Here is a 57671-nt window from a genome sequence, read left to right as displayed (position 1 = left end):
ATTTTTAATTTGAGATTTTTCGCCACAGGCTTTTCCTTTCTTGTTTTTATAGCTCTATTATACACTATATTTTATATTTTGCAATATATATTTTACATTTTGTAAAAAATATTTTCGATACACAAAAAAAAGCCTGGATTCCCAGGCTTTTTTTCTTATTTTCTATTAATCTTTAGACAAACTTCCATCTTTTGTTTGGGTACGAGCATAGGCAATCAAGAGGAGTGAACCTGCAATAGCTACCACTAAAGCATTGACAGAACCCGCAACAACACCTTGTAAGAAGACTTTATTTGGATTATCGTGGTAGATCAAGACATCCCCAACCGGAGCAATCAATCCCCAAATAAGCAAGTTGGCAATGACTTGCACAACGTTAAAAACGATCAATTCTTTCTTGGTCACTTCTCCTTTGAGGTCACCGATTTGTTTGCGGAACAAACCAACAAAGAGACCAAACAAGCCACTAGAAATGATCCAAGTCCACCAAAGACCACCTGACATAGCGTCCTTAATAGCATGACCAATCACGCCCATCAAGAAACCAACAATCGGACCAAAGATCACACTAAAGAGAGCTTGAAGAGCAAACTGCAACTGAATGCTCGTATTTGGAGCTGGCGCCGGAATTGGAATCATCGCAATGACCACAAAGAGGGCTGCTCCAACCCCAATGGCTACAACATCCTTAATTGAAAAAGCTTGTTTTTGTTTCATATTATATCTCCTATTAATTTTCTATTTTTCTAATCTCAATATGCCAAGAAGCCCCAACTCCTACATTATAGGCCTTGGCAAAAGATCCCTGGTTGATGGCAAGACCAACACGGTAGAGGGAATTGATATAAAGGATTGGCTGGCCAATCCGCACATCGGCGAAGGACTTGCCATAGGTCACTTGGTTTTGGTAAACCAGCATGTCATTGTTATAGATGGTTACTTCAAAGCGTTCCCCAAATTCGGGTTCCAAATGATTAAACTCTTCCCGAGTAATCGAGGTCCAAAGAGAACCAAAACGTACATCCAAGATGTCAACGGCTCCTTTGACAAGATTATTCTCTATAACAGTTTCCACCACTGGGATTTCTACAATGTGTTCGACACTGAGCTCTGGACCCACTTCCTCAAAGCTGATATGCCCACTGGCCAACTTAGCTCCTGTATAGGCATAGACATCACGCCCGTGGAAGGTATAAGAAAATTCAGTATTGGCCCGACGGTTTTTGACCTCTGAAATCTCACGAATGGCAACGATCCCTACATGTTTCTTGATAAAAGATAGGGTTCCATTATCCGGAGTAACAATGTATTGATTCTTCGCTGTTTTAGCTACGACGCTCTTTCGTTTAGAGCCGACACCCGGATCAACGACCGAAACAAAGGTCGTTCCTTCTGGCCAGTAATCCACCGTTTGAAAGAGGCGGTAACTTCCTTCAAAGATATTATAAGGTGTGATGTCATGGGTCAAGTGGTGAATCTTGAGGGTTGGTGATTCTTCTAAAGCAACCCCGATCATAGCAGAGACAGCCCCATCTACCAGACCAAAATCTGACTGAAGGACTAGTAAATTATTGTGCATATTTCTTCTCCATCTCTTATTTTCTATCTAGCTTTTGATAGACCAATTGTCCAAGAAGATAACCTAGTAGAGCTCCAAGAAGAAGGGTCAATAAAAACCAGCTTACTGTCTCTATATTCGACGGTACCATAACGCGTTCAATATAATCCATCGCTTTCCCACGTGCTAGTAAAGAAGCACGGTAACTAGCCGGTTGAATCCACATCATCAGAATGGGCCCTGTCGTCGTAAAGGAAAAGAGGAGGAAAGAAAGCGCATTGCCTACCTTCGACTGGTAGTGTCCACGGGCTGCGACCAATTCGGCCAAAAGACCTCCAATAACAGCAAGAAGAAAGGCTCCAGCCCCATGATGGGTGAAAAGGAAAAAGGCACCAATCACAAGAGCGACTATTAGAATGGCTCCTGTTCGTTGAATTTTTTCAACATAGACTCGATAGATCCCTCCACCCACTAGGGCGGAGAAAGCTGGAGCATAAAACATATTTCCTCGATTGTCTACCAGACTTCCAAGTAGGACGCCTAAGCCAATGGCAAGAAAGTACAGGCCTGCAAAGGCTGCAACCTGCTTAAACTGATGTTTCTGTATCATTTTATATACCTTACCCATCCTCACCGGTGACTAATTTTCTTGGTCAAGAAATCACCAATAAATTGAATAAAGAAAATCAACAGCAGAATCAAGAAGGTTGCTAGTAAGGTGACATCATTATTAAAGCGTTGGTAACCATAAGAAATAGCGACATTTCCTAGACCTCCCGCTCCAATCGCTCCCGCCATAGCTGTTTCACCAACCAAGGAAATGAGGGTCACGGTTGTGACGCGAATCAAATCAGGAAGTCCTTCACGAAGATAGACACCAACAATATCCCAGAAGGTTGCACCACTTGCTTGGGCCGCTTCAATCACACCTCGGTCAAGCTCAGATAAAACGACTTGAACTTGGCGGGCAAAGAAAGGAAAGACAGCTAAAGATAGGGGAACTAAGGCTGCCGTAGGACCAATCCCAGTTCCGACAATCATACGAGTAAAGGGATTAATCAAGGCTAGCAAGATGATAAAAGGAATCGCACGGAAGATGGAAGTGATTTTATCCAAGATATGGAAAACCAATTTATTCTCGATAATCCCACCAGGTGCTGTCAAGACCAGTAATAAACCTGCAATTAAGCCCAATAAACCACCAATCACAAAAGAGATAAAGGTCATGTAAAGGGTCAGATAAATCGCTGTCCCCCATCCAGCTTGGCCACTCCAGCCCATCCGATAAACATTTGGTAGATAGGTTTGAATAAAGTCAATCATGCATTACTCCCTTCTTTTAAGACACGCACAGAAACACCAGCTGCTTGTAAATCCCGCTGTGCTGCAGATAGATTCGTTGCTTCCCCAGTTAGGATAACAACCAATTCACCAACAGGGGTATGATCCAAAATTTCAATATTTCCGTGTAGAATATTTGCAGACACTTGGTACTGTTTATAAATATCGTTAATAATCGCTGTGTCTGTCACCGAACCAGAATATTTCAAATGGGCTAAAACAGAATCAGCTGGCAATTGCTTAACAATTTGTTGCTGGTTGATTTTCACCATGGCTTCATCGATTCCTGTTGCTGTTGTGATGAAGTCTTGCGTCAATTCATTCTTAGGATTAGAGAAGATATCTAAAACAGAACCTTCTTCAATCAATTCACCATTTTGCATGACAGCCACTCGATTGGCAATGTCTTTAACGATCTGCATTTCATGGGTAATCAAGACCACTGTCAAGCCCAACTTCTGATTCAGCTCTTGCAGAAGAGCAAGGATTTGTTTGGTCGTTTTTGGATCTAGGGCGGATGTTGATTCGTCAGAAATCAAAATCTTTGGATCGTTGGCGAGCGCACGCGCAATCGCCACCCGTTGTTTTTGTCCACCTGACAATTGAGCAGGATAGTTGTCCGCCCGATCTGACAGTCCAACTAGCTCCAACAACTTGGCTACTTTTTCAGCCTTTTGCTCTTTAGATAAGTCTGAATGTTTGAGGGCAAAAGCCACGTTTTCAGCAGCGGTCATTTGGGCCATTAGATTGAAATGTTGGAAAATCATACCAATGTCCCGACGTTTTTGGCGTAAAGCAGCCGCATTTAGGGTCACCTGATCTTGATAGATGACATCCCCATCTACGGTGATCGTTCCTGCTGACGGTACTTGCAAGAGATTGATGACCCGTACAAGAGTTGATTTCCCTGCTCCAGAATAACCAACAATCCCGTAAATATCCCCTTCATTGATATGAATGGTCACATCCTTCACGGCTACAATTTCCCGTTTTTTCTGATGAAAGGTAACATCGATATGGTCCAATTTGATAATTTCTTTACTCATAACTTGTGATTAACTCCTTAATTAATTCAATATGGGTATAGTAGTCAGCAATTTTCACATTCTCATCCCCACCATGATCTCGACTATTGGCATTTCCGATTCCAAAGGCAGCCATAGGAACTTGCAAGGCCTCAAAGACCGTATGCATGGGACCAGTGCCTGCAGTTGTTGGAAGGACACAGACCCCTTCTGGATAAAAGCGTTTGGCCAGATCAATGACATTGAGAATGGAAGGCGCACTCATATCGCTCCGATAACTCATTTCCCCTAGTGTATAGACGAGATCAATCTTCTCAAAGCCATTTTTATCCAACTGAGCACGAATCAATTCTAAGACTTGTTTGGGTTCCAAGCCAGGCACCAACCGAACTTCCATCTTGGCTCGAGCTTCTGCAGGTAGAATGGTTTTGACTCCTTGACCCTGATAGCCTGTCCCCAAGCCTTCAATGTTCATAGCTGGTTCAAAATAAAATCGTTTCAAGAACTCACTGCGTTCCTCTTTCAAGATAGGCAATTGGAGATTGTAAATCTCAGTCACATCGTTTGCTGTCTTATTGGCATAACGGTCAATCAAGGCCAATTCCCGCTCGTTAGGCTCCTCAATCAAATCATAGAGGCCATCCACCAAGATGCGACCGTCTTTATCTCGAAGGCTGGACAAAGCATTGAGCAGATACCAGGATGCTGACTCCACCACCCCACCATAGCTGGAATGGATATCCACATCTGCACTTTTGACCACCATGTCAAAGGTAACAATCCCCTTGTTTCCACCTGAGATTTCCAGTTCCCCTTGTTGGTTACGGGTCCCTTGTTCCCAGACTAAGAGGTCTGCCCCACGCAAGTGTTTTTTGTGCTTAGCTAGATACTTGTCCAGATCTGTTGAGGCAGATTCTTCTGCTCCTTCGATGATAAAGGTAATGTTAACCGGAAGGTCACCATTCTCACGGATATATTTTCGAATAGCCGTCAAGCGTGCGGTAATATGCCCCTTGTCGTCATCTACCCCTCGACCATACATGGTCCCATAATGGACCGAAAGCGTGAAGGGATCACTTGTCCAAGACTGGTCGCCATCTGCTGGAACTGTATCGTAATGGTTGTAGAAAATGATGGTCTTCGCATCCGGATTGGGTGAAACAAATTTAGCAATAACAAATGGCGCTGTATAACTGTCATCAACAGTTACCTTAGCCCCTGCAGCTGTGAAGATTTCTCCCAAGTAGGTTGCCACTTCTTTTAGACCAATCTGCTGGGCAAAGATGGAGCGCTTGGAGATGAGAGTTCTTAGGACTTCAAAATAATGCTGAGCGACCTCATCGATTTCAAATTTGCGTATTTGTTCTGTCTCTCTTGGATTCGACATCATTTCCTCCTACTATACACGATAAGAGGTAGAGAAAATCTTCTCCACCTCTCTATTCATCCTCTTGATTACCAAACTGGTTGGTCCATACCGTCTGAAGATTCTTCAATCACTTTCTTCACATTATCAGTATGGTAAGCTTTAATAATAGCTTCGATTGCTTTCGCTTTATCAGATGATTTCCAATCTTTCTTAGCTGCAATCAAGTTGTACCATTGTTTAGAATTGCTGTTTGCTTTTTCTACAAAGAGAGCTTTCTTGTAATCAATACCTGCTTCACGAACAAAAGTGTTATTGATGATCGCTGCATCAACTGATGGAAGTGAAGAAGCTGTTTGAGAAGCGTCCAACTCAGAAATTGTCAAATTCTTTGGATTGTCTTTGATGTTGCTGATGGTAGCCAATTCCCCATCTTTTGTATCCAACTTGATCAAACCAGCTGATTCTAATACATACAAAGCACGGCTTTCGTTTGTTGGGTCGTTGGGTACTGCAATCGTTCCTTTTTCAGGAATGTCTTTCACATCTGTGTATTTATTTTTCCCATCTTTTGTACCAGAGTAAAGACGGATTGGCGCAATGTAAGTATCTGCAACAGAAACTAGGTCTGCGTTGTTTTCTTTGTTCCAGTTTTCAAGATAGTTGTAATGTTGGAAAGCATTGATATCCACATCGCCATCACGAACAGCTTGGTTTGGTTGAGAATAGTCTGTAAACTCAGTGAATTCCAACTTGATGTTTGCTTTTGCGTCATCCAAGTTCTTTTGCACTTCTTTCCAACGAGCTTCTTCTGTATCGCTTAAGCTCATCACCCCAACTTTAACAGTTGTCACACCATCTTTATCAGATGATTTAGATGATTTTGAAGAACCACATGCTGCTAAAGCAAATGTTGCAACGGTAGCAAGAGCTGCTACTCCAAAAAGTTTTGTTAATTTCATATTCTTTTCTCCTTATGATGTTTTTAAATAACCTTATTTAATATCAGAAGCTTCTGGAAGGAAAGTTCCACCGAAGTACTTCTTAGACAATTTTTCCAGTGTCCCATCTTCGTACAATTCTTTGATCCGTTTGTTGACGAAGGTTTCCAATTCTTTCTCACCTTTAGCAAGGATTGGGTATACGTATGGTTGTTTATCGCTTGGTAGTTCGATGACCTCCAAGTTATCCAAGCCTTGGTCCTTGATGATGGCCTCAACTGTCAAACGTTCAAAAATCTTATAATCTGAACGGCCATCGCTCAAATTAGCCAGAATGGATTGGATGGTACCCTCTGTATATTTGAGCTCTGTTGGATTATCCTTGTGCTCTTCATTGTAGGCTTCCAACTGTTTCGCTGTAGATGTACCTTGGATGACCTCTGTAGACTTGCCACCGATATCATCTAATGACTTGATGCCTGATCCTTTTTTAACCACTAAGACCACTGGGTTCTTTGCGTAAGGATTTGGATACAAGTATTTTTCCGCACGTTTTTCATCGTAGCTAAGGTTGCTGACACCGATTTGGTAACGATCACCGTCTAAGCCTGCAAAGATTGAAGACCACTCCGTCTTATTAAAGTTGACTTCATATTTATCTGATCCTTTGAAGATTTCACGCATGACTTCGATTTCATAACCCGTCAATTCCCCATCCTTATCATAAGTGAAGGGTTTGGTTGTTCCAACCGTAGCGACTTCAATGGTCCGTTTTCCACTTGATTGACTTGATGACTTTGATGAGCAGGCTACCAAAGTCCCAACTGCCGCCAAGCCCACAAGACTCAAACCAACATATTTGATGAATTTATTCAATTTCATTTGTTCTCCTTTTCACTAAAATTGTTTATTCCTCTGTAAAAAAACAGCTTTTTCCATCATATCAAAATTCCTAACTCTTGGGTATTATATTTTCTTTATAGAGGTGATAGGTTTTATCTATCACGTCTCATTTGGTTGAAAATTTTTCCAGCAAAGCGAGGGCATTTTCTACGTAATAGGGAACCGATACTGCAAAAGCAGCATCATCTATGACCATGCTATCATGGTGGAGATCCGGTGCATCCGGTGCACCATTCGATCCAATAAAAGCAAAAACCCCTGGGATTTTCTCCTGATAAAAGGCGAAATCTTCACCCGCTGTCGATGGCTGAGCCTCTACAACTTCTGCAAAAGACTTAGACCAGCGAAAGACTTTTTTAGCCAAGGCCTTATCATTATAGGTGACCGGGGGCGTCTTGCCCCATTCAAACTGGACCATGACTCCTGTACTATTGGAGATTTGCTCAATCACGCGAATGAAATCCGCTTTTAGGCGTTTCTGGAGATCTGGATTAAAGGTTCGAATAGTTCCTTCAAAATAACCAGACTTTGGTAGAACATTCCAGGTTGAACCAGCTTCGATATGGGTCACAGATAGAACGGCTGTCTCAAATGGCGAAACCGTGCGAGAGACCAAGGTCTGCAACTGCTGGACCATACTAGTGATTGCTACAACAGTGTCCAAACCGAGATCCGGCCTGGCAGCATGACTGCTCACCCCAGTGACAGTCACCTTAAATTTTTCAACCCCTGCCATCATAGCTCCTGGGCGCAAGGCCAACTGACCCGCAGGCAAAGACGGCATATTGTGAAAGCCAAGGATAGCCTCTACATCTTCTAGGTGTCCGGTCGCTAATACAGCAGATGCTCCCTCAGAAGTCTCCTCAGCTGGCTGAAAGATGAATCGAATCGTTCCCTTTAAGTCCGCTTCCATACCTTTTAGGACTTCTGCAGCCCCTAAGAGGCTCACCTGGTGGAAGTCATGACCACAGGCATGCATGACACCAGGGTTTTGACTTTGATAGTCGAGACCCGTGTTCTCCTGAATTGGAAGGGCATCAATATCTGCGCGAAGGGCAATGATAGGTTTACCCTGCCCAATTTCAGCAATCAAGCCTGTTTTTAATCCACTGTTTAAAATGCGTACACCAAGCTTTTCCAAATAGGCTTTGAGATAAGCTGTGGTTTGGTATTCTTGTCCAGACAATTCTGGATGCTGATGCACATAATGCCGAATGGGCACTAGATGTTCATAGGAAAATGAAACCATTTCTCGTCCCCTTTCTAGCATAGTTCTATTCTATCACTGTGATCTCTATTCGTCTAATTCCTATTTTTTTCTCTCAGTTATAGCTAGGGACTATATCATTGTTTTCATGACCTCTCCCACCTTTCCTAAAAAGCCGAAGCACAAGAAAAAAACCTTTGAAGAAATCATCTTCAAAGGTCTATTTCTATTAGAATCCATCTACGTTGGTGTAGATCTTTTGAACATCTTCGTCGTCTTCAAGAACACTGTAGAGTTTTTCAAAGGTTTCCAAGTCTTCCCCTGACAATTCCACTTCTGACTGAGGAATCATCTCCAATTCAGTCACTTGGAATTCTTCGATACCTGATTCACGCAAGGCAACGATAGCCTTGTGAAGGTCAGTTGGAGCTGTGTAAACAGTGATGGTTCCTTCTTCTGCTTCGACATCGTCTACATCCACATCTGCCTCGAGCAAAAGCTCAAAGATAGCATCCGCATCGTCACCAGCAAAGACGATGACACCCTTGTTGTCAAAGAGGTAAGATACAGAACCAGAAGCTCCCATGTTCCCACCATTTTTACCAAAAGCCGCACGGACATTGGCAGCTGTACGGTTAACGTTTGACGTCAAGGTATCAACGATCAACATAGAACCATTTGGTCCGAACCCTTCGTAACGTCCTTCTGTAAAGGTTTCGTCCGTGTTTCCTTTTGCCTTATCGATCGCTTTATCAATCACGTGTTTTGGCACTTGCGCTTGTTTAGCACGGTCGATAACGAATTTCAAAGCAGTATTCAATTCTGGATCTGGTTCACCTTTTTTAGCGGCTACATAGATCTCAACACCAAATTTGGCATATACTTTTGAGTTGGCACCATCTTTGGCAGTTTTCTTGGCTACAATATTGGCCCATTTACGTCCCATGAGGATTCTCCTTGTGTTTGGTTCATATTATTTTCAATCTTTAACATTATATCACAAATCGCCTAACTTAGACTAGAATTTTCTATTTTTAACGGTGGATTTTATTGGAATTTTCTTCCAGCAGAGAACTTGATAATTCTATATCAGCTATCAAAAAATCCCCACCCTCAAGTAAACTGTTTATTCTTCCACTCTCATTGGCACCCGGCCCCAGGTTTGTTCCGGTAGTTGGGGATGGCCCAATTGATAGACTTGGTCTGCTTGCTGGCTCAAGGCATCCCAAGGTTCTCTGCCAATTCGTGTCACAACGTTCACTTGACCTTTTAGTGACTTGAGGTGGGCTTGGCCTTTTTCAGTAAAGCCCAAGACATGGATAGCGGTCGGCAAGATTTCTTCTCTCGCACCTACTAAGATATAAGTCAAAATGCGGCGCACACGCGCCTTGGTATAGCGCTTGGTCGCCACCTGGTTAACCAAGTCTTCCACAGAGCTCGCGCTTCGAATGGCATCCTTTATCCGATTGGCCAGTTCTTCATTGACCTGAAATATCTGTGTCAGATCCGGATGGGTTAGGATTTGATAATTGAGCAGTTGAAAATAATCTTCCCAAGTCACCTGCGGAGCCGACTGAAAGAGTTGGCTATTGGGCATAAATTTGTCAACAAAGTCCTGATCTTCCTTGTTAAGGCGAAGACTCGTAGCAGAAGCATAGGCCACTTCTTTTTCTTCTGAATGGTAGCCCGCTCCCTGCCGTTGGATGGGCTTAAGCGCAATCGCCTTCCCAGCACAAGCCTTGGCATAAGCCAAGCCCAAGATATGGTTGGGAGTAGCCCCTGTAAACTCCACTCCAGCAAAGGTTTCCCACATCTTTTGGGTCTTTTGTGGATAGGATAAATCTTCTGGAAGACTTCGTAGGAAAGCTTCCATTTCTCTTTTTTTCTCAGAGTAAACTGTCGCAATCGCTTGGTAATCCAAGACTTCTTCTGTCCCAAAGGTCAATTGATCAATTCCCAGACGGGACAAGATCTCCACCGCGCCCTTGGCAAAATGGTCAGCTGACTGAACAGCCACGAGAAAGGGGAGCTCGACCACCAGGTCCGCTCCATTTTCCAAAGCCATCTGGGCTCGCGTCCACTTGTCTACAATGGCAGGCTCACCACGTTGGACAAAATTCCCGGACATAGCCACAATCTTCAGCCCCTCTGCCTGTTTCAGCAGGTACTTGTGCCCATTGTGAAAGGGATTAAATTCTGCAATAATACCTGTAACTGTCATACTGTCCTACTTCTGTGCCACGAAGAACCATCGTTTGCTGGTCTTTGTCGGCTCCTTATCTTCAAAGTCTGCGTACAATTTGAAAGATTTAAAGCCAGCCTGCTCCAATAAGATATCATAGGTCAAGACTTCATAGGTGCGCTCCTCATGGACTTCATCATGGCGACTAAAGGAGCCATCCTCTTCTTGGACGAAGAAGGTCAGCTCATGGACAATCGAATGAGGTTCTTCATCCTCGTAGGTATCCCAGAGCATGGCAAAATCTTCCGCATTTTCATGGTAAGAATAGCCTGGAAAAACCTCATCAGTCTGGTAGGTCGAATGGACATCAAAGATAAAAACACCATCTTCATTAAGAGCATTATAGACTTCTTTGAAGACATCTCCCACTTCTACTTCGTCTTGCATGTAGCAGATGGAATCGGAATAGCAGGTCACAAAGTCGTAGCTACCTGCTTGCGACAAGTCCAGCATATTGCCCTCGATAAAATCAATCTTTTGCTTGGCTGAAGCCGCTCTTTTCTCAGCGATTTTCAGCATATCAGAACTCAGGTCAAACCCTGTCACATCAAAACCAGCTTGGGAAAAGCGGACAGACTGAATCCCTGTCCCACACGCCAATTCCAGTAATTTTTTCTTATCTTTTGTCTTTGGGAGATGGCGGAGGGAAAAATCCGTCCACAAATCATACAGCCTGTCATCCATAACGGCATCATAGACAGCCGCAAAGGTTTCATAAGTCGCCATAATCATGATACAAAGAGCGTTAAAGACATAGAGAAAATAGAAAGCTTTCCGACGTATCATCAGACACCAAGAAAGTTACTCTGTTTCTCACAGCTTTTAGCTCGTGTTCCGTTACCAACCTAACCAAACACGAGGCCCCATCCTTTCTTTCCATAGAATTTCAATTTAACCAACAAAACCCAGTTGTCACCAACTGAGTTTACCTGCTTATGCTAGGGCTGCTGAAAGATCGACAGCACTTGCTTCATGCCAGAGCTTTTCTAGGTTATAATGAGCACGCATTTCTTCTGAAAAGACATGGACCACTACACCACCTAGGTCAAGAAGGACCCAACCTCCAGCTGAATTCCCTTCTACATGGCTAGCATTAAAGCCAGCTTCAACAACCTTCTCACGAATATTTTCTGCGATAGCTTCCAACTGACGGCTATTCATAGAGCTCGCGATAACAAAGTAGTCTGTCACACTGGTCAAGCTTTGAACATCCAAAGCTACAATATCTTCTGCACGTTTTTCATCGGCAGCTTTAACAACAAGTTCAAGTAATTCTTTTTCTTTCATTTAGTCCTCTTTCTTTAAAAAATTGTTTTGTAGTCTAAGACATCCGCAAAACGTTCTTCCCAAATATTTTCATAAAATTCATTGAGCGTTTCTGCTGGGATATCCTCTCCATCAAAGGTTGTAACAGCTCCTTCTGGAATGACCAGCTTATAGCCGTATTCAAACCCCACTTTGACGGATGTATCGACACAATATTCTGTCTGCATGCCACACAGGACCAGTTGTTCAATCCCTTGTTGATCCAAGTATTCTTTTAATCCTGTCTCTTTAAACATGCTATTGTATCGCTTCTGAAATACCTTTTCATTTGCCTGTCTCTTCAACAGTGGAGATAACTGCCAATCTTCCGAGGTGATAGCCTCTGGCGTTTCAATATGTTGAACATAGATAATTTCGATATTCTTGCTTCTAGCCTGATCTTGTAAATAAGTAATCTTCTCTAAGAGCTTTTTTGTCTCAAAACCTGTTTCCACTAAGATATTTTGTACATCAATAATGATAAAAGCTGTCTTCACTCACTGCTCCTCTTTCAAATACTTCACAAAGGCGTTGTAGGTTTCAAGGGTTTGGGGATAAATGGGCAATCCTTGGTGGGCCAGGTGTTCGACTGTACGAGCTGTTTCATAGGCCACGGCACGATCCAAAGAGACTTGAGCGATGTCGCGCGCTTGCTCCACCCCTGGAAAGGCCCGGTTGTGTTCAATGTAATCTGCTACATAGACAATCTTGTCTAAGGTTGACATCTGCCCACTTCCCACTGTATGAATCTCAATACTGCGAAGAATAGCTGGATCTGTCAGCCCGAGATCTTCTTGGATCTTGTAAATCCCAACCATTCCATGCCAGACATTGTTGCCCCAGTTTTTTAAAGCTGGATCCAACTCATAGCGATCAATCAAGTCTAAAAATTCCTGATCCGATAATTTCTTAGCATAGTCATGCAACAAACCTGCTAGGCCAGCCTGTTCTTCATCTGCACCATAGCGTTTGGCCAAGTCACGTGCGGCCTTCTCAACTCCTAAACAGTGGGTTAACCGTTTTTCTGGCAGGATTTGACCCATTTTTTCGAGCAAGACCTCACGAGAAAATCCGAGATAGTTTTCATAGGTCATTGATACAAACCTTCTTTCTTGATGAAGTCCAAGACTGGTTTTGGAAGCATAAAGTTGGGCGTCCGACCTTGAGCGATAAACTCGCGAACCATGCTAGAAGAGATATCCATCAAGGGAACATCGACCCAAATCACGGGGTAAGAGGTTCCCGCCTTGTAACGGGGACGTTGAACACCGACAAACTGGACCATCTCCACTAACTCGTCAATCCGATACCATTTTGGCAGGTAGTCCACCATATCGGCTCCAATGATAAAGTAATAGTCTGTATCAGGGTCTCGCTCATTGAGCAACTTCATCGTATCGTAGGTATAAGAAATCCCTTTACGCTCTAGCTCAATCGTCTCGATTTCTAGTCCTTCAATCCCTTCAATGGCTAGTTCTAACATTTTCAGGCGATGACGCTCATCAATGGTTTCTTTTTTATCCACATGCGGAGGCTCATATTCTGGCATGAGAAGGACCTTGTCCAAGCCCAATTGTTGGCGGACCTGGTCCGCAACTACAAGATGGGCATTATGGACAGGATTGAAATTCCCTCCGAGGATTCCCACTTGTTTGCGTTTCTTATCTTTGATCTCTGGCTCTAACTCCACCTTGGTAAAGGGGGTTAATAGTTCAATGGCCATATACCTGCTCTCCTGTGTCTCTTAGATCTCTTTTACTTTGACTGAAATCTTCCGGTTTTCTTTTTTGCTTGATTGTTTGTACAAAATCAGGATGCGTCCAATTTTTTGAACCGTATCCACACCGATTTCTTCTTCCAAGATTTCCGCTACTTCATGAATGTTCTCATCTGTATTTTGAAGAAGGGTCACCTTGATCAGTTCGCGAGCGTCTAGTGCTTGGCGAACACTGGTTTTGATTTGGTCATTGAGCCCGTTTTTCCCGATTTGGATAATGGGTTTGAGGCTGTGGGCTTGGCTATTGAGGAAAGCCCGTTGTTTGGATGTTAATGTCATGTTTTTACAATGCTTCTTTTTTGATACTTTTCTCTTGTGGTGGCGGTCGTCAGCGACCTCCTTACGGAGTTCCATGACTTAAATTTGAGCCTAGGTCTCAAACTTTCCGCGCCTAAGTAGTAAAACATCTACTTAGGCTTTCACCACAGTGAAAAGTATCCTTTCTAGGCTCGTTGCACTCGCCCCTGTCTAAAAAGAAACGGTTTCCTTTCATATTTTTAAATGATAGCTTTGCGTGATACGACGGCGACGCCTTCTGGTGCCCAGACGGCTACTTTAGCTTCTCCATTGACACGGATCCAGCCAAGTCCAGAAATGACGAGGTCCGTCTTGTCCTTGATGGTAAACTCATGGGAAACCAATGGTGGGAAGTCTTCCTTTTCCTTGCTATTAGGAGGGGTTAGTAAGCCTCCGACATGCTTGTCGTAAAAGGCCGTCGCTCCTTCGAGTTTGGTTCGGTGAAGCTTGAGTTCGTTATCAAAGAAAGCTGTGAAACCTTGCTTTTCTCCCTTGATAAAGTCAAAGCGCCCCAAACCACCCAAGAAGAGGGTTTGCTCGGGGTTGAGCTGATAAGTCTTGGGCTTGATTTCCTTTTTAGGGCTGACATACTTGAGGTTTTTAGCTGTCAAGTAGTGAGCCATCTGGTGGCGATGGATAATCCCCGGTGTATCGTAGATGTAGGATCCATCGTCCAGTGGGATTTCAATCTTATCCAGTGTCGTCCCTGGGAAGCGAGAGGTCGTGATGATATCCTTGTCCCCAGTGATTTCTTGGATAATCGCATTGATGAGGGTCGATTTCCCTACGTTGGTCACACCCACCACGTAAACATCACGGCCTTTGCGGTGTTGCTCAATCTTTTCCATCAAATCCTTGATGGCACTCTTGTTTTGGGCAGAGGTGAGGACCACATCGACAGGACGCATACCTTCTTCGTGGGCTCGCTCCATCAACCAATGGGTCACCTTGTTGTCCTTGACAGACTTGGGCAGGATATCCTTTTTATTTCCGACCAAGAGGACATCATTTCCTGCTACAAAACGAGGCAATCCAGGAATGACGGAGCCATTAAAGTCAAAAATATCCACTACATTGACCACGAGGGCATCACTATCTCCTACTTCGTGAAGCAATTTTAGGAAATCATCATCTGTCAGATGCACATCTGTAATTTCATTGTAGTGACGGAGACGGAAACAGCGTTGGCAATAAACTTCGCCTGTTTCCAATCCCTTTTCAAGAGCTGATTGGGGAGTATAGCCTAGTCCCTCTTTGTTTTCTGTCTGAATGGGCGCTCCACAGCCAATACAGAATAATTCTTCCATTCTTAAATTCCTTTTTTGTATACAATCGGACCATATTTTTCGGCCATTTGCTTCATAACACGGCGTTCACGCGCTCGGTTGATCTGGGTCTTGATGGAATCATGCTTGACCAAAGGCTTAACCAAAATCGAACGAATGCCCGCCCGATGAGCAGCCCGAATATCGGTCATCAGTTGATCCCCCACCATGACCACTTCATTTTTCTCATAGTGGAAACGCTTGAGAGCCCGATCAATCCCAAAGGTAAAGGGCTTGAGTGACCAAGCTTCATAGTCAATATCAAATTTCTCAACCGCACGTTTGACCCGTTTAGGACTATTATTGGACACCACGATGACCCGAATCCCGCCATCACGAAGGTCATGCAACCACTGGCGCATTTCAGGAGTTCCATCCGGATTATTCCAAGCAATCAAGGTATTATCCAAATCCACAAGGACCGCCTTGATGCCCTCTTTTTTCAAGTCTGCAACGGTGAGATCGTAGGCCACTTCCACCGCAAAATCTGGTTTGTAATTTTCGATTGACACGTTGTTCTCCATTTTTTATATTCTCTTCATTGTAGCATAATTGGACGTATTTTGCACTTGCTTCATCGCCCCTATTGGAAAAAGCATAGTTTGGTTTGTTATCTAAAATAGACAAAATCGTTACAAACTTTCAAAAACATGATATAGTAGTAGAAAAACTACACGGAAGAGTTATGATAGCAAAAGAAAAAAAATTGAGGGAGGTTTCTCCTCTCCTCCAAAAAATCATCAATTGGTCCTCCATCATTGGAGCCCTTGCAACCCTTGCTTTCTGTATCTGGGCCTACTTTGCTGGTATCCTCCAATCCAAGGAAACCTTGTCGGCCTTTATTCTCCAAGCAGGAATCTTTGGACCTCCTCTCTTTATCCTTCTTCAGATCCTTCAAACAGTGGTCCCTATTATCCCCGGCGCTCTAACATCTGTCGCTGGTGTCTTTATCTATGGCCACATCGTTGGGACCGTTTATAACTACATTGGAATTGTCATTGGCTGTGCCATTATCTTCCAGCTCGCAAGAATGTACGGGCCTAAGTTTGTCCAGTCTATGGTCAGTCAGAAGACTTACGACAAGTATATTAACTGGCTCAATGAAGGCAAACGGTTCGATCGCTTCTTTATCTTCATGATGATCTGGCCCATCAGCCCTGCAGACTTCCTCTGCATGTTAGCTGGTTTGACCAATATGACCTTCAAACGCTACATGACGATTATTATTTTGTGCAAACCGATTACTTTGGTCATCTACACCTACGGTCTCACCTATATCATCGACTATTTCTGGCAAATGATGTAAAAAGAGAGTGGGACAGAAATCGGTAATTCGTAAGAATTCGATTTCGTCGTCCCACCTCCGCACAGTTGAGTAGGGCTGTAAAAGCTGATGAAATCAGCGTAGTAGAGCCCACTCAACCACTGCGTCTTGCTCGACAATCCAAAGACAATTGAGAGGCTAGGACTTTTGTCCCAGCCTCTTTTATTTATAGAATCCCTTTTTCCTTTTGAATAATGAAGTCTTTTAGGGTGATGAGGAGGACTGCTAACAGAATCATGCCCATCCCCAAAAAATCAATGATAAAGAAATGTTCCTTCATAATGACAAAGGCAAAGAAAACCGCCGAAATCGGCTCAAAGGATGCCAGCAAGCTTCCTTTAACAGCCCCTACCAGAGAGGTCCCTTTCAGAAAGGCTGTATAGGCAAAAATCGTCCCAATGACCACCAAACCAAAAAGAGCCATCCAGGTATCCAGTCTGTAGTTTCCAGAAGAAGAAAGAAGACCGCTAAAAGGGAGCATCAAGATTCCTGGAATGGCCATCCCAACTCCAATTACCAGCATACTTCCCCATTTTTGAATCAATTTAAGAGGTAAAATGATATAGAGGGCATAGGCAAAGGCTGACACCACTCCCCAAGCCAAACCTTTGGGATTAATGGCCAGATGGTTGACTTGACCGTGTGTTGCTATTAAGAATGTGCCACCAATCGCTAGAAGCATCGAAACCACTTCTGCTAGTGTAGGGGCCACTCTATCCTTGACACAGGTATAAGCCAAAATACCCACTGGACAGAGATACTGTAACACAGTGGCTGTCCCAGCATTGGATTCTGCAATCGCCTCTAAATAGGTTAGCTGAGTCAATAACAATCCTAAAAAGGCAAAATTAAGGAGCGGAAGGTAGGAAGATTTATCTTTGACAAAGGCCAAAAACTTCTCCTTATCTGCAAGGCAGGAAAGAATAATAAGGACAATGCCAGAAAAAAGTAAACGAAGATTTGTTAAGCCAATAGCCGAAAATCCGTGAACCATTAAATATTGCCCGCTGACTCCGGATAGTCCCCAAGCAATCCCCGCTATTAAAGTAATCAGAGTCCCTTTTAGAGTTGTAGACATGCTGCCTCCACAGATTTTTTTTACATCCTAATTGTAACACAAAAATCAGCCCAAATGGGCTGATTTACTGTAGGATTTAAAAAGTATTTTTAAGGGCCTATCTAGAAGAGATTAGTCCTCTTTTCTCCCTTTCTTAGCCATCCCTAATCCGAGACTACCTAAAAGTAGAAGCCCGGCCAAGCTGGTGAGGTTGGAGCTCGCTTCTCCTGTTTGAGGAAGCGCGCGGGCTGGACTTGCTTCTTCTCCATTTTCAACTGACACGGAGTCATGATGAGGAGCTAAAGCTTGAACCTCTGTATTTTCTTTCTTTTGAGCAAGAAGCTGTGGCGTCGGTTGAGCAGTTTGCGAAGGAAGGACTTTCTTTGGAGATGGAGATACCGGCGTATGGTATTCAGGACGATCCGGGAGAACAGGATTTTCAACTTCTTCCTTAGTAGACAAGCGCAAGATAGTTGCTGTTAATGCATCGAGTCGAAGTCCTGTTTCTGTCCAAGAAATTCCTTTTGGATCAGTCAAATTGATAACACCTGCACGTTCCCCATCCACTAGAACATCCGCATTTCTAAAGCGTTCTAGGTCAGTTCCTAGAGCAAAATCACGCGCCTTGGTATCTGCATTGACCAATACCAAGTATACTTCTCCATTGCTGGCAGTGATTTGGTAGCCAATCACCTGATCCTCTTCTTCCACACCATTCTCACCTGGAATCGTCAAAAGCTTGACGCGACTCTTCACTTCTTCCATGTTATCCATCCGGAAGGCATCTGTCGACTTACGAAGGGCAATCAATCCTTTGGTGAAGGCGCGAGAGCGCGTATTCTCTGGATAGAGGGCTTCATTGGTTGCTTTTTCCCAATCAAAGTGGTTGACGGCATCACTTGAGTCATAGGAATCATGGATAAAGTAAGGGTAGTCAAATGGTTTTCCATTTTCATCTACCAACAAATGAGATTTGTTTGGAACCTTGTCATCAGAAACTGGCGTGCGGTAAGCTGGATCCTTGAACTGCTTGGTCCGACCATATTCTTGACCAGAATGAAGGAAAGGTGTGCCTTGAGCTGTCAAGACCAGCAAATTTCCGAGACGCAAGCGACGATGGATCTCCGCATTATTAGCTGGAATGCTAGGATCTTTCTTGATAGACTGAGCGATAATATCAAAGAGGGTCAAATTATCGTGGGCTGCAATGTATTGGATAACATCACCGGGACTATCTGCCTCAAAATTGGTTGGCTGTGCGATGAGATTCTTAAAGATAGTTGCAATCTTTCGTTTTCCATTGGTGATAAAGGCTGGTTGTCCCTCATTTGGATAGCCCGATTTTAGATTGTTACGAACATCATCTGAGAATACTGCAACCGTGTCTGTTTTCTTCATCCAGGATTGGTCTGCTGGTTGTACAGGACTGTTTTCATCACCTGCATAGGTCACCCAGCCTTCTCCCAACATGATCAGATTTGGGTTTAGAGCCCGGGCTGCCTTGTAGGCTTCTTCGATAGAGGCCGCATCATGGTCGCCCATCATATCAAATCGGAAACCGTCTACCTTGTAAGTATCCACTAAATACTTGATCGAATCGACCAAGACCCGTTTGGACATGTAGTGGGTTGTACCCAAGCGTCCACCACCAAAGCTCGTCCGAGGCGTCCCATCCGCATCCATGAAATGGTAGTAATTTGGCTCGATATCTTCAAAGATGTCGACATTCGCTGTATGGTTATAGACAACGTCTAGGACCACTCCCATTCCTCGCTTATGAATTTCATTGACCAAATTCTTGAATTCTTCAATTCGTTTTTGAGGATTGCTTGGATCGGTTGAGTACATACCTGTCAAGGCAAAGTAGTTCTGTGGATCATATCCCCAGTTGTAGTTGCTATTGCTTGAGGCATACTCTAACAAGCGCTCGTTGTTTTTTAATTCATTGACGTGGTAATAAGATAGAACTGGTAAGAGTTGAATGTGCGTTACACCAAGGTCTTTGAGGTAATCCAATTTTTCAACAAAGGAGGCAAAGGTCCCAAATTGACTCTTAAGCTCTGATGCCAAAGCCGGATCAGAAGTGAAATCTCGGACATGGGCTTCATAGATGATAGCATCTTCCCGTTTCTTAAAGTTTGGAATGGACGCATAGGTTAAGTCACTCGGACCTAATCTACTTGGATCAACAAAGGCTGCTTTTGCTACCTTATGGACATCATCTGTCTTGGCCAATTCACTGTTCCAAGCTGCCAACGATTTGGCATAAGGATCAAGGACTGTGAAGGTTTTCCCTTGGCGTTCAATTTCATACTGGTAGAAATAGCCGGTATAATCTTGGATTCCCAGTCCTGAATCACCTGAAAGAGTCTGCTTCCAAGTGCCTCGCTCCCCTTTTTCCAGAGCCACACGGCCAACTAGTTTTTCAGAATCCTTCTTATCATAGACGACAACAGATACTTTGTCCGCACTTGGTGACCAGAGGGTGAGATCCACTTTTTTCCCAGCTTCATGAAGATGAGCTCCGAGAGTCCCATCATAGCTATAGGCTTCATCCTTGAGGCGCCAGTTCATTTTGGTCGTAAAGCGGTCATTATCGTATTGAACGGTATAGGACTGATCAACTTGTGAGAAATCCCCCGTATAGGTTACTTTCTTGCCTTTCTCATCTAAAAGCAGGTCCGAGATGGTGACAGGATTGCCCTGAGCATCCGTGATCTTGGTCCGCTTGAGCAACTCCTCTTTCTGTGCTCCAGCCAAGGTCGAGAAGCTGGCTTCAATTTTTTCTTTACCGACATGTTGAGCCCCCGTCATACGGATATCGTTGACATAGTATGGGTTGGTGTAAACGGTCGGATCATCATCCCGTAAGAAGATCTGGCTATGGTTTTTCAAATCAGTAAATTTATAATCTTCTTGTCGAATCTTCACATCATCTCCAGACTTGCTCTCGTCCAATAATAAGAAACCGAATTCTTTTGCAGCTTCCTTTAGGGGGATATCGATGTAACGACCATATTTCCCTGTCGCTGTAAAATCTGTCCCATCTGGCCAGGCGGCACTGCTCGGATTTTGTACATCTCCCCAATACCAGAGAGATTTTTTGTCATAGTTGCCATCTGTCCGGTAGTAATTTACTCGGACAGTTCCCTCTGCTTGAGGCTGGTAAGAATAAACTTTAAATTTGTCGTCCAACCAAGCTTCATTCATTTTTGGAGAAAGCAATTCAATTGACTTGTCCCCTGTGATATTGTCCCCTTTAACATTGTTGATGAGGAAGCTAATCTTCTTAGCCTGATCATTTTTAAGCTTGACATCTAAATAATAGCCATAGTCATCTGTCTTTGCATCCTTAAAGGATTGGGCACCTGTCGGCCAGTTTTCAGATGGTTTTTCAACATCATCCCAGGTCCAAAGGCCTTGCGTTTCCTTGTTTTCTTCCGGTAGCTTTTTCACGTGAATCCGGATAGTCTGATCAGCAATCGGTTCCTCTGCCTTCTCAGACTTCGTAGATACCACTTCTTCAGTGAGTGCGCTTACATTTTCAGGCGCTGTAACACTTTCATCCGCCACTTTTGGGGTTCCAATTGTCTCAGTCTTCGTAGCTGGTTTCACATCAGATGAAGAACTCACCTCTTCATTAGAAGGGCTTGTCACCACTTCTGAGGCTTGTGCAGGGGTGTTGATGGCTTCATCCGCACTGACCGGACTAGCAAAGGCCGTTAATAAGGCTAAACTTGTCGCAATCGCAACCGAACCAACACCATTTTTCAATCGACGAATCGCATAGACGACTTGTTTATCGCCTGTCACAGAAGGTTTCTGTTTCATAAATGTCTCCTTAAAATGATTAGTGTTCAACCAGTATAGCATGTTAAAATTATTTATGCAAGCGTTTTCGTAATTTATACTACCTTTTTCTATTGTTCTCCCTCATTAAAAAAACCAGTCCAAATGGACTGGTTATATTCTAAAAGTATGGTAGATTATGGCTCAACTAAAATCTTAATTTGGGCCTTGTCTTGTGTTAATTCAACAAATCCTTCTTCAACGATATTTTCCAATTTAATTTTCTTGGTCACCAATTTTTCAGCAGAGAAGTAGCCTTGTTCCATCAATTCCAATACTTTAGGGAAGATGTGGCGATAAGCGATAATCCCTTTGAGGGTCTTTTCTTGAATGGCGAATTCATTTGGATTGATGCTGGCTTCACGTTCCCAAATAGAAACAACCATACACTCACCAGCCTTATGCACAGCTGCCAAAGCTTGTCCAAGAACAACAGGAACCCCTGTCACTTCATAAGAAACATCCGCTCCACCATCCGTCAAACGATGAATGGCTTCAACGATTGATTCACCTTCTTCTGGGCGAACCACAATGGCACCCAATTCTTCAGCCTTAGCTTGGCGTTCAGGAGACAATTCAACCGCATAAATTTTCGATGCTCCAGCTGCACGGAGAGCTTCCACGATCAAAAGACCGATTGGGCCCAAACCAAAGATAACAGCTGTATCCCCAGTTTTCAAAGCAGACTGACGAACTGCATAAACGGCAACAGCAGCAGGTTCTGTAAGAGCAGCTTGTTCATAGCTCAAGCTATCTGGAATCACATGGACCAAATCTCCATCTAGGACACAATATTTAGCAAAACCTCCATCTGCAGCAAGGCCAACAAAATTCAAGTTTGGATCGAGGTTATAATCACCAATTAAGTTGTGTTTTGCCAAAATTGGTTCGATTGTTACACGATCCCCAACTTTGACACGAGTCACATCACTTCCGACTTCCACAATTTCACCTGAGAATTCATGCCCTAGAGTTACTGGTGCCTTTTGACCAGAGTAAACATGCTCTTCAGTTGGAATAAAAATTGGTCCGTCTAAGTATTCATGCAAGTCTGTTCCACAGATTCCTGCAAATTTAACAGCAACCTTTACTTGATGCGGAAGGATATTTGGTACTTCTACTTCCTCGATGCGAACGTCCTTCTTGCCATGCCAGCGAGCAGCTTTCATTGTTTCCATATGATTCTCCTATTTTTCTATGAATTGCAATTCCCTTTCAGGAAACCCGATAATCATATTGTAAGCCTTTTCACAAACTTTGTCAAGGAGGATTGAAAGCTTAACTGACTATTTTCCATTCGAAAATAGATATAATTTTCACCCCACTTATGAAGTACTAAAAAAACAGACACCAAAAGGTGCCCGTTCCGTTTATTCACTGTCTTTCAACTTCGCCAATTCTTGGGCAAGTAACTTGAGGGCTACTTGTGGGTTGGCTTGGCCTTTGGTTGCTTTCATAAGGAAGCCGGTGAAGGCCTTGTCCGCATTCCGCTTCCCTGACTTAAAGTCGGCAACGGCTGCTTCATTGTCTGCAAAGACTTGATGGATGATTGGGATTAAGATTTCAGGGTCTGAAATTTGTACCAATCCAGCTTTTTCGACGTATTCACGCGCGCCACCACCGTTTTTCGCCAAATGAACGAAGACTTTCTTGGCAATCTTAGATGAAATGGTTCCATCTTCGATGATGGCAATCATTTCCACCAAGTTTTCTGGTGTCAATTGGATTTCTTCCAGCGTCTTGCCTTCTGCGTTCAAGAATTGTGCGACTTCACCTTGGAGCCAGTTAGACACTTGTTTGGCATCGCCACCAAGGGCTACGGCTGCTTCAAAGAAGTCAGAAGTAACTTTCGTCGCTGTCAATTGGTTGGCATCATAGTCAGACAAGCCAAGCTCTGCCACGTAGCGAGCACGACGGTCTTTTGGAAACTCTGGCAACTCTGTGCGCATTTCCTCGATCCACTCATCTGAGATTTCAAACAAGGGAAGGTCTGGTTCTGGGAAGTAACGGTAATCCGCTGCTCCTTCTTTGACACGCATAAGAATGGTGCTCTTATTCGCTTCATCATAACGGCGTGTCTCTTGACGAATGACCCCACCTGATCGCAAGATTTTCGCTTGGCGCTGTACTTCGTATTCAAGACCTTTACGGACGTTTGAGAAAGAGTTCAAGTTTTTCAACTCCGTCTTGGTACCGAATTCCTCTTGGCCGTATGGGCGAAGGGAAATGTTGGCATCGACCCGCATCGATCCTTCTTCCATCTTGACGTCTGAAATACCAGTGTACTGGATGACTTCTTTCAAAGCTGTCAAATAAGCGTAGGCTTCTTCTGGAGAACGCATATCTGCTTCAGATACGATTTCGATCAATGGGACCCCTTGACGGTTGAGGTCTACATAAGAGAAACCGTCTGTTCCGTGGGTGTTCTTACCGGCATCTTCTTCCAAGTGAGCACGTTCAATCCCAATTTTCTTAGTCGTACCGTCTTCTAGTTCCACTTCAATCCAACCGTTATATCCGATTGGCTCGTCAAATTGTGAGATTTGGTAGGCCTTTGGATTATCAGGGTAGAAATAGTTCTTACGGTCAAAGTGCATGTGCTGATGAATATCCATATTCAGCGCCAAAGCAGCCTTGATCCCAGCATCCACAACACCCTTGTTCAAGACAGGAAGCACCCCTGGGAAAGACCAGTCAATCACATTGGTATTGGCATTTTGCTCGTTTCCAAAATGGGCAGAGGTTGGTGAGAAAATTTTTGAGTTTGTATTCAATTCAACGTGGACTTCAAGTCCGATGACTGTTTCAAAGTTCATTAATTGTCACCTCCGAAAATAAGGGGTTGTTGCTTGTGGTAATCCGTCGTTGCTTCAAATGCTGCTGCGGCTTGATAGATCGTTTCTTCGGAATACTTAGGACCAATCAACTGCAAACCAACTGGCAGTCCTTGGGCAAAGCCTGCAGGAATCGAAATCCCTGGTAGACCTGCCAAGTTAACTGGAATGGTCAACAAATCCGCCAAGTACATTGCAACTGGATCATGGCTGAGCGAATCCAAATCAAAGGCTACACTTGGTGCTGTAGGACCTAAAATCAAATCGTAATCCGCAAAGACTTTTTCAAAGTCTTGGATAATAAGGGTCCGGACTTGACCAGCCTTCTTGTAGTATGCATCGTAGTATCCTGATGACAAACTAAAGGTCCCCAGCATGATCCGGCGTTTGACCTCATCACCAAAGCCTTGGCTACGAGTGTTCACGTAGATGTCATCTAAGTTCTTGGCATCTTCCGCACGGAAACCATAGCGAATACCGTCGAAACGTTGCAAGTTTGAAGAAGCTTCAGATGAAGCGATGATGTAGTAAACGGCAACCCCGTATTTAGAATGAGGCAAGCTGACTTCTTCGACAGTTGCTCCCAATTTTTCAAAGTGTTTGGCCGCATTAAGGATAGTTTCTTTGACTTCTGGGTCAATCCCTTCACCGAGGTATTCCTTCGGAAGGGCAATCTTCATGCCTTTGATGTCTTGACCAATCTTAGAAGTAAAGTCAGCTACACGTACAGGGGCAGATGTCGAGTCCTTGGCATCTTCGCTGGCAATGACATTGAGCAAGAGGGCATTTTCCTTGACCGTTGGTGCAAATGGTCCAATTTGGTCGAGTGAGCTACCAAAGGCAATGAGACCAAAACGGGAAACTGTTCCATAAGTTGGTTTGAGACCAACAATCCCGTTGAAAGCAGCCGGTTGGCGGATGGAGCCACCAGTATCTGAACCAAGGGACAAACGGACTTGACCTGAAGCTACAGCTGCAGCAGAACCACTAGAAGATCCACCAGGCACCTTGCTGTGGTCCCAAGCATTCTTGGTTGGTCCATAGTAAGAAGTCTCACCAGATCCACCCATGGCAAATTCATCCATGTTGGTCTTCCCGATGACAATCATATCTTTGGCTTTGGCATTGGCAACAGCTGTCGCATCAAAGATTGGCTCGTAGTTATAGAGCATTTTTGATGCCGCAGTCGTCAAGATGCCATCTGTTGAGATATTGTCTTTGACAGCGAGTGGAATCCCTGACAGGAGGTTGTCTGCATCGATTCCTTTTTCATCAATAGCCTTGGCTTGTGCAAGGGCAGCTTCTTCGGCCACCGTTACAAAAGCATTAACCGCTTCTTCACGCGCCTTGATATCGTCAAGCGTCGCTTGTGTCAATTCCGTTGCTGAAATTTCCTTAGAGACAAGGAGAGCGTGTAACTCTTCAATGGTTTTATGGTTGAATGACATTAGGCATCTCCTCCATCTTCTAGGATAGCTGGTACCTTGATGTAGTAGTTATCTTTTTCAGGTACATTTTTAAACAAGCGGTCACGGTCCGTCCCTTTTTCAGCAACATCCGGACGCAATACGGTCTTACGATCCGCCATGGTTGTTGTTGGAGCCACACCGGTTGTGTCCACTTCTTCCAACAATTCCACCATGTCGACAATTTTAGACAAGGTTGTCGCAAACTCAGCTGTCTCTTCTGGAGAGAATTTCAATTTTGAAAGATTGGCAACGTGGGTTACCTCTTCTTGCGTAATTTTCATCTTGCTTCCTTTCGTGAAATGATGATTTTTCAATACCCTCTATTTTACCATATTTTTAGTATTTATGCGGTAGTTTGGCAAGAAAATAGAGTCCGAGGAAGGCTAGGCATTAGGCCATTCTCCTCGAACTCTAATCTTACAATTCTTCTAATTGTTCATTCACCACTTTTGCTCCCAAAACATGTTTGAAATGATTTAAAGCAAACTGGTGATTTTCAGGAGTGAGCGACGCCACTGCAGGCGCGACCACTTCGATCTGATAGCCCAGATTATAGGCATCTACTGCTGTATGGAGGACACAAATGTCCGTTAAGACTCCCGTCAAAATAACCGTATCTACGCCACGTTCCCGGAGGCGGATATCCAGATCAGTTCCTGAAAAAGCAGAATAATGACGCTTGTCCATCCAAAAGACACGTGGATCCGCTTGATGTTGCTGATAAAAATCAGCTAAGGGGCCGTACAAGTCCCGCCCACTGGTCCCAATGATATTATGGGGTGGGAAAAGCTTGCTCTCTGGATGAAAGGGATCATTCCCTTCATGAGCATCAATAGCAAAAAAGACATAGGCACCTTGATCAAAGGCCCACTGGGTCACCTGGGCAATGCTCTCAGAAATGGCTTGTGCAGGAGCTCCTGCAGTAAGCTTACCTTCATCCGCTACAAAATCAAAGGTGTAGTCAATCGAAATTAACGCTTTAGTCATTAGTAGTCTCTTTTCTTAATTTCTTCAAAAATATCTGGGATCAACACCTTGAGGTAGGTTCCCTTCATCCCAAGCGAACGACTTTCAATAATTCCTGCTGACTCCAGCTTCCGCAACGCATTGACAATCACAGAGCGCGTAATACCAATCCGATCCGCAATGACAGAAGCCGTCAACTGTCCTTCATTTCCTTTCAATTCACCAAGGATAGCAGAAACTGCCCGCAATTCTGAATAGGACAAGGTGTTCACAGCCATATTGACTGCAGTACGGCGACGAATATTTTTCTCGTCTTCCTCTCGTTGGAAGTTCAACATTTGAATCCCAACTACTGTACTAGCAATCTCAACCAAGATCAAATCATCGTCATCAAACTCTTTATCATTGCGCCAGATAATCAAAGATCCCAAGCGAATCCCAGATACATGAATAGGAGCAATGGTCGTCAAGCCATCAGGAAATTCAGACTTGGTCTCTACTGGAAAGATACTTAAATCGTGGTCCACATCTAAATTTGCCTCTGTATCATAGACTAAACTAGCTGCTTTAGCATAATCTTCTGGTAATTTTTTATTGTCAAAAAAAGCCTCAACCCGGTCATTATTAGTCTTGTAACGCATGAAATAACCAAGGAGAGTCCCCTTGCTATTAATAATACAAGCATTACAATGAATGATATCAGCCAGTTGACGGGCAATTGCATTGTAAGGCATTTCGTCTTGCAACTGTTCTTCAGAACGCTTCAAGATAGATGTAATTTTTCTCGTTTTTTCTAATAATTTAGCCATAATAAACCTCGCATATAGTCAGCTAAAGTATATCATATAAGCGAGGGAATTTCAATCAAATTATCTGAAAATTATTTATTTTTTCTACAATTCTATTCAATTCAGAATAATTATCCTTATGTAACAAAATATTCGCTTCACTCAGTCAAAAAAGAGGCTGGGACAAAAATCCCAGCCTCTCAATTGTCTTTGGATTGTCTAGCAAGACGCAGTAGTTGAGTGGGCTCTATTACACTGATTTCATCAGCTTTTACAGCCCTACTCAACTGTGCGGAGGTGGGACGAAGAAATCGAATTCTAACGAATTAACGATTTCTGTCCCACTCTCTCTATCTGCTTATCGTTTGTATTGTTTTAAGAAACGGGTCATCTTCTCTTGAATTTGAGCCAATTCTTCTACTCGAGGAAGGTAAACGATCCGGAAATGATCTGGCTCTTTCCAGTTGAATCCACGTCCGTGAACCAAAAGAACCTTTTCTTGTTTCAAGAATTCCAAGACAAATTGCTCATCATCATCTACTCGGTACATTTCTCGATCAATCTTAGGGAAGATATAGAGACCGGCTTTTGGTTTGACAGCTGAGAGTCCTGGAATATCATTGATGGCCTTATAGATAAAGTTCCGTTGTTCGTAGATTCGACCACCTGGAAGCAAGAGTTCGTCCACTGACTGGTAGCCTCCCAAAGAAGTCTGAACCACTTGTTGAGCCAACACGTTTGAACACAGGCGCATATTAGAGAGCATGTTCAAACCTTCGATATAGCCTTTCACATGGTGTTTGGGTCCAGACAAGACCATCCAGCCCACACGGAAGCCCGCGATGCGGTGTGATTTGGACAAACCGTTCATGCTAACACAGAACAAATCTGGCGCCAGGCTGGCAATCGCAGTATGTTTTTCTCCATCCATAACTAAGCGATCATAGATTTCATCTGCAAAGATAATCAAACCATGTTGACGCGCAATCTCGACGATTTCCAACAACACCTCATCTGGATAGAGAGCCCCGGTCGGGTTATTGGGATTGATCACGACGATGGCCTTGGTGTTTGAGGTGATCTTAGATTTGATATCATCAATATCTGGGTACCACTCTGCTTCTTCATCACAGATATAATGCACAGCATTACCACCTGCTAGGCTGACTGCCGCTGTCCATAGAGGATAATCTGGCATTGGCACGAGAACTTCATCGCCATTATCCAACAAACCTTGCATGGACATTACGATTAGCTCACTAACACCATTCCCAATATAGATGTCATCAATCTCAACATTCGGAATCTTTTTCAATTGGCTATACTGCATAATTGCCTTACGGGCAGAAAAAATTCCTTTTGAATCTGAATACCCTTCACTATCCCGAGCATTCATAATCAAATCATGAATGACTTCATCGGGAGCCGTGAAACCAAATTCAGCCGGATTTCCTGTATTTAAGCGAAGGATCTTCTCCCCGTTTGCCCGCATGCGCATCGCTTCTTCTAATACTGGACCACGAATATCGTAAGCAACGTGCTCTAGCTTGACGGACTTATTGTATTCTTTCATGATTTTTTCCTCACTTTATCAAACTGCTTCCATTATACCACTAGTTAATCTTGAGTACAACTGAGCAACCTCTTTCATTCTAGATGAAATCCTATAGATAGCTTATTTGACCTTTACTTTCTATGCTAAAAAGTTTAAAATATAATTATAGGTAACATAAATGGGCTCATCCATTTCATTTTCACGTTTTCAAGCACTAAAGGAGGACGGAACATGTCTCAAAAATACGAAAACATTATGGTTGCAGTTGATGGATCTCGCGAAGCTGAACTCGCTTTTGAGAAAGGTGTGAATGTAGCCTTGCGAAACGGTTCAAAACTTACCCTTGCTCATGTCGTTGATACACGTGCCTTACAAAGTGTCTCTAGTTTTGATGCCGAAGTGTATGAAGGATTCCAAACAGAGGCTAATGAACTATTAGAAGGTTATATCAAACGTGCAAAAGAAGCCGGTGTCCAAAATATTGCTTCAGTGGTCGAAATGGGAAATCCAAAAGTCCTCTTAGCGACTGATATCCCTGAAGCAGAGGAAGTTGATCTCATCATGGTTGGGGCGACTGGTCTAAATGCTTTTGAACGTTTACTAGTTGGCTCTTCTTCTGAATACATCCTCCGCCATGCCAAAGTTGATTTGTTAGTGGTTCGTGAGACCGAAAAGACCTTATAAACTTTATAAAAAACAAAGAGGCTGGGACAAAAGTCCTAGCCTCTCAATTGTTTTTGGATTGTCGAGCAAGACGCAGTGGTTGAGTGGGCTCTACTACGCTGATTTCATCAGCTTTTACAGCCCTACTCAACTGTGCGGAGGTGGGACGACGAAATCAAATTCTAACGAATTACCGATTTCTGTCCCACTCTCTTTTATTTTCTTCAGATTCTACTGTTTTTTCAGAGCAATGTTTTTGATAAGCTTTGATTTGCCGTTCCAGCTCTTTTTGAATAGCTGGCTCAGGTGCATACCTTTCTTCCCAGTCATCTGGTTTTAAAATTTTATGCGTGACTTCATCAAAGTGAGCCTGACCATCTGGGAAAATCTTCCCCATGTTTGCGCGGTGTACAATCTCAAAGACCTCTTCAGGATCGACCCCCATTAGAACAAAACTACCATAAGTCAGATAGAGCGTATCAATCAAGGCATCGACCTGCCCCACCATGGAGATCTCAGCTGGATGCTTGCTACGAACCTTATTGGCTGCCTCATCTAGGGCTTGATGCAAGCTTTCGATTGAACGATCAAAGGTTGCTTCATCCTTGCTCGCTGCCCGAATAAATTCAACCAATTCCTCCTGCTTAAACATGGTTCGGTAAAGAGCCTCTTGATTGTCCCAGGCCTTTGGTTCTTCCTGAGTTTGACCATCCATGAGTTGATGGAAGGCTTTGACCTTATTAAAGTGATCGTCGCGACTAACAAACAGTGACTGATCCGTGATAATGCCAAAATGTTCCAGCGCTTTTTGGATCCCGTCTTTGGTATTGCTGGTCGTTGTGTGCTGAGCTACTTCTTTGACCCTGCTGGTTCCATTGCCCATTGCAATCGACAAGCCAACACCCGAGAGCATCTCTATGTCATTATCAGAATCTCCAAAGGCCATAACTTGGTCCATCGAGAAGCCAAATGCTTCTCCTACAATCCGAATCCCCTCCATTTTTGAGTTATCAGGGTTGATGACATCTGCCGCAAAGGGACTAGAACGAGTGAATTTTAATTCAGGAAAAGCTTGCTCAACTTTTTGGGTGTCCTTGGGACTAGCTAATAAGAGAACCTGATAAACCGGTCCTTGAGCAATTTGTAGCAGTTGCTTTTGATCCTGAGGAACAGCCTTGCTGACTACCTTGTTGAAGCCCTGACTAACTGCCTTCGAAAAACCTTTCGGTACAAAACGTGCAGACCATTGAGAAATCGGACTCATCCCAAAACTCATAATGCGAGAGCCTTCGACTCCATCTTCTGTCCCTAAAGCAATTTCGATGCGATGTTTCTTTGCATATTCAATTAAGAGACGAAGATTCTTCTTATCAATCGGAGAGGCAGATAAAATCTTGTCCTTGGTAAAAATATACTGACCATTATAGGTGACTGCGAAATCAAAGTCATAACGCTCGATAAAAGGACGGACAAAGAACGGTCCTCGCCCTGTCGCCAAACCAACAAAAATCCCTTGTTCCTTTAAGGCGCGAATGGCTTTTTCAGTTGACTTTAAAACCATTCGACTATCATTGACCAAGGTTCCGTCAATGTCAAAAAAGACCGCTTTTATTTCCATGATGACTGCTTTCTTTCCGTTTTATGATACAATAAATTATAACACACATTTCAAGGAGACACACATGATTAAGAAAATTTTGGCCCTTCATACAGGAGGGACCATCTCCATGCAGGCTGATGCCACAGGAGCTGTCGTGACCAATTCAGCCAACCCCATGAACCATATTGATTTGTCACTAGCTGGGATTGAGCTCACTTCAGAAGATTTTTTAAATTTACCAAGCCCTCATGTAACTCCTCAGCACATGTTGCAACTCTATCATAAGATTCAGAAAGAGGCTTACCAGTATGATGGTATTGTCATCACCCATGGTACCGATACTCTCGAAGAAACAGCCTACTTCTTAGATACCATGGACTTGCCAACTATTTCTGTAGTCCTGACAGGAGCCATGAGAAGCTCCAACGAATTAGGAAGTGACGGTGTCTATAACTATCTGACGGCCATCCGAGTTGCGGCAGATTCCAAATCACAAGACAAGGGTGTCTTGGTCGTGATGAATGATGAAGTCCATGCAGCCAAGTACGTGACCAAAACACATACAACCAATGTCAGCACCTTCCAGACCCCAACACATGGTCCTCTAGGATTGGTTATGAAAAAAGAAGTTCTTTTCTTCAAAACAGCTGAACCCCGTGTGCGTTTTGATTTGCAAGAAATCAAGGGAGTCGTCCCCATTATTTCCGCCTATGCTGGCATGAAAACAGAACTCCTTGATCTACTAGATGTCCATCAAATGGATGGTTTGATTATTGAAGCCTTTGGAGCAGGAAATCTTCCTAAGGAAGTAGCTGAGAAACTATTTGAATTTCAGGAAGCCGGTCTTCCCATTGCCTTGGTTTCCCGTTGTTTTAACGGGATTGCAGAACCCGTCTATGCTTACGACGGGGGCGGAGTTCAACTTCACGATCACGGTATCTTCTTTGTAAAAGAGCTCAATGCCGCCAAGGCTCGGTTAAAACTCTTGATTGCCATCAATGCTGGCTTAAAAGATGAAGAATTAAGAGACTATATGGAAGGGTAAAATAAGAATAGAAGGCGTGACGGTTAATCCATCCGCCTTTTGAAGTTAAAAATAGCTTTGATGGACTAAGATAATGACTGACAAAATGAATTTTAACATGGTTCTCATAGCTAGGACCTCTTTTCTGTTTTTTACGATTATAGGTCCACAAACTTAAAATAAGATAAAGAGGCTGGGACAAAAGTCCTAGCCTCTCAATTGTCTTTGAATTGTCGAGCAAGACGCAGTGGTTGAGTGGGCTCTACTACGCTGATTTCATCAGCTTTTACAGCCCTACTCAACTGTGCGGAGGTGGGACGACGAAATCGAATTCTAACGAATTTCCGATTTCTGTCCCACTCTCTTTTTATCACTTCTTAATCCAGGTGTTCTTTCTGTTCCAAATGTAGAGACAGACAGTGCCAGTCTGGGTGTTCCCGCCATTTAGGAGTCGTGACCACCTGAACAGCTACCTTTCGCGCTTCCTCTAAGATCGGATAATCTTCAATGAGGTTGGCCACTTGAAATTCTGGTATGCCTGATTGACGCGTTCCAAAGATTTCCCCAGAGCCCCGTAGCTTGAGATCTTCTTCTGCCAAGACAAACCCATTGATTGTTTCAGTCATGATTTTCATCCGACGCTTGCCTGATTCCGTTTTGGGATTAGCAACTAAGACTGCGTAAGACTGCTTATCTCCACGTCCTACCCGACCTCTCAGCTGGTGCAATTGGCTCAAGCCAAAGCGGTCTGCATCCATGATGATCATGACAGTGGCATTGGGAACATTGACCCCGACTTCGATAACGGTTGTAGAAACTAGCAAGTCTATTTCTCCTAGCTTAAAGGCCTGCATAATAGCCTCTTTTTCTTCCCCCTTCATCTTACCATGGAGGAGGGCAATACGGGCACGATCTCCGAAGTAGGCAATCAATTCTTCCTCTAAGGCGATAGCATTTTTGAGGTCCAGTGCTTCAGATTCTTCAATCAAGGGAGAAATAACATAGGCTTGGGAACCTTTTTGAATTTCTTTAACCAACCAATCCAAAACCAAGTTTAACTGTTGGTGCTTGACCCATCGGGTGATGATGTCTTTTCGACCAGCTGGCATTTGGTCGATAATCGAAACATCCATATCACCAAAAGCAGTGATCGCCAAGGTCCGAGGGATTGGGGTTGCTGTCATCATCAAGACATCAGGATTTTGGCCCTTTTCACGCAGGATCCGTCTTTGGGCTACACCAAAACGGTGCTGCTCATCAATAATGACCAAGCCTAAATCATGGAAATGAACTCCCTCCTGAATCAAGGCATGGGTTCCCACAATAAGGTCCACTTCCCCTGCTTCAATCGAAGCCAATCGCTCTCGTCTCTCCGCAGCTTTCAGACTTCCTGTCAAAAGAAGGATTCTAAGATTAGGAAAAAGAGAGGTCAAACTTTGTAAATGCTGCTCGGCCAAAATTTCTGTCGGTACCATCAAAGCTGCTTGCTTGCCAGCTGTCACAGCAGCATACATGGCTAGTCCAGCAACGACAGTTTTTCCACTTCCGACATCCCCTTGCAAGAGACGATTCATGTGGTAAGGAGAGCGCATATCTGCTAGAATTTCCTTCAGACTCCGCTCCTGGGCTTCTGTCAAAGCAAAGGGAAGATTGGCTTGAAGAGCTTTTAGCTTCTTCTCATCCCAATCCAGTACAATTCCCTGCCCGACTGAACGATTTTCTTCCTTCAAGACCTGCAGTTGCAATTGGAAAAAGAGCAGTTCTTCAAATTTCACTCGTCTCAGGGCCTGCTTGTATTCCTCAAGGTCCTTGGGAAAATGCATAGCCCTGACCGCCTGCCTGCGAGAAAGCAACTGGTACTTGTCCATTAGGACTTGGGGCAAATTTTCTTCCAATAGTTGGTCCAAGCCTGCTTCAAAAGCTGTTTTGATAACCTTCACTAGAGCAGACTGACTCACCCCTTGAGCCAAGCGGTAGACCGGTTGAAGGTCATCTTCGACTTGCGCGAGTAGCTTCATCCCTGTCAAGGCTCCCTTGGCCTTGTCCCATTTACCAAAGACAGCCACCGTTTGCCCCAGTTCAATCTTGTCCGCTAGATAGGGCTGGTTAAAGAAACTAACTGCTAACACCAGCTCCCCTTGTTTAATGGTGAAGCGAAGACGGTTGCGTTTGTAGCCGTAATATTGAACATTGGCTGGAGTTGCGACAAGTCCAGAAACGACCGCTTTTTCTCCATCTTCCAAGTCTAAAACATTTTTTGATTTAAAATCTTCATATCGAAATGGAAAGTAGAGCAAGAGATCTTCAACCGTTTCGATTCCCAATTTCTTGTATTTCTCTGCTGATTTTGGTCCAATTCCTGGTAAGACAGAGAGTGGTTGGTGTAAGTTCATTCATTCCTCCTAGATAAGAAAGGAGGCTGGGACCTCCGTCATCAACCTCTTTCATCTCGAACTTTTTATGAAAGGAAGCTAGGAAAACTTAAACAGCTTACTTCCCACTGACTTCCTTTGTTGGACGATAAACTCTTGGTACGCGATCGCTCAAGACACAAACCACCTCATAGTTGATCGTGCCTCTATAGACTGCTACATCCGTTGCCGTGATAGCTAGATCACCATCTGTTCCAATCAATACCACCTTGGTCCCAATCGGATAGGCCTTGGGTAGGCGAATGGTGATTTGGTCCATGGATACGCGACCGACAACTGGACAGAATTGACCATCAATAAGGACATGAAAACCTTGCATATCTCTAGTCCAGCCATCTGCATACCCAATCGGAATCGTCCCAATCCACTCTTCCTCAGTAGTCTGATAGGTCGCTCCATAGCCAACTGTCTGCCCCACCTCTAGTGGCTTGACATGCACCAATTCTGTTTCCAAACTTAAAGCAGGACGAATATTGTAAGGTAGTTCTAACTCTCTTCCACTTGGATTGAGGCCATACATGACATCGCCCAGTCGGACAGCATTAAAAATGGTATCAGCATGCCATAAAGTCGTTGCTGAATTGCTGGCGTGAACGATTTCTGGAGTATAGGGCAAAAGCTCCAACAGGGTCTTAAATCGTTGCAATTGTCCTTGGAAATGACGGTCATCTTTCTCGTCAGCTGTTGCAAAATGGGTAAAGATCCCTTCCACTTCTGCCCCATGGTTTCTTAATAAGATCATAGCCTCTTTCAAGTCTTCTGCTGAACGGAAACCAATTCGTCCCATTCCTGAATCCACTTTAATATGAAGCTTCAAACCAGTCAAATCAGACTTTTTAGCTAATAAAGATTTCAACCACTCGAGACTAGCCACTGTATAACGAATTCCTTCTTTGATGGCAATCTCTATGAAATCTATTGGAGCAACTCCCAAAATTAAAATCGGCTTTTCACCAGCTACTTGGCGTACTTCTATGGCTTCGTCTAGGTTGGAGACACAAAAAGCATCTACCATTGGCAATAAGCGTTCTACCACTGGCTGAACCCCATGGCCGTATGCATCGGCCTTGACAACCGCAAAGGTCAAGGTCTCTTTCGGAATATGGTCCTGTATTTGTCGAACATTATAGGCAATAGCCTCCACATCCACATATGCTCGCGTTGGTCTATGTATACTAGCTTTCATTTCTTTCCTCCAAAATGACACTGGTCGAAACTAAATCGCCTGAGTGACTAATCGAAACCCATATCTTTCCACTAAAAGGGGCTTTAGAAAAATAGGGAGCTCCTTTTTGATTGGTTAGAATTTCCAGATCCTGAAATCCTACTGGTCCAATTCCTGTTCCCCAAGCCTTGGAAAAGGCTTCTTTTGCAGACCATCGTCCGGCCAGGTATTCCATTTTCCGTTTCCCGGATAATTGATCGAATCGTTCTCGTTCTGTCTCTGTCAATACCTTGGAAGCAAATCTGGGATGTCTCTGGTAGGCTTCTTCAATGGATTGGATCGATTCGATATCTATCCCATGTCCAACAATCATATCTATTCCTCTTTGATAATTCTCTATTCGCAACTCCATTTAAGAAGGAAAGGGCTGAGAATGTTTTCTCCAGCCCTCTCCTCTTATTCAGCTACATACTGATATATTTCTCGTACTAAGCTTTCTGTCTTTTCCCAACCCAAGCATGGGTCTGTGATTGATTGACCAAATACTTCTGGTTGATCTTGACGACCGTCCTCCAGATAAGATTCAATCATAAATCCACGAACCACATCATGGATAATTGGATTCCAGCTTCGATTACTAAGGGTCTCTCTGACAATGCGAATCTGTTCAGCAAATTTTTTCCCAGAATTATCATGATTGGTATCAACCAAGATAAATGGATGTTGCAATCCCAAGGCTTGGTAACGATGAGCAGCTTCTAGCAAATCTTCATAGTGGTAGTTTGGAATGTTTTTCCCATTCGCGTCTAAAGCTCCACGCAGAATAGCGTGTCCGAATGGATTTCCATTTGTTTCCACAGAACGACCATTATAGAAGAAATGATGCCCATGCTGTGCAGCATAAATCGCATTAAACATGACAGACAGATTTCCAGATGTCGGATTTTTCAATCCAGTTGGGACTGAAATCCCACTTGCCACAAAACGGTGGCCTTGATCTTCTACAGAACGGGCCCCAATAGCAACATAGGAAAGTAAATCTTCAACAAATGGGTAGGTCTCTGGATACAAAAGTTCGTCTGCTGTTGTCAATCCGGTTTCGGTAATCACTCGATGATGCAGGCGACGAACTGCCTTTAAACCAGCTACAAAACTTGGTTCTGAAGCAGTATCCGGCTGATGCATCAAGCCTTTATAGCCATCTCCATTGGTCCGAGGCTTGGCAGTATAGACCCGCATCACAATGAAGACCTGATCTTTGACTTCTTCTTGAAGGGCTGCTAGGCGACGAGCATATTCCATCACTGCTTCCTCATTATCTGATGAACATGGCCCCATCACAAGCAAAATGCGCTTGTCTTCTCCCTTTAAAATAGAGGCTAGTTCACGATCACGCGCTTCTTTGCGAGCCAACTGTTCACCTTCTAAGCGATAAAGAGAAGTTACTGCTGTTTCATCAATGATTGGGCTAGTAGCTGTAAAAGACATAGGCAGATCCTTTCATACGATTAGAGTTTTTTACCGTGGCAGTTTTTAAATTTCTTACCAGATCCACATGGACAGATGTCATTGCGTTTGATTTGACTCAAATCAAGATCTTCTGGTAAATCAGTTTTTTGAGCGGCAATGTTACGAGTCGCGGTCGTTGAAATACTATGTTCAGTACGTGGGCGTTCTTGTTCGTGAATTTGAGCTTTCATCATCAAACGAGTCACATCAAACTCAATGGAACCAATCATATCGTTGAACATACGGAATCCTTCAGATTGGTATTCAACCACAGGATTGTTTTGCGCATAGCCACGGAGACCGACAGCATTACGCAATTGGTCTAAGGCATCGATGTGATCTGTCCACTTACTGTCCACAACACGAAGGATCAAGACTTTTTGGAATTCTCTGACTGCTTCTTCATCGCGTAATTTCGCTACTTGGTTTTCATAAACCTCTTCAGCTCGTTTGAACAAGTAATCAATCACATCTTTATCAGATTTGCCTTCAATATCGCTCTCTGAAATGGTATCTTCAGGGACCAAATTGTATTTGGCAAAGTTCAAGATAGCTTCCGTACGTTCTTCCTTGCTTGAGTGGCTTGCTCCTTCAACGATCCGTTTAATGGTTCGTTTGATCATGGCCTTGATTTCTGGAGCCAAATCACGATCCGCAGTAATCACATCATAGCGTTGAGAGTAAATAATCTCGCGTTGTTCCCGCATGACATCATCATACTGAAGGACTTGCTTACGAGTGTCATAGTTGTTCCCTTCCACTCGTTTTTGGGCTGCCTCAACTTGACGTGTAAACATGTTAGATCGGATGACAGATTCTTCTTCGCTTAGTTTGAAGCGATCTAACAAGGCTTTGATGCGCTCTGAACCGAAACGACGCATCAACTCATCTTCAAGAGAAAGGTAGAATTGAGATTCACCTGGGTCCCCTTGACGTCCAGAACGTCCACGCAACTGGTTATCAATACGACGGCTTTCATGACGCTCTGTACCAATGACACATAGTCCACCCAATTCACGAACTCCTTCACCGAGCTTGATATCGGTACCACGTCCGGCCATGTTGGTCGCGATGGTGACGGCACCACGTTGACCAGCATTCATGATGATTTGCGCTTCTTTGTAGTGGTTTTTCGCATTCAAAACTTCGTGGGGAACTCCTGCTTCGACCAAGAGACGAGATAAATAGTCACTGGTTTCAACGGCAACGGTACCCACCAAGACTGGTTGTCCTTTTTCGTAACGTGCTTTTACATCTTCTACTACAGCCTTAAACTTCGATTTCAAGCTTGGGTAGAGAAGATCTGGATGGTCAATACGAGCAATCGGACGGTTTGTTGGAATTGGAATGACGCGAATGTTGTAAATTTCACGGAATTCTTCTTCTTCTGTCTTACCAGTACCTGTCATCCCTGAAAGTTTTTTGTACATCCGGAAGAGGTTTTGGTAAGTAATAGAAGCTGATGTTTTGGTTTCTTCTTGGACTGGTACACCTTCTTTAGCCTCAATCGCTTGGTGGAGACCATCAGAATAGCGACGTCCTTCCATGGTCCGACCTGTAAATTGGTCGACGATCAAGATTTCTTGATCCTCACTGACCACATAGTCGATGTCCAAAATCATGATATAGTTGGCACGGAGGGCATTGTCAATGTAGTGTGTTAAAGCAACATTTTCAATGTCATACAAGTTTTCAAGCTTAAAGTAGCTTTCAGCCTTATCAATCCCAGAATCTGACAAACCAATCGTTTTTGAAGGAACATCAATGATATAGTCTTCTTCTTCCAAAGATTTCACAAAGGCATCCGCCATGTGATAGAGTTGGCTAGTTTCTGTAGAAGTCTGACCTGAAACAATCAATGGAGTACGGGCTTCATCAATCAAGATCGAGTCTACCTCATCGACCAAGGCATAGTTCAAAGGACGTTGTACCATGTTTTCGGCACGAACAACCATGTTATCACGCAGGTAGTCGAAACCGATTTCCGCATTGGTTGAATAGGTGATATCACAAGCATAAGCTTCTTGTTTTTCAGAAGGTGATTTTGCAGCCAGGTTGATCCCAACTGAAAGACCTAGCCATGAGTACAATTCTCCCATCTCAGTCGCATCACGTTCTGTCAGGTATTCATTGACCGTAACAACGTGAACCCCTTTACCAGATAGGGCATTCAAATACACCGGCATGGTCGCAGTCAAGGTTTTCCCTTCCCCTGTACGCATTTCTGGAACGTCACCATGGTGAAGAACAATCCCCCCCATGACCTGTACTTTATAAGGGAACAAGCCCAAGACACGCTTAGCACCTTCACGAACTACTGCGAAAGCTTCATAGAGGAGATCATCCAATGATTCACCATCTTGGTAGCGTTGTTTGAATTCTTCTGTTTTCGCCTTCAGTTCATCATCTGACAAGGCAGCCATTTGATCTTCATAGGAGAAGACCTTGTCTGCCATCTTTTCCAATCGTCTTAATTCACCTTTATCATTTTCGATAATTGTTTTTAATAAATTAGCCATTAGTATCCTTACTTTTCAAATTTCTTAAATTTTAAACGTTCTTTTTATTATAGCACACTGTAGCTTATCCATCAAGAAATTCCATTGATTAGAAGATGGTTTCCCCCTCTTTTTTCCCTTATCCATTTCACCTTTTGCTCATCTATTAGAAAAATCCTTAAAACAACAAAAGGTTAAGTACTTGACGACTCAACCTTCTATCTACGTTTATGGATGACTGACAATTAATTCCATCTCTTCTCCTGATAAGGTCCAATTCTGGATATCACTCGTTAAGATAAAATGTTCTCCTTTTCCAATCGGATAATCTACCCCATCTACCTGAAGACTTCCTTGCCCTGAGAGAACGCTCACCAAACTATAATCATGGGTCTTTTCAAATCGAACTTCCCCATTGATGACCCATTTGTGAACACCAAAGAAGTCATTGGCCACTAACAAAGTCGATGACAAGTGGTCAACTTTTTCCTCAACTGGTCGGCTATTTGCCGGAGCACCTAAGTTCAGGACATCAATAGACTGTTCAATGTGCAATTCACGTAAATTCCCTTGATCATCTTTGCGATCAAAGTCGTAAACTCGATACGTCGTGTCGCTTGATTGCTGGGTTTCCAAAATCAAGATACCCGAACCAATGGCATGCATGGTTCCACTTGGAACATAGAAGAAATCTCCCGCTTTCACAGGAACCCGTGCTAAAAGATCATCCCATTCTTTGGCTTCGATCATTCGACGTAATTCTTCCTTGGACTGGGCGTGGTGACCATAGATAATCTCCGCCCCTTCATCCGCAGCAATAATATACCAGCATTCGGTTTTCCCAAGTTCTCCTTCATGCTCCATTCCATAGGCATCATCTGGATGAACCTGAACACTGAGCCAGTCATTGGCATCCAGAATCTTTGTCAATAAAGGAAAGACCGGTTCTGTTCGATCTCCAAATAATTCACGATGCTCTGCATAAAGTTGATCCAAGCCCATTCCAGCATAAGGCCCATTTTTAACAACTGAAACACCATGGGGATGGGCCGAAATAGCCCAGTATTCACCAACATGATCGCTCGGGATTTCATAGCCAAACTCATCTCGTAATCTAGTTCCACCCCAAATTTTTTCCTGCATGACGGATTGTAAAAATAACGGTTGTGACATACCTGCCTCCATATATCCTTGTATTCAATACCTTATTATACAAAATTTCATTCGTTTTTGAAAGCTCTACAAATCCCTTCATCCCCTTTTTAATTTTTTGCACGTTTTTCGCATTTTTACCGGCTTTTCGCTATAATAGGTATATGAATCTCAAAGAATCCATTATCGAATTGGCTCACTCCATCGGTATTTCAAAAATCGGTTTTACCACCGCAGATGATTTTTCCTATTTAGAAAAATCCCTCCGCCTAGCTGTAGAGGAAGGCCGAAATTCAGGGTTTGAGCACAAAAATATCGAAGAACGAATCCAGCCACGCTTAAGTTTAGCTTCTGCTAAAACGATTATTTCCATTGCCGTTGCATATCCTCACAAGTTAAAACAACAACCTCAGAAGACAGCCTATAAACGCGGAAAATTTACTCCCAACAGTTGGGGCATAGATTACCACTATGTCCTACAGGATAAGTTGGACCGCCTGGCTAAAGGGATTGAAGAATTGACGGCTAACTTCGAATACAAGGGCATGGTGGATACCGGAGCCTTGGTGGATACTGCCGTTGCTCAACGGGCTGGCATTGGATTTATCGGCAAGAATGGCCTCGTCATCTCAAAAGAATATGGTTCTTATATGTTTTTAGGGGAGCTTATCACCAACCTAGAAATTGAACCCGACCAAGCAGTCGACTATGGTTGTGGAGATTGTAACCGCTGTGTAGAAGCCTGCCCGACATCTTGCTTAATTGGAGATGGCACCATGAATGCCCGACGTTGTCTGTCCTTTCAGACCCAAGACAAGGGGATGATGGATATGGAATTCCGTAAAAAGATTAAAACGGTCATCTACGGCTGTGATATCTGTCAAATCTGTTGTCCCTACAATCGTGGTCTGGATAACCCACTAGCTACTGACATTGACCCTGAACTAGCTCACCCAGAATTAATCCCCTTTATCGAGCTATCCAATGGTCAATTCAAAGAAAAATTCGGAATGGTCGCTGGTAGTTGGCGGGGGAAAAATATCCTTCAGCGAAATGCCATCATTGCCTTGGCCAATGCTAATGACCGGTCTGCCATCCCTAAACTTCTAGAAATTATCGAAACTTCGCAAAACCAGATTCATATTGCAACAGCCATTTGGTCTCTGGGGGAGCTGATTCGAGAAGTCACACCTGACTTGGTTGATTTATTAACTTCCCTCAAAAACCCAAGTCCTGCTATTATAGAAGAACGCGAACGGTTTTTCCAAAAATTCCATCTAGATGAAATAACGATACAAAAATAGAGAGTGGGACAGAAATCGGTCATTCGTTAGAATTCGATTTCGTCGTCCCACCTCCGCACAGTTGAGTAGGGCTATAAAAGCTGATGAAATCAGCGTAGTAGAGCCCACTCAACCACTGCGTCTTGCTCGACTATCCAAAGACAATTGAGAGGCTAGGACTTTGGTCCCAGCCTCTTTTATCGTTCACCTCATCCTTCTTCCTGACCTTATTCTTAAAAAAGCCCCAAGGGATAAAACCAAAAGAACCCCCAAAGAATAGCAGATAAAAAACCAACCACAACATCACGAACAAAATGGACTCCAGCCAGAACACGAACCCCCGCCAATAGAAGAGCCAAGGACAGACCAAGGACCGATAGAAGAGGATGCACTCCCCAGGCTACTGTAGAAATGATCGCCGCAGAAAAGACGTGCCGACTTGGCATAGAACTCCCCTTCCCCTCTCGATTCAGTAACGGAGGGAAAGTCCCCAGCTCATAGGGACGCGGCCAATTCATTCGTTTTCGAATGACACTTAATACAATAAAACCAGTTGCTGGTACCAAAAGATAAGCAAGCACAATCCAAGTCTTGCTAGCCTTTAGATAGGCTGCCCAAAGAACATAGAAATAAAGGAGAGGCATCAACAAGGTGACGAGCCTATTGGTCCACTTTAATAAAGAAAGATAATAGGGATGGGTCACAAAAAATGGTCTAACCCGTTCATAGAACAAACATTCTTTTTTCATAAGGATTTTCTCTTCAATCAGTCATTTAACAAGCAACAGCTCAGCTAGATCAAAATCCCTTCCAGGTGATCGAGCTCATGCTGGCAAATCTGGGCCACAAAACCTTCTAAGCTTATGAGCTGAGGTTTCCAATTGGTATCACGGTAGGAAACTTGAATCTTTTCAAAGCGACTTGTCTTTCGACTTCCTGGCAAAGAAAGACAGCCTTCTTCTGTCTCATAAATCCCTTCTTTCTTAACTAGAACAGGATTAAAGAGAACCAAGGGCATCAAACCTAGTTGGATGATGATCACCCGCTTACGTACACCAATCATATTAGCAGCCATGCCAACACAGGCTTCCTGGTGAGCTCGTAGGGTATCTTGTAAATCTTGCGCCAAATACAAATCCTCTTTTGTCGCTTCTTCAGACACTTGACTCAAAAAGAAGGGATCCTTCATAATGGCTTTTTCCATCATTTCTCCTCTCTTGCTAAAAAAGAGAAGGTCATTCATCCATCTTCCCGACGAAGAACTCCCTCCCCCTAGCATTTTGATGCTTTATGTTATTTCAACCTTAACTTATTAGTCTTTTTTGCTGACTTGTTTTGCTAAGACAAAGTTACCCAAGGTCGCTGAACCATTTCCTGCTACTGCTGGTGTTACGATATAGTCACGAACATCTGGCACTGGTAAATAGCCGTTCAATAAGACGGTGAATTTTTCACGAACGCGATCCAACATGTGTTGTTGTGCCATCACTCCTCCACCAAATACAATCACATCTGGGCGGAAGGTTACAGTTGCATTGACAGCAGCTTGGGCAATATAGTAGGCTTGGATATCCCATACAGAGCTATTCAGTTCAATATTTTCCCCACGAATACCGGTACGAGCTTCCAAGCTTGGGCCAGCCGCAAGACCTTCTAAACAGCCTCTGTGGAATGGACACACACCATTAAATTCTTTTTCAACATCCATCGGGTGTTTGGCAACATAATAATGGCCCATCTCAGGATGTCCCACTCCACCAATGAATTCACCACGCTGGATGACACCTGCACCAATCCCTGTACCAATTGTGTAGTAAACTAAGTTCTCAATACGACCACCCGCATTATTACGAGCCACGACCTCACCATAAGCTGAGCTATTCACATCAGTGGTGAAGTAAATCGGTACATTCAAGGATCGACGGAAAGCTCCCACCACATCTACATTTGCCCAATGTGGTTTGGGAGTTGTTGTAATAAAACCATAGGTCTTTGAATTCTTATCAATATCAATCGGTCCAAATGAACCAATGGCTAAACCAGCAAGACTTTCAAATTTAGAGAAAAACTCAATACATTTATCAAGGGTTTCAATTGGGGTTGTTGTCGGAAACTGTGTCTTTTCAATGACGTTATTATTTTCGTCACCTACAGCACAAACAAACTTTGTTCCACCAGCTTCAAGACTTCCATATAATTTAGTCATATCAAACCTCTTTTTCAATTCTCTTTTTTTCTATTATATCACAAAGGGAAACGGTTCACTTCTATTCCTTATAGAAAAAACTACTCTTATTTATGTTTAAACATTAGGTGAGCGACTTTTTTATTCCAAGCCTCACCTCCAAACAAAATTCAAGGACTGGAGGAAGCCCTAACCAGTCCTTGAGTAATCCTATTTTAGATTATGCTTTTACTTCAATAATCGCATCGCCTTTAGCAACTGCACCATTAGCTACTGGAGTTACTGAAGCATAATCAGCTGTGTTTGTGACGATGACCATTGTTGTATCATCAAGACCAGCTGCTGCAATTTTAGCAGAATCAAATGTTCCAAGAACATCGCCAGCTTTGACCTTGTCACCTTGAGCAACTTTCTGATCAAATCCTTCACCGTTCATTGAAACTGTATCAATCCCAACGTGGATCAAAACTTCAGCACCATTGGCTGTCTTCAAGCCAAAAGCATGTCCAGTTGCAAAAGCAATGGTTACTTCAGCATCCGCCGGAGCATATACAACACCTTCAGTTGGTTTGATGGCAATCCCTTGTCCCATAGCACCACTTGAGAATACAGGGTCATTTACGTTTTCTAAAGCAACCGCTTGACCAACGATTGGAGAGATGATGGTTTCATCTTGAAGAGATGCTGGAACAGTTCCAGTTGTTTCTTCTTCAATAATTGCACCAGCTTCTTCGTCTTCTGCAGGAACTGATGAAGCTTCATCTTCGTAACCGAACATATATGTCAAACCAAAACTTAGTGCAGTTGTAAATACAACCATAAATACATATTTCAATAATTGACCGTTTAGATAGAGAAGTGTTCCTGGAATAATTGTAATACCAAATCCTGTACCAGCAAGGTTTAACATAGATGCAATCCAACCACCTACAGCACCTGCTCCCAAAGCAATAACGAATGGTTTCACATAACGCAAGTTCACACCAAAGATTGCAGGCTCAGTAATACCTAATAAGGCAGAAATAGTTGCAGGAAATGCTAAAGCTTTCACTTTTTGAGATTTTGATTTCACTGCCACCGCTAAAGTCGCACCAGCTTGTGCAGTCATAGCAGCTGTAATAATTGCATTAAATGGATCTTTTTTATCCGAAGTAATTAATTGCGATTCAAGAAGGTTAAAAATATGATGGACACCAGTAACGACAATCAACTGATGAACCCCACCGATAAGAAGACCTGCAAGGCCGAATGGTAAATTTAAAATAAACTTAGTTGCATTCAGTACATGTTCCTCGATGCTGTGGAAGAATGGTCCAATAATAAACAAAGCGAGGAATGACATGATTGTTAATGTAAATAATGGAACCAATAACAAATCTAAGACATCTGGAATTTTCTTATGGAGCCATTTTTCAAGTTTTGCACCAATTAGACCAACGAAGAAAGCGGGAAGAACTGAGTTCTGGAATCCAACTACATGATGGAAGATACCAAAGAATGTTGCTGCTTTAGAAGGATCTTCCGCTACAACCCACGCATTAGGAAGTGTCGGACTAACCATCATCAAACCAATTACAATTCCAAGAACAGGATTTCCTCCAAACACTCGGAACGCAGACCATGAAATCAAGGCTGGGAAGAAAGCAAACGCAGTATCTGTCAAAATTGTTGAATAGGTATAGAAATCTGTAGATTTAAATGCGTCTGCTGTAGTACCAAACAAAGCCAGCACTTGATCTTGAGCAATAGCACCACGAATTCCCATAAACAAACCAGTTGCAACGATTGCTGGCAAAATTGGGACAAAAACATCTCCGAAGGTACGGATTGCGCGTTGGAACCAATTTCCTTGTTTCGCTGCTTCAGCTTTCATTTCATCTTTTGAAGAAGTTGGCAAGCCTAGAGCTACTACTTCATCGTAGATCTTATTTACAGTACCAGTACCAAAGATGATTTGGTATTGACCTGAGTTAAAGAAAGCTCCCTGTACTTTTTCAATGTTCTCAACAACATCTTTGTTGATTTTTGATTCATCTTTAACCATCACGCGAAGACGAGTCGCACAGTGAGCAACACTGCTAACGTTCTCAACTCCACCGATTGCATCGATGACTTTTTTTGCAATTTCTGTATTTGACATTTGCAAAAATCTCCTTATTTTTTATTGTTTTGAAAACGGTTAAACCATCTCTACGCTCTTAATTGTACCACGTATTAAGAATATGTCAACCGTTTTGCAGAATGTTTTTGGTGTTTATTTGCGATTTTTGATTGTTTGAAAGATGGATTTCTTATTTTCATTCACTAAAAAGCCCGTATGCTCTATATAAAAACCTCTATCTTGTTTTTGAATTTTCAAAAACTTTCATACTTTCATTTATTTTCATAAATCAAAACTAGGCTTGACTTCGATATTTTATGATAAACGTTTGACATTTTTTCTCAATTATTTGGCCAAATTCTTGCTTTTTTTTTTAGAAATCGGTACTATGGAAGTAAGAAAAATTTTGGAGGAGTCAAATGGAATGGACAACCGAACTTCGGTACAAACGGTATGAAGACTGGACCGAAGAAGAAAAGAAACAAATTAAAGAAAATATGGCCAAATCCCCTTGGCATACTCACTACCATGTTGAACCAACATCTGGTCTCTTAAATGATCCAAATGGTTTCTCTTATTTTGACGGCAAATGGATCCTCTTTTACCAAAACTTTCCGTTTGGAGCCGCACATGGATTGAAGTCTTGGGTACAACTCGAAAGTGACGATTTAGTCCATTTTAACGAAACCGGAGTGAAGGTCTTTCCAGACACACCTTTAGATAGCCATGGAGCCTATTCTGGATCAGCTATGCAATTCGATGACAAACTTTTCTTATTCTATACAGGAAATGTACGAGATGAGAACTGGATCCGCCATCCCTACCAAATCGGGGCTTTGATGGACAAAGAAGGAAAGATTGAAAAAATCAACAAAATCTTGATTGATCAACCTGCTGATTCTACTGATCACTTCCGTGACCCACAGATTTTTAATTTCAAAGGCCAATACTACGCCATTGTCGGTGGTCAAGACCTTGAGAAAAAAGGATTCGTTCGTCTTTACAAAGCAGTGAATAACGATTATACCAACTGGGTTGAAGTAGGAGATCTTGATTTCAACAATGATCGTACAGCTTATATGATGGAATGTCCTAACTTGGTCTTCGTCGGCGAGCAACCTATCCTTCTTTATTGCCCTCAAGGTTTGGACAAAGCGGTCCTCGATTACGACAATATCTACCCAAATATGTATAAGATTGGGGCTTCTTTTGATCCTGAACAGGCTCGTTTAGTTGATGTATCTGAATTGCAAAACTTAGACTATGGCTTCGAAGCCTATGCAACTCAAGGCTTCAATGCTCCTGATGGAAGAGCCTTAACTGTTAGCTGGTTAGGTCTACCAGATGTCGCTTATCCATCTGATCGTTATGACCACCAAGGAGCTTTCTCTTTGGTCAAAGAGCTAAGTATTAAGGACGGTAAACTTTATCAATATCCAGTTGAAGCTATAAAAGAGCTCCGCTCCTCTTCATCCGAGTTTCGTAACAAAGAGGTTACCAACAATTGTTACGAGTTAGAATTAGCCTTTGAAGCGAATAGCAAAAGTGAGATTGTTCTCCTAGCAGATAAAGAAGGAAAAGGTCTTTCTATTACTTTCGATATTGCAAATGGTCAAGTCATTGTCGATCGTAGCCAAGCTGGTGAACAATATGCCCAAGAGTTTGGGACTACTCGTACTTGCCCGATCGAAAACCAAGCTACAACTGCTACTATTTTCGTCGATCATTCTATTTTTGAAATTTTTATCAACAAAGGAGAAAAAGTATTCTCTGGTCGCGTCTTCCCGCATGCTAATCAAACTGGTATTTTGATTAAATCTGGAACACCTACTGGAACATACTACGAACTAGACTATGGTCGCAAAGCTCACTGATGTCGCCAAATTAGCTGGCGTCAGCCCTACGACAGTTTCACGAGTCATCAATAAAAAGGGCTATTTATCTGAAAAAACTATCTCAAAAGTCAAAGAGGCCATGAGGGAGTTGGGCTACAAGCCTAATACAATCGCTCGGAGCCTACAAGGAAAATCAGCCAAATTAATCGGCTTAATCTTCCCAAAAATCAGTCATGTCTTCTATGCAGAATTAATCGATAAATTGGAAGAAGAACTGTTCAAACATGGGTATAAAACCATTATTTGTAATAGCGAGCATGATTCTGAAAAAGAACGTGAATACATTGAAATGCTAGAAGCCAATCAAGTAGATGGTATTATTTCTGGTAGTCATAATCTGGGAATTGAAGATTATAACCGAGTTACAGCTCCTATCATCGCTTTTGACCGAAACCTATCACCTGAGATCCCTGTCGTCTCCTCAGATAACTACGCCGGTGGCGTCCTTGCTGCGGAAACCCTTGCCAAGACAGGTGCAAAGAAGATTATCATGATTACGGGGAATGATAACTCCAATTCCCCAACAGGTCTTCGCCATGCAGGGTTTGCTTCGGTACTGCCAGGAGCACAAATCATTAATGTTTCTAGTGATTATTCCCCCATTCGCAAAGAAATGGAAATCAAGTCTATCTTGACCCAGCAAAAACCTGATGCTATCTTTGCATCTGACGATCTAACGGCGATTTTGGTGATGAAAATTGCTGATGAACTCGGCATTTCAATTCCAGAAGACCTCAAAGTCATTGGCTACGACGGGACCTACTTTATTGAAAAATTTTTCCCCCGTCTAACCACCATCAAGCAACCTTTACAAGAGATTGCTCACCTGACGGTCGATCTTCTTCTACAGAAAATCGAAGGGAAAGAGGTAAAGACTACAGGCTATTTTCTCCCTGTTAGTGTTTTACCCGGCAAAAGTGTGTAAATGAGTAAGAAATTAATCACAAAAAAGAAGCCACCTTTTAGGTAGCTTCTTTTTTATTCTGCTTCCGTCACAAATTGGCTTAAGACACCATTCACAAACCGAGCAGATTTCTCATCTGAAAAAGTTTTTGCTAATTCAATTGCTTCATTCACCGCAACCAATTGAGGTGTATCAAAGGAAGTCATTTCAAACACACCCAAACGAAGAATGTTTTTCTCCACTAGAGTCAAGCGTTCTACGGTCCAGCCAGTTTTCAAGTGTTGGGCAATCTGTTGATCCAATTCATCCTTTGATTGACGAACACCCGATACCAAATTGAGGAGAAAAGCTGGAATTTCCACTTCCTGGTCTGTTTCCTCTTTGTCATGAGTAAAAGCAAATCGACACGCTTCTACAACATCCCCTTCATACTCTAAACTCATCAGAGCTTGAAAGGCACGCTCCCGTAGATCACGACGTGATTCAAATAAAATATCAGTCATTGAGGAAATCCTCATTAAACAAATCTTTCAAATCAGGTTTCGCTGCTTTTTCAGTCACGATTCCAACTACATGGATGTTGACATCATCCAATGTGACGTCCGCCATATTGTAGACAGCTGTTTTTACTGCTTTTTGGATTGCAACCGCTACTTTAGGGACTGCCACACCATACTCTAGATAGAGGTAAATATCAACAGAGATTTGACCATCTTCTTGTGTACGAAGGTAAACCCCACGACCAAGAGCACGTTTTGAAAGACTATCCGATACACTCTTGTTTTCAAGAGAATGAACACCATCTACTTTTGCAGTCGCAATCGCAATAATTTTTTCTAGCACACGAGGTGCAATGACGATTTCGCCGTATTGTTCAGTTGCCATAGAAGTTCCTTTCTATCAGACCTATTTTAGAGCTGATTAGGCACGAGAAACGTAAGTTCCTTCAGCTGTATTGATAATCAATTTTTGTCCTGCTTCGATGAAGTCTGGAACGTTAACCACAAGACCTGTTTCCATTGTAGCTGGTTTACCAGAACCTGTAACTGTAGCACCTTTAATAGATGGTTGAGTTTCAGCAACTGTCAATTCAACAGTTGTAGGAACAGTCACCCCAATCACTTCGTTTCCATAGAATTGGATTTTCACTTCTGAGTTTTCAAGGATGTAAAGCAATTCGTTCTCAACATTGGCAACAGGAATTTCATATTGGTCGTATGTTTCAGTATTCATGAAGTAAGCTGTGTCATCCATTTTATACAAATATTGAGCTGGTACTGTTTCAATAATAGCTTGCTCAAATTTTTCTTCTGGACGGTAGCTTGTATCAAAAGTTGAACCAGTACGAACATCACGCAATTTCATACGCATGATAGTATTTCCTTTACCTGGTTTGTGGTGGCTAGCTTCCAAAACGCGGATCAATTTTCCATCAGCTGTTTCAAAAGTCATACCAGCTTTCAACTTACTTGCTTCAATCATGTTTTCATACCTCTTTTTAAAAAATATATTACTCTTTATTCTATCACAAATGCTCAGATTTCTCAAATCTGTCTCTGCAAATTTCCTTAGATCACAATCAACTCTTTTGGTGCAAGGGTCAAGACTTCACAGCCGCTTTCCGTAATCAAAAGATCATCTTCAATCCGGACACCTGATAGACCTTCAATGTAGATTCCTGGCTCATCTGTCAAAACCATCCCCGCCTTGATAACTTCTTTTGATGCTTGGTTGAAGTAGGGTTCTTCATGGATATCCAAACCAATTCCATGTCCAATTCCATGAGTAAAGTACTGACCGTATCCTGCAGCCTCAATAATGTCTCGAGGAATTTTATCAAAATCACGGAAACCTAGTCCATCCTTCGCTTCAGCAATGAGAGCTTGGTTGGCTTTCAAGACCGTTTCGTAAATTTCTCTTTCCTTATCGCTGACATGACCTACATAAATGGTCCGAGTCATATCACTCACGTAATGGTTGTAAAGACAGCCAAAGTCCAAGGTCAAGGCATCCCCAGCAGAGATAATGCGATCACTAGGAGTCGCATGGGGCATAGCAGAGCGTTCTCCCGCAGCAGAGATGATATCAAAGGATACACCTGAAGCTCCCAATTCTCGCATTCTGAAATCCAGGAAGGTCGCAGCTTCTAACTCTGTTGTTTGACCAACCTTGATAAATTCAAGCACATCTAGGAAGGCTTGATCTGAAATACTGCAGGCCTTGCGGATGGTTGCCACTTCTGTCTCATCTTTAATCAAACGAAATTCCATCACAAAATCAGACAAGGCCCTTAGAGAGACTCCTGAGAAAGCCGTTGCCAGACGGGTCTGATAGGCAACTGTGATCTCATCCTCAAAGCCAAGTTCATGGATAGCTGCATCTTTGACAATTTTTGCTGCTTCTTCCAATTCATTGCGGGTCTCAACAATCTCAACAAAGGGGAAACAAGTCGCATGGGCATGAATGGTATAGCGAGAATCCGTAAAGAGGACCACGCGCTCTTCTGTTACCAAAACAGTCCCATTTGATCCCCAGAAACCTGTCAAATAGTAAACATTTTTCAAGTTGTTAATGAGGACAGCTTTTAGATCCTGTGCCTTCATTTTAGTTCGTAGATTTGTAATTCGTTGGTTCATTGTAATTTCCCTTTCAAATACTGTCCTGTAAAGCTAGCTGGGTTGCTGGCTACTTCTTCTGGTGTCCCTGTTGCAATAATGGTACCACCACCGACACCACCTTCTGGTCCTAAGTCGATGATATGGTCCGCTGTCTTAATCACATCCAAGTTGTGCTCAATGACCAAAACGGTATTGCCATCATCTACAAAGCGTTCCAAGACCTTGAGCAAACGAGAGATATCCTCTGTATGAAGACCTGTTGTCGGCTCATCCAAAATATAGAAGGACTTACCAGTTGAGCGCTTATGAAGCTCGGAAGCCAACTTCATCCGCTGGGCTTCTCCTCCGGAAAGTGTCGTTGCCGGCTGTCCCAGGGTCACATAGCCCAAGCCGACATCCTTGATGGTTTGTAATTTGCGATTGATCTTTGGAATGTGTTTAAAGAAATCGACTGCATCATTGACGGTCATGTCCAAAACCTGGGAGATATTCTTTTCTTTATAGTGAACTTCCAGGGTTTCACTGTTGTAGCGGCGCCCATGGCAGACTTCACACGGGACATAGACATCCGGTAGGAAATGCATCTCAATCTTGATAATACCATCTCCCGAGCAAGCCTCACACCGGCCCCCTTTGACATTGAAACTAAAGCGGCCTTTTTTGTAGCCTCTAATCTTGGCTTCATTGGTTTGGGCAAAGAGATCGCGAATATCGTCAAATACTCCTGTATAGGTAGCTGGATTTGAGCGTGGAGTGCGCCCAATCGGACTTTGATCGATATCGATCAGTCGATCAATGTGCTCGACACCTGAAATGGTTTTGTATTTCCCTGGTTTCTCCGAATTGCGATTCAATTTTTGAGCCAGAACCTTTTTCAAAATACTGTTGACTAAGGTTGACTTCCCTGAGCCAGAAACGCCAGTTACAGCAATGAACTTGCCAAGCGGGAAGCGTGCTGTCACCTCTTTTAAGTTATTTTCAGCGGCACCTGTCAGCTCGATAAAGCGTCCGTTGCCTACCCGCCGTTCAGTTGGTACTGGAATGGCCCGTTTACCAGAAAGATACTGACCAGTGATGGATTTGCTATTGCGGGCTACCTGCTTAGGCGTTCCAGCCGCAACAATCTCGCCTCCAAAGACTCCGGCTCCTGGACCGACGTCGATCAGATAATCAGCTTCTCTCATGGTATCCTCATCGTGTTCGACGACGATCAAGGTATTTCCCAAATCACGCATCTTCTTAAGACTAGCAATCAAGCGGTCATTGTCCCTTTGATGGAGACCGATTGACGGCTCATCTAGGATATAGAGGACTCCTGAGAGATTGGAACCAATCTGAGTTGCCAAGCGAATCCGCTGACTCTCCCCCCCAGATAGAGTCCCGGCCGAGCGAGAAAGGGTCAGATAACTCAAGCCAACATTGTTCAAGAAGCTCAAGCGATCCTTGACTTCTTTGAGAATCGGACGAGCAATGGTCTCTTCATTCTTGGTTAATTGGAGATCAGCTATCACCTTCAGATGGTCCTCAATGGACAAGTCAGAGATTTGCCCGATATGTAGCCCCTTCTCTCCTCCTACTCGGACAGACAAGGCCTGGTCATTCAAGCGATAACCATGGCAGGTGGCACAAGTCAATTCATTCATGTAGGACAACATCTGATTGCGGGTGAAGTCACTAGAAGTTTCGTGGTAGCGGCGATTGATGTTGGTGACGACTCCTTCAAAAGGAATGTCAATATCGCGAACCCCACCAAATTCATTCTCATAATGGAAATGGAACTCCTTGCCATCAGACCCATAAAAAATTAAGTGGCGGTCTTCTGGAGATAAGTCTTCAAAGGGCTTGTCCATATCAATCCCAAACTGGATCATAGCCTGTTCCAACATCTGAGGATAGTAATTAGAGGAAATCGGGTTCCATGGTGCAAGCGCTCCTTCACGGAGAGTCTTGCTAGAATCTGGAACAACCAAATCCAAGTCCACTTCTAGCTTGATCCCTAGTCCATCACAATCTGGACAAGAGCCAAAGGGGGCATTAAATGAAAAGAGGCGGGGTTCCAATTCAGGGACGGTAAAGCCACATACCGGGCAAGCATAATGCTCTGAAAAGAGCAGTTCATTGTCGTCCATAGTATCAATGACCACGTAGCCATCTGCGATCCGGAGAGCTGCTTCTACAGAGTCAAAGAGACGAGAACGAATGCCGTCTTTGATGACAATCCGGTCTACGACAACCTCGATGGTGTGCTGCTGGCTTTTTGACAACTCTGGGATCTCTGTCACATCAAAGATCTCACCATCCACACGCACCCGGACATAGCCATCTTTTTGAACCTTTTCGATGATATTCTTATGCTGGCCTTTTTTCTTGCGAACAATGGGAGCTAAGATTTGCAGGCGTTGGCGATCTGGCAGTTCCAAAACTTGGTCTACAATCTGCTCGACCGAAGAAGCGGTGATCGCCCCATGGCCATTGATACAGTAGGGAGTCCCCACACGAGCATATAAAAGACGTAAGTAATCGTTGATTTCCGTTGTCGTACCAACCGTTGACCGCGGATTTTTGCTGGTTGTTTTTTGGTCAATGGAAATGGCGGGGCTTAAGCCATCAATCGAGTCCACATCAGGTTTTTCCATATTTCCTAAAAACTGGCGAGCATAGGCTGATAAACTCTCTACGTAACGTCTTTGTCCTTCTGCATAGAGAGTGTCAAAGGCTAAGCTCGATTTCCCAGAACCCGATAAACCAGTGACCACAACCAGCTTGTCTCGAGGGATTTCAACATCAATATTTTTTAAATTATGAGCACGCGCTCCATGAATGACAATTTTATCGAGCATTTCTTCCACTTTTCATCAATTTATTTATCCTTCATTATATCAAATTTTTCAGCATTCTTTTATCCAAAAGCGTGCTTTTTCTGTTATAATGTTAAGGTGTAAAAAAACAAGGGGAGGCACCATGAAACAGGTCTTTTTATCAACAACGACTGAATTTAAAGAAATAGAGACACTGGAACCCGGTAGCTGGATCAACCTTGTCAATCCTTCCCAAAGTGAATCGATGGAAATCGCCTCTGCTTTTAACATCGATATTGCCGACTTACGGGCACCACTCGATGCGGAAGAAATGTCCCGTATGACCATCGAAGATGAGTATACCTTGATCATCGTGGACGTTCCCATCAAGGAAGAACGGAACAATCAGACCTACTATGTCACCATCCCTTTGGGAATCATCCTAACAGAAGAGGCTATCATCACCACTTGTTTGGAAGAGTTGCCTCTCCTAGACTCCTTTATCAATCGTCGCTTGCGGAATTTCTATACCTTCATGCGGTCTCGCTTTATCTTTCAGATCCTTTATCGAAATGCCGAGCTCTACTTGACCGCGCTTCGTACCTTGGATCGCAAGAGTGAACAGATTGAAAGTCAACTGCACAAGTCGACTCGAAACGAAGAACTGATTGAACTGATGGAGCTGGAAAAGACCATCGTCTACTTCAAGGCCTCTCTGAAAACTAATGAGCGCGTGATTAAAAAATTAACCAGCGCTACCAGCAATATTAAGAAATACCTGGAAGACGAGGACTTGTTGGAAGATACCTTGATTGAGACCCAACAGGCCATCGAGATGGCGGATATTTATGGAAACATCCTCCACTCCATGACTGATACCTTCGCATCGATCATCTCCAACAACCAGAATAATATCATGAAGACCTTGGCCATGGTGACCATCGTCATGTCCATTCCAACCATGATTTTCTCGGCCTACGGGATGAACTTCAAGAACAATGATCTTCCGCTCAACGGGGAACCCAATGCCTTTTGGCTCATTATCTTTATCGCCTTCGCCATGACCGGCTCCCTCGTCGTCTACCTCATCCATAAAAAATGGTTCTAACACCTACAAATATAACTAAGGAGTATGTATGTCTCAATTTGATTTGACCCAATTAAGTAAGAAAAACCAAGAATTCGTTCGTATCGCTAAACACCAATTGATTGAAAATGGCAAAACGGAAGAAGAGGCTACCAGCCTAATTGAAGAGATTCTTCCAGCTATCTTTGAAAACCAACCAAAAGGAGTAACGGCACGAACTCTCTTTGGAGCGCCAACTGTTTGGGCCAATGCATTTAGCAATCAGGAACGCTATGAAAAAGAGCATCCAAAAGAAAATGATACTCCTCTTCTCATGATTACGGATTCCTTCCTTCTTGTCTTCGGTCTCTTTGCTGCGATTTCAGCCTTCATGAACTTATTTGCACCTCAGGGAACTACTTATGGACTTCTCACCTTGACTCTTGGTAGCTTGGCTGGTGGGGTTGTGCTCTATTTGATGTATTACTACTTCTATCAGTACTACGATGTTTCAAAACGTGGCATGAAACGTCCGGCTCTAACCAAGTCACTCCCTATCTTAATGTTGGCGATGATTCTTTGGGTGGTGATTCTCATGGTCACTGCTCTGCTCCCACAATTCCTCAACCCGCGTGTACCAAACTGGTTCATGCTCTTACTCGGTGGTGGGGCTCTTCTTCTCCGCTACTACTTGAAGAAAAAATACAATATCAAGAGCGCCAATACAGCACCTCAACGACGCTAAAAATAAACGGATGAAAATTTCATCCGTTTTTTGATTTACTATATTTCCTTGTTCAACCTTTTTGAAAAATAGAGAACTAAGTCATCATTGTTCTCACATGGACTGTAAGGGGCCAAGGGCTGATCCCTAAACCAAATTCCAGATCCATCTGGGATATACCCCCGTTTAACATAAAGCCTTTGAGCCGGGCCATAACCCGAGTGTAAACCAACCCCTAAAGTAACAATCTCTGACAGTAGCCCGACTCTTTTTTCCGCCTCCTCTAGGAGTTGATTCCCAATTCCTCGATTTCTAAATAGCTCAAAAACATTAAAATCAGTTAGTTCAGGATAGACTCCCACGAAAGGACCGTGCTTGGCATCAGGCAATATAGTGATATAACCTGCCACACTTCCATCAAAGTCAGCTACTAATACATCCCTCTCTCCATTCTCCTGATCCTGCAAATAGCTGGTCAAGGTATCCTCTCTACCCAGCCACCCTTGATGGATAAAGGCTTGAGAGATCTCTTCAATATCAGATTTCATCATCCTTCTGATGATCGTACTTTCCTTCATGTTGCGCTCCTTGATATATTTCTCCCCTCATTATAGCATGATTAGAGCTTAGGAAAGGTCAAAGAGGTCCCCCCGGACCTGAAAAAAAGACCCACCTGGGTCTTATTCGCTCTCTTGTTTTCAAGCTCATGAAAAAGAGGTCCACTGGACCTCAACTCGCTCTCACATTTCCAGGCTCGTAAAAAAAGACCCGTAAGGGTCTTAATTCGCTTTCTTATTTTCAAGCTTATGAAAAAGAGGTCCACTGGATCTGAAAAAAAGACCCGTAAGGGTCTTATTCGCTCTCTTGTTTTCAAGCTCATGAAAAAGAGGTCCACTGGACCTCTTTTTTAATCTTCGTTTACGAA

55 protein-coding genes (2 of these 55 running past the window's edge) are annotated in these 57671 nt (G+C 43.2%); 8 read left to right on the top strand and 47 right to left on the bottom strand.

Going from position 1 to position 57671, the window contains the following annotated elements:
• From D7D50_RS05430 to D7D50_RS05335, 20 genes are all read right to left on the bottom strand, one after another.
• Positions 1-26, bottom strand: partial view of a helix-turn-helix transcriptional regulator gene (locus D7D50_RS05430; protein WP_003005328.1) — the beginning only. 169 nt of this gene lie to the left of the window's left edge; the window shows 26 of its 195 coding nt (coding positions 1-26); the start codon lies at positions 24-26; its stop codon lies beyond the left edge, outside the window.
• Positions 27-165: 139 nt separating this feature from the next.
• Positions 166-717, bottom strand: coding sequence for an ECF-type riboflavin transporter substrate-binding protein (locus D7D50_RS05425; protein ID WP_120701687.1), 552 nt, complete (start codon positions 715-717; stop codon positions 166-168).
• 13 nt (positions 718-730) lie between these two features.
• Positions 731-1579: an SAM hydrolase/SAM-dependent halogenase family protein gene (locus tag D7D50_RS05420; RefSeq protein ID WP_120701686.1), complete on the bottom strand. Its 849-nt coding sequence runs from the start codon at positions 1577-1579 to the stop codon at positions 731-733.
• 16 nt (positions 1580-1595) lie between these two features.
• Positions 1596-2168 (bottom strand): MptD family putative ECF transporter S component, encoded by a 573-nt coding sequence (locus D7D50_RS05415; protein ID WP_227877717.1) that lies wholly within the window; start codon positions 2166-2168, stop codon positions 1596-1598.
• 20 nt (positions 2169-2188) lie between these two features.
• Positions 2189-2881 carry a methionine ABC transporter permease gene (locus D7D50_RS05410; protein ID WP_006595735.1) on the bottom strand — a complete coding sequence of 231 codons (693 nt, stop codon included), beginning with the start codon at positions 2879-2881 and terminating at the stop codon, positions 2189-2191.
• The gene (locus tag D7D50_RS05405; RefSeq protein WP_120701684.1) at positions 2878-3945 is read right to left on the bottom strand and encodes a methionine ABC transporter ATP-binding protein; all 1068 of its coding nucleotides are present in this window, start codon (positions 3943-3945) and stop codon (positions 2878-2880) included. The genes D7D50_RS05410 and D7D50_RS05405 overlap by 4 nt, the downstream gene beginning before the upstream one ends.
• On the bottom strand, positions 3938-5311 hold the full coding sequence (locus tag D7D50_RS05400; protein WP_120701683.1) for a M20/M25/M40 family metallo-hydrolase: 1374 nt from the start codon (positions 5309-5311) through the stop codon (positions 3938-3940). The genes D7D50_RS05405 and D7D50_RS05400 overlap by 8 nt, the downstream gene beginning before the upstream one ends.
• 68 nt (positions 5312-5379) lie before the next feature.
• A complete protein-coding gene (locus tag D7D50_RS05395; RefSeq protein ID WP_117744609.1) occupies positions 5380-6252 on the bottom strand; it encodes a MetQ/NlpA family ABC transporter substrate-binding protein in 873 nt (290 codons plus the stop codon).
• Positions 6253-6285: 33 nt separating this feature from the next.
• Positions 6286-7113 (bottom strand): amino acid ABC transporter substrate-binding protein, encoded by an 828-nt coding sequence (locus D7D50_RS05390; RefSeq protein ID WP_117744610.1) that lies wholly within the window; start codon positions 7111-7113, stop codon positions 6286-6288.
• 127 nt (positions 7114-7240) lie between these two features.
• A complete protein-coding gene (locus tag D7D50_RS05385) occupies positions 7241-8383 on the bottom strand; it encodes an amidohydrolase (RefSeq protein WP_120701682.1) in 1143 nt (380 codons plus the stop codon).
• 187 nt (positions 8384-8570) lie between these two features.
• The gene (locus D7D50_RS05380) at positions 8571-9287 is read right to left on the bottom strand and encodes a YebC/PmpR family DNA-binding transcriptional regulator (protein WP_006146163.1); all 717 of its coding nucleotides are present in this window, start codon (positions 9285-9287) and stop codon (positions 8571-8573) included.
• Between the two features lie 180 nt (positions 9288-9467).
• Positions 9468-10562, bottom strand: coding sequence for a nucleotidyltransferase (locus D7D50_RS05375; RefSeq protein ID WP_120701681.1), 1095 nt, complete (start codon positions 10560-10562; stop codon positions 9468-9470).
• A 6-nt stretch (positions 10563-10568) separates the two neighbouring features.
• Positions 10569-11309 carry a class I SAM-dependent DNA methyltransferase gene (locus D7D50_RS05370; RefSeq protein WP_318057115.1) on the bottom strand — a complete coding sequence of 247 codons (741 nt, stop codon included), beginning with the start codon at positions 11307-11309 and terminating at the stop codon, positions 10569-10571.
• A gap of 207 nt (positions 11310-11516) precedes the next feature.
• Positions 11517-11870 carry a ribosome silencing factor gene (rsfS, locus tag D7D50_RS05365; protein ID WP_120701680.1) on the bottom strand — a complete coding sequence of 118 codons (354 nt, stop codon included), beginning with the start codon at positions 11868-11870 and terminating at the stop codon, positions 11517-11519.
• Positions 11871-11884: 14 nt separating this feature from the next.
• On the bottom strand, positions 11885-12385 hold the full coding sequence (locus D7D50_RS05360) for a cysteine hydrolase family protein (protein ID WP_120701679.1): 501 nt from the start codon (positions 12383-12385) through the stop codon (positions 11885-11887).
• Complete coding sequence (yqeK, locus tag D7D50_RS05355) at positions 12386-12982, bottom strand: bis(5'-nucleosyl)-tetraphosphatase (symmetrical) YqeK (protein WP_120701678.1); 597 nt, start codon at positions 12980-12982, stop codon at positions 12386-12388. It abuts the gene before it with no gap.
• Positions 12979-13611, bottom strand: a complete 633-nt coding sequence (locus D7D50_RS05350; RefSeq protein WP_120701677.1) for a nicotinate-nucleotide adenylyltransferase — start codon at positions 13609-13611, stop codon at positions 12979-12981. The genes yqeK and D7D50_RS05350 overlap by 4 nt, the downstream gene beginning before the upstream one ends.
• A 21-nt stretch (positions 13612-13632) precedes the next feature.
• Positions 13633-13944 carry a ribosome assembly RNA-binding protein YhbY gene (gene yhbY, locus D7D50_RS05345; protein WP_006595720.1) on the bottom strand — a complete coding sequence of 104 codons (312 nt, stop codon included), beginning with the start codon at positions 13942-13944 and terminating at the stop codon, positions 13633-13635.
• A gap of 218 nt (positions 13945-14162) precedes the next feature.
• The gene (gene yqeH / locus D7D50_RS05340; protein ID WP_023027189.1) at positions 14163-15269 is read right to left on the bottom strand and encodes a ribosome biogenesis GTPase YqeH; all 1107 of its coding nucleotides are present in this window, start codon (positions 15267-15269) and stop codon (positions 14163-14165) included.
• Between the two features lie 2 nt (positions 15270-15271).
• A complete protein-coding gene (locus tag D7D50_RS05335) occupies positions 15272-15799 on the bottom strand; it encodes a YqeG family HAD IIIA-type phosphatase (RefSeq protein WP_120702329.1) in 528 nt (175 codons plus the stop codon).
• 173 nt (positions 15800-15972) lie between these two features.
• Here D7D50_RS05335 and D7D50_RS05330 point away from each other — a divergent pair, with 173 nt between their 5' ends.
• On the top strand, positions 15973-16593 hold the full coding sequence (locus tag D7D50_RS05330; RefSeq protein WP_023024202.1) for a TVP38/TMEM64 family protein: 621 nt from the start codon (positions 15973-15975) through the stop codon (positions 16591-16593).
• 184 nt (positions 16594-16777) lie between these two features.
• On the opposite strand, the gene D7D50_RS05325 is transcribed toward D7D50_RS05330, so the two are convergent.
• The 9 genes from D7D50_RS05325 to D7D50_RS05285 form a co-directional block, all read right to left on the bottom strand.
• Positions 16778-17689: a DMT family transporter gene (locus D7D50_RS05325; RefSeq protein WP_120701676.1), complete on the bottom strand. Its 912-nt coding sequence runs from the start codon at positions 17687-17689 to the stop codon at positions 16778-16780.
• Positions 17690-17800: 111 nt separating this feature from the next.
• A complete protein-coding gene (locus tag D7D50_RS05320) occupies positions 17801-21499 on the bottom strand; it encodes a pullulanase (RefSeq protein WP_120701675.1) in 3699 nt (1232 codons plus the stop codon).
• 155 nt (positions 21500-21654) lie between these two features.
• Complete coding sequence (locus D7D50_RS05315; RefSeq protein ID WP_120701674.1) at positions 21655-22695, bottom strand: 2,3-butanediol dehydrogenase; 1041 nt, start codon at positions 22693-22695, stop codon at positions 21655-21657.
• A 192-nt stretch (positions 22696-22887) separates the two neighbouring features.
• Positions 22888-24333, bottom strand: a complete 1446-nt coding sequence (gatB, locus tag D7D50_RS05310) for an Asp-tRNA(Asn)/Glu-tRNA(Gln) amidotransferase subunit GatB (protein WP_120701673.1) — start codon at positions 24331-24333, stop codon at positions 22888-22890.
• Positions 24333-25799: an Asp-tRNA(Asn)/Glu-tRNA(Gln) amidotransferase subunit GatA gene (gene gatA / locus D7D50_RS05305; RefSeq protein WP_120701672.1), complete on the bottom strand. Its 1467-nt coding sequence runs from the start codon at positions 25797-25799 to the stop codon at positions 24333-24335. Before gatA ends, gatB begins: the two co-directional genes overlap by 1 nt.
• A complete protein-coding gene (gene gatC / locus D7D50_RS05300) occupies positions 25799-26101 on the bottom strand; it encodes an Asp-tRNA(Asn)/Glu-tRNA(Gln) amidotransferase subunit GatC (protein ID WP_002884769.1) in 303 nt (100 codons plus the stop codon). Before gatC ends, gatA begins: the two co-directional genes overlap by 1 nt.
• 136 nt (positions 26102-26237) lie before the next feature.
• On the bottom strand, positions 26238-26807 hold the full coding sequence (locus D7D50_RS05295) for a cysteine hydrolase family protein (protein WP_120701671.1): 570 nt from the start codon (positions 26805-26807) through the stop codon (positions 26238-26240).
• Positions 26807-27595 carry a GTP-sensing pleiotropic transcriptional regulator CodY gene (codY, locus tag D7D50_RS05290; RefSeq protein WP_023024217.1) on the bottom strand — a complete coding sequence of 263 codons (789 nt, stop codon included), beginning with the start codon at positions 27593-27595 and terminating at the stop codon, positions 26807-26809. The genes D7D50_RS05295 and codY overlap by 1 nt, the downstream gene beginning before the upstream one ends.
• Positions 27596-27932: 337 nt before the next feature.
• Positions 27933-29147, bottom strand: coding sequence for a pyridoxal phosphate-dependent aminotransferase (locus D7D50_RS05285; protein ID WP_120701670.1), 1215 nt, complete (start codon positions 29145-29147; stop codon positions 27933-27935).
• A gap of 213 nt (positions 29148-29360) precedes the next feature.
• On the opposite strand from D7D50_RS05285, the gene D7D50_RS05280 reads away from it, so the two are divergent.
• The gene (locus D7D50_RS05280; protein WP_023024222.1) at positions 29361-29813 is read left to right on the top strand and encodes a universal stress protein; all 453 of its coding nucleotides are present in this window, start codon (positions 29361-29363) and stop codon (positions 29811-29813) included.
• 169 nt (positions 29814-29982) lie between these two features.
• Here D7D50_RS05280 and D7D50_RS05275 read toward each other — a convergent pair whose 3' ends face one another.
• Positions 29983-31410 carry a Cof-type HAD-IIB family hydrolase gene (locus D7D50_RS05275; protein WP_120701669.1) on the bottom strand — a complete coding sequence of 476 codons (1428 nt, stop codon included), beginning with the start codon at positions 31408-31410 and terminating at the stop codon, positions 29983-29985.
• A gap of 64 nt (positions 31411-31474) precedes the next feature.
• Between D7D50_RS05275 and D7D50_RS05270 the strand changes: the two genes are divergently transcribed.
• Positions 31475-32437: an asparaginase gene (locus D7D50_RS05270; protein WP_023024226.1), complete on the top strand. Its 963-nt coding sequence runs from the start codon at positions 31475-31477 to the stop codon at positions 32435-32437.
• Positions 32438-32793: 356 nt separating this feature from the next.
• On the opposite strand, the gene recG is transcribed toward D7D50_RS05270, so the two are convergent.
• From recG to manA, 6 genes are all read right to left on the bottom strand, one after another.
• Positions 32794-34809, bottom strand: coding sequence for an ATP-dependent DNA helicase RecG (gene recG / locus D7D50_RS05260; protein ID WP_120701668.1), 2016 nt, complete (start codon positions 34807-34809; stop codon positions 32794-32796).
• 97 nt (positions 34810-34906) lie between these two features.
• Positions 34907-36034, bottom strand: a complete 1128-nt coding sequence (alr, locus tag D7D50_RS05255) for an alanine racemase (protein WP_120701667.1) — start codon at positions 36032-36034, stop codon at positions 34907-34909.
• On the bottom strand, positions 36024-36386 hold the full coding sequence (gene acpS / locus D7D50_RS05250) for a holo-ACP synthase (protein ID WP_023024231.1): 363 nt from the start codon (positions 36384-36386) through the stop codon (positions 36024-36026). Before acpS ends, alr begins: the two co-directional genes overlap by 11 nt.
• Before the next feature lie 83 nt (positions 36387-36469).
• Positions 36470-37501: a 3-deoxy-7-phosphoheptulonate synthase gene (locus tag D7D50_RS05245; RefSeq protein WP_120701666.1), complete on the bottom strand. Its 1032-nt coding sequence runs from the start codon at positions 37499-37501 to the stop codon at positions 36470-36472.
• Between the two features lie 20 nt (positions 37502-37521).
• Positions 37522-40041 carry a preprotein translocase subunit SecA gene (gene secA / locus D7D50_RS05240; RefSeq protein ID WP_120701665.1) on the bottom strand — a complete coding sequence of 840 codons (2520 nt, stop codon included), beginning with the start codon at positions 40039-40041 and terminating at the stop codon, positions 37522-37524.
• A gap of 207 nt (positions 40042-40248) precedes the next feature.
• On the bottom strand, positions 40249-41193 hold the full coding sequence (gene manA, locus D7D50_RS05235; RefSeq protein ID WP_023024237.1) for a mannose-6-phosphate isomerase, class I: 945 nt from the start codon (positions 41191-41193) through the stop codon (positions 40249-40251).
• A 143-nt stretch (positions 41194-41336) separates the two neighbouring features.
• Here manA and queG point away from each other — a divergent pair, with 143 nt between their 5' ends.
• Positions 41337-42476 (top strand): tRNA epoxyqueuosine(34) reductase QueG, encoded by a 1140-nt coding sequence (gene queG, locus D7D50_RS05230; protein ID WP_120701664.1) that lies wholly within the window; start codon positions 41337-41339, stop codon positions 42474-42476.
• A 212-nt stretch (positions 42477-42688) separates the two neighbouring features.
• Here queG and D7D50_RS05220 read toward each other — a convergent pair whose 3' ends face one another.
• The 4 genes from D7D50_RS05220 to D7D50_RS05205 form a co-directional block, all read right to left on the bottom strand.
• Complete coding sequence (locus D7D50_RS05220; protein ID WP_120701663.1) at positions 42689-43204, bottom strand: phosphatase PAP2 family protein; 516 nt, start codon at positions 43202-43204, stop codon at positions 42689-42691.
• Positions 43205-43248: 44 nt separating this feature from the next.
• Entirely contained in the window at positions 43249-43659 is a 411-nt protein-coding gene (locus D7D50_RS05215; RefSeq protein ID WP_117744632.1) for a peptide deformylase, read from the bottom strand.
• A 108-nt stretch (positions 43660-43767) separates the two neighbouring features.
• Positions 43768-44661, bottom strand: a complete 894-nt coding sequence (scrK, locus tag D7D50_RS05210) for a fructokinase ScrK (protein WP_117744633.1) — start codon at positions 44659-44661, stop codon at positions 43768-43770.
• 199 nt (positions 44662-44860) lie between these two features.
• Complete coding sequence (locus D7D50_RS05205) at positions 44861-46780, bottom strand: sucrose-specific PTS transporter subunit IIBC (protein WP_023024246.1); 1920 nt, start codon at positions 46778-46780, stop codon at positions 44861-44863.
• 380 nt (positions 46781-47160) lie between these two features.
• Between D7D50_RS05205 and D7D50_RS05200 the strand changes: the two genes are divergently transcribed.
• Together D7D50_RS05200 and D7D50_RS05195 are read left to right on the top strand one after the other, a co-directional pair.
• Entirely contained in the window at positions 47161-48615 is a 1455-nt protein-coding gene (locus D7D50_RS05200; RefSeq protein WP_023024248.1) for a sucrose-6-phosphate hydrolase, read from the top strand.
• Positions 48596-49561 (top strand): LacI family DNA-binding transcriptional regulator, encoded by a 966-nt coding sequence (locus tag D7D50_RS05195; RefSeq protein ID WP_023024250.1) that lies wholly within the window; start codon positions 48596-48598, stop codon positions 49559-49561. The genes D7D50_RS05200 and D7D50_RS05195 overlap by 20 nt, the downstream gene beginning before the upstream one ends.
• A gap of 53 nt (positions 49562-49614) precedes the next feature.
• Here D7D50_RS05195 and nusB read toward each other — a convergent pair whose 3' ends face one another.
• From nusB to uvrA, 5 genes are all read right to left on the bottom strand, one after another.
• A complete protein-coding gene (gene nusB / locus D7D50_RS05190) occupies positions 49615-50043 on the bottom strand; it encodes a transcription antitermination factor NusB (protein ID WP_023024252.1) in 429 nt (142 codons plus the stop codon).
• Positions 50036-50425 (bottom strand): Asp23/Gls24 family envelope stress response protein, encoded by a 390-nt coding sequence (locus D7D50_RS05185; protein ID WP_006595687.1) that lies wholly within the window; start codon positions 50423-50425, stop codon positions 50036-50038. The genes nusB and D7D50_RS05185 overlap by 8 nt, the downstream gene beginning before the upstream one ends.
• 36 nt (positions 50426-50461) lie before the next feature.
• Complete coding sequence (efp, locus tag D7D50_RS05180; RefSeq protein WP_023024254.1) at positions 50462-51022, bottom strand: elongation factor P; 561 nt, start codon at positions 51020-51022, stop codon at positions 50462-50464.
• An 86-nt stretch (positions 51023-51108) separates the two neighbouring features.
• Positions 51109-52176 (bottom strand): M24 family metallopeptidase, encoded by a 1068-nt coding sequence (locus tag D7D50_RS05175; RefSeq protein WP_117744637.1) that lies wholly within the window; start codon positions 52174-52176, stop codon positions 51109-51111.
• The gene (gene uvrA, locus D7D50_RS05170; protein WP_117744638.1) at positions 52173-54998 is read right to left on the bottom strand and encodes an excinuclease ABC subunit UvrA; all 2826 of its coding nucleotides are present in this window, start codon (positions 54996-54998) and stop codon (positions 52173-52175) included. Before uvrA ends, D7D50_RS05175 begins: the two co-directional genes overlap by 4 nt.
• A gap of 121 nt (positions 54999-55119) precedes the next feature.
• Between uvrA and D7D50_RS05165 the strand changes: the two genes are divergently transcribed.
• The gene (locus tag D7D50_RS05165; RefSeq protein WP_117744639.1) at positions 55120-56064 is read left to right on the top strand and encodes a magnesium transporter CorA family protein; all 945 of its coding nucleotides are present in this window, start codon (positions 55120-55122) and stop codon (positions 56062-56064) included.
• 28 nt (positions 56065-56092) lie between these two features.
• A complete protein-coding gene (locus D7D50_RS05160; RefSeq protein ID WP_023024262.1) occupies positions 56093-56767 on the top strand; it encodes a DUF1129 family protein in 675 nt (224 codons plus the stop codon).
• A 38-nt stretch (positions 56768-56805) separates the two neighbouring features.
• Here D7D50_RS05160 and D7D50_RS05155 read toward each other — a convergent pair whose 3' ends face one another.
• Entirely contained in the window at positions 56806-57324 is a 519-nt protein-coding gene (locus D7D50_RS05155; RefSeq protein WP_120701662.1) for a GNAT family N-acetyltransferase, read from the bottom strand.
• Positions 57325-57653: 329 nt separating this feature from the next.
• Positions 57654-57671, bottom strand: the final stretch of a protein-coding gene (gene rpsR, locus D7D50_RS05145) for a 30S ribosomal protein S18 (RefSeq protein ID WP_000068664.1). It continues 222 nt past the right edge of the window; only the last 18 of its 240 coding nucleotides appear in the window; the start codon falls outside the window, past its right edge; it ends in the stop codon at positions 57654-57656.

The sequence above is a fragment of the Streptococcus koreensis genome, assembly GCF_003627135.1.
GTDB lineage: Bacteria > Bacillota > Bacilli > Lactobacillales > Streptococcaceae > Streptococcus > Streptococcus ilei.
The sequence above is the reverse complement of the archived record's forward strand: the minus strand, read 5'-3'. Positions and strand labels throughout refer to the sequence as shown.

Coding starts and splice junctions, on each gene's coding strand:
- D7D50_RS05425 (WP_120701687.1), bottom strand. CDS start 717: ATGAAACAAAAACAAGCTTTTTCAATTAAGGATGTTGTAGCCATTGGG.
- D7D50_RS05420 (WP_120701686.1), bottom strand. CDS start 1,579: ATGCACAATAATTTACTAGTCCTTCAGTCAGATTTTGGTCTGGTAGAT.
- D7D50_RS05415 (WP_227877717.1), bottom strand. CDS start 2,168: ATGATACAGAAACATCAGTTTAAGCAGGTTGCAGCCTTTGCAGGCCTG.
- D7D50_RS05410 (WP_006595735.1), bottom strand. CDS start 2,881: ATGATTGACTTTATTCAAACCTATCTACCAAATGTTTATCGGATGGGC.
- D7D50_RS05405 (WP_120701684.1), bottom strand. CDS start 3,945: ATGAGTAAAGAAATTATCAAATTGGACCATATCGATGTTACCTTTCAT.
- D7D50_RS05400 (WP_120701683.1), bottom strand. CDS start 5,311: ATGTCGAATCCAAGAGAGACAGAACAAATACGCAAATTTGAAATCGAT.
- D7D50_RS05395 (WP_117744609.1), bottom strand. CDS start 6,252: ATGAAATTAACAAAACTTTTTGGAGTAGCAGCTCTTGCTACCGTTGCA.
- D7D50_RS05390 (WP_117744610.1), bottom strand. CDS start 7,113: ATGAAATTGAATAAATTCATCAAATATGTTGGTTTGAGTCTTGTGGGC.
- D7D50_RS05385 (WP_120701682.1), bottom strand. CDS start 8,383: ATGGTTTCATTTTCCTATGAACATCTAGTGCCCATTCGGCATTATGTG.
- D7D50_RS05380 (WP_006146163.1), bottom strand. CDS start 9,287: ATGGGACGTAAATGGGCCAATATTGTAGCCAAGAAAACTGCCAAAGAT.
- D7D50_RS05375 (WP_120701681.1), bottom strand. CDS start 10,562: ATGACAGTTACAGGTATTATTGCAGAATTTAATCCCTTTCACAATGGG.
- D7D50_RS05370 (WP_318057115.1), bottom strand. CDS start 11,309: ATGGCGACTTATGAAACCTTTGCGGCTGTCTATGATGCCGTTATGGAT.
- rsfS (WP_120701680.1), bottom strand. CDS start 11,870: ATGAAAGAAAAAGAATTACTTGAACTTGTTGTTAAAGCTGCCGATGAA.
- yqeK (WP_120701678.1), bottom strand. CDS start 12,982: ATGACCTATGAAAACTATCTCGGATTTTCTCGTGAGGTCTTGCTCGAA.
- D7D50_RS05350 (WP_120701677.1), bottom strand. CDS start 13,611: ATGGCCATTGAACTATTAACCCCCTTTACCAAGGTGGAGTTAGAGCCA.
- yhbY (WP_006595720.1), bottom strand. CDS start 13,944: ATGACATTAACATCCAAACAACGGGCTTTCCTCAATAGCCAAGCCCAC.
- yqeH (WP_023027189.1), bottom strand. CDS start 15,269: ATGGAAGAATTATTCTGTATTGGCTGTGGAGCGCCCATTCAGACAGAA.
- D7D50_RS05330 (WP_023024202.1), top strand. CDS start 15,973: ATGATAGCAAAAGAAAAAAAATTGAGGGAGGTTTCTCCTCTCCTCCAA.
- D7D50_RS05325 (WP_120701676.1), bottom strand. CDS start 17,689: ATGTCTACAACTCTAAAAGGGACTCTGATTACTTTAATAGCGGGGATT.
- D7D50_RS05320 (WP_120701675.1), bottom strand. CDS start 21,499: ATGAAACAGAAACCTTCTGTGACAGGCGATAAACAAGTCGTCTATGCG.
- D7D50_RS05315 (WP_120701674.1), bottom strand. CDS start 22,695: ATGGAAACAATGAAAGCTGCTCGCTGGCATGGCAAGAAGGACGTTCGC.
- gatB (WP_120701673.1), bottom strand. CDS start 24,333: ATGAACTTTGAAACAGTCATCGGACTTGAAGTCCACGTTGAATTGAAT.
- gatA (WP_120701672.1), bottom strand. CDS start 25,799: ATGTCATTCAACCATAAAACCATTGAAGAGTTACACGCTCTCCTTGTC.
- gatC (WP_002884769.1), bottom strand. CDS start 26,101: ATGAAAATTACGCAAGAAGAGGTAACCCACGTTGCCAATCTTTCAAAA.
- D7D50_RS05295 (WP_120701671.1), bottom strand. CDS start 26,807: ATGACTAAAGCGTTAATTTCGATTGACTACACCTTTGATTTTGTAGCG.
- codY (WP_023024217.1), bottom strand. CDS start 27,595: ATGGCTAAATTATTAGAAAAAACGAGAAAAATTACATCTATCTTGAAG.
- D7D50_RS05285 (WP_120701670.1), bottom strand. CDS start 29,147: ATGAAAGAATACAATAAGTCCGTCAAGCTAGAGCACGTTGCTTACGAT.
- D7D50_RS05280 (WP_023024222.1), top strand. CDS start 29,361: ATGTCTCAAAAATACGAAAACATTATGGTTGCAGTTGATGGATCTCGC.
- D7D50_RS05275 (WP_120701669.1), bottom strand. CDS start 31,410: ATGGAAATAAAAGCGGTCTTTTTTGACATTGACGGAACCTTGGTCAAT.
- D7D50_RS05270 (WP_023024226.1), top strand. CDS start 31,475: ATGATTAAGAAAATTTTGGCCCTTCATACAGGAGGGACCATCTCCATG.
- recG (WP_120701668.1), bottom strand. CDS start 34,809: ATGAACTTACACCAACCACTCTCTGTCTTACCAGGAATTGGACCAAAA.
- alr (WP_120701667.1), bottom strand. CDS start 36,034: ATGAAAGCTAGTATACATAGACCAACGCGAGCATATGTGGATGTGGAG.
- acpS (WP_023024231.1), bottom strand. CDS start 36,386: ATGATTGTTGGACATGGGATAGATATCGAATCGATCCAATCCATTGAA.
- D7D50_RS05245 (WP_120701666.1), bottom strand. CDS start 37,501: ATGTCTTTTACAGCTACTAGCCCAATCATTGATGAAACAGCAGTAACT.
- secA (WP_120701665.1), bottom strand. CDS start 40,041: ATGGCTAATTTATTAAAAACAATTATCGAAAATGATAAAGGTGAATTA.
- manA (WP_023024237.1), bottom strand. CDS start 41,193: ATGTCACAACCGTTATTTTTACAATCCGTCATGCAGGAAAAAATTTGG.
- queG (WP_120701664.1), top strand. CDS start 41,337: ATGAATCTCAAAGAATCCATTATCGAATTGGCTCACTCCATCGGTATT.
- D7D50_RS05220 (WP_120701663.1), bottom strand. CDS start 43,204: ATGAAAAAAGAATGTTTGTTCTATGAACGGGTTAGACCATTTTTTGTG.
- D7D50_RS05215 (WP_117744632.1), bottom strand. CDS start 43,659: ATGGAAAAAGCCATTATGAAGGATCCCTTCTTTTTGAGTCAAGTGTCT.
- scrK (WP_117744633.1), bottom strand. CDS start 44,661: ATGACTAAATTATATGGAAGTCTTGAAGCTGGTGGAACAAAGTTTGTT.
- D7D50_RS05205 (WP_023024246.1), bottom strand. CDS start 46,780: ATGTCAAATACAGAAATTGCAAAAAAAGTCATCGATGCAATCGGTGGA.
- D7D50_RS05200 (WP_023024248.1), top strand. CDS start 47,161: ATGGAATGGACAACCGAACTTCGGTACAAACGGTATGAAGACTGGACC.
- D7D50_RS05195 (WP_023024250.1), top strand. CDS start 48,596: ATGGTCGCAAAGCTCACTGATGTCGCCAAATTAGCTGGCGTCAGCCCT.
- nusB (WP_023024252.1), bottom strand. CDS start 50,043: ATGACTGATATTTTATTTGAATCACGTCGTGATCTACGGGAGCGTGCC.
- D7D50_RS05185 (WP_006595687.1), bottom strand. CDS start 50,425: ATGGCAACTGAACAATACGGCGAAATCGTCATTGCACCTCGTGTGCTA.
- efp (WP_023024254.1), bottom strand. CDS start 51,022: ATGATTGAAGCAAGTAAGTTGAAAGCTGGTATGACTTTTGAAACAGCT.
- D7D50_RS05175 (WP_117744637.1), bottom strand. CDS start 52,176: ATGAACCAACGAATTACAAATCTACGAACTAAAATGAAGGCACAGGAT.
- uvrA (WP_117744638.1), bottom strand. CDS start 54,998: ATGCTCGATAAAATTGTCATTCATGGAGCGCGTGCTCATAATTTAAAA.
- D7D50_RS05165 (WP_117744639.1), top strand. CDS start 55,120: ATGAAACAGGTCTTTTTATCAACAACGACTGAATTTAAAGAAATAGAG.
- D7D50_RS05160 (WP_023024262.1), top strand. CDS start 56,093: ATGTCTCAATTTGATTTGACCCAATTAAGTAAGAAAAACCAAGAATTC.
- D7D50_RS05155 (WP_120701662.1), bottom strand. CDS start 57,324: ATGAAGGAAAGTACGATCATCAGAAGGATGATGAAATCTGATATTGAA.